This is a genomic window from Streptomyces sp. CA2R106 (genome assembly GCF_037034245.1).
In the GTDB taxonomy this organism is placed as follows: domain Bacteria; phylum Actinomycetota; class Actinomycetes; order Streptomycetales; family Streptomycetaceae; genus Actinacidiphila.
Map to the genome: position 1 here is coordinate 57,174 of NZ_JBAGKC010000015.1, position 56,523 is coordinate 113,696.

General features: G+C 71.8%; 49 protein-coding genes and 4 pseudogenes (1 of these 53 cut by a window edge). 25 read left to right on the plus strand and 28 right to left on the minus strand.

From position 1 onward, the window contains the following. The 5 genes from tgmC to WA788_RS21370 all read right to left on the minus strand — a co-directional run. On the minus strand, nucleotides 1–249 hold the 5' end (the start) of the coding sequence (gene tgmC, locus WA788_RS21350; RefSeq protein WP_335979702.1) for an ATP-grasp peptide maturase system methyltransferase. Its footprint begins 912 nt before the window's first position; the window shows 249 of its 1,161 coding nt (coding positions 1–249); it begins with the start codon at nucleotides 247–249; the stop codon falls past the left edge of the window. Then, nucleotides 246–1,208 carry an ATP-grasp ribosomal peptide maturase gene (gene tgmB / locus WA788_RS21355; RefSeq protein ID WP_335979703.1) on the minus strand — a complete coding sequence of 321 codons (963 nt, stop codon included), beginning with the start codon at nucleotides 1,206–1,208 and terminating at the stop codon, nucleotides 246–248. Before tgmB ends, tgmC begins: the two co-directional genes overlap by 4 nt. Then, nucleotides 1,208–1,480: a putative ATP-grasp-modified RiPP gene (gene tgmA, locus WA788_RS21360; protein WP_335979704.1), complete on the minus strand. Its 273-nt coding sequence runs from the start codon at nucleotides 1,478–1,480 to the stop codon at nucleotides 1,208–1,210. The genes tgmB and tgmA overlap by 1 nt, the downstream gene beginning before the upstream one ends. 375 nt (nucleotides 1,481–1,855) lie before the next feature. Continuing rightward, complete coding sequence (locus WA788_RS21365; RefSeq protein WP_335979705.1) at nucleotides 1,856–2,131, minus strand: helix-turn-helix domain-containing protein; 276 nt, start codon at nucleotides 2,129–2,131, stop codon at nucleotides 1,856–1,858. After that, complete coding sequence (locus WA788_RS21370) at nucleotides 2,128–2,973, minus strand: helix-turn-helix domain-containing protein (protein ID WP_335979707.1); 846 nt, start codon at nucleotides 2,971–2,973, stop codon at nucleotides 2,128–2,130. The genes WA788_RS21365 and WA788_RS21370 overlap by 4 nt, the downstream gene beginning before the upstream one ends. A 500-nt stretch (nucleotides 2,974–3,473) precedes the next feature. Between WA788_RS21370 and WA788_RS21375 the strand changes: the two genes are divergently transcribed. The 3 genes from WA788_RS21375 to WA788_RS21385 all read left to right on the plus strand — a co-directional run bounded on the left by WA788_RS21375 (nucleotide 3,474) and on the right by WA788_RS21385 (nucleotide 4,868). Then, on the plus strand, nucleotides 3,474–4,313 hold the full coding sequence (locus WA788_RS21375) for a helix-turn-helix domain-containing protein (RefSeq protein ID WP_335979708.1): 840 nt from the start codon (nucleotides 3,474–3,476) through the stop codon (nucleotides 4,311–4,313). Next, complete coding sequence (locus tag WA788_RS21380) at nucleotides 4,310–4,519, plus strand: DUF397 domain-containing protein (RefSeq protein ID WP_335979710.1); 210 nt, start codon at nucleotides 4,310–4,312, stop codon at nucleotides 4,517–4,519. Before WA788_RS21375 ends, WA788_RS21380 begins: the two co-directional genes overlap by 4 nt. Before the next feature lie 139 nt (nucleotides 4,520–4,658). Beyond that, nucleotides 4,659–4,868, plus strand: coding sequence for a DUF397 domain-containing protein (locus WA788_RS21385; protein WP_335979712.1), 210 nt, complete (start codon nucleotides 4,659–4,661; stop codon nucleotides 4,866–4,868). Here WA788_RS21385 and WA788_RS21390 read toward each other — a convergent pair. Continuing rightward, a pseudogene (locus tag WA788_RS21390) lies at nucleotides 4,861–5,620 on the minus strand (YqjF family protein). The gene WA788_RS21385 and the pseudogene WA788_RS21390 overlap by 8 nt on opposite strands. Nucleotides 5,621–5,683: 63 nt before the next feature. Here WA788_RS21390 and WA788_RS21395 point away from each other — a divergent pair. The 3 genes and pseudogenes from WA788_RS21395 to WA788_RS21405 form a co-directional block, all read left to right on the plus strand. After that, on the plus strand, nucleotides 5,684–6,097 hold the full coding sequence (locus WA788_RS21395; protein ID WP_335979714.1) for an NUDIX hydrolase: 414 nt from the start codon (nucleotides 5,684–5,686) through the stop codon (nucleotides 6,095–6,097). 252 nt (nucleotides 6,098–6,349) lie between these two features. Then, nucleotides 6,350–6,562, plus strand: a complete 213-nt coding sequence (locus WA788_RS21400) for a helix-turn-helix domain-containing protein (protein ID WP_335979716.1) — start codon at nucleotides 6,350–6,352, stop codon at nucleotides 6,560–6,562. A gap of 42 nt (nucleotides 6,563–6,604) precedes the next feature. Continuing rightward, a pseudogene (locus WA788_RS21405) lies at nucleotides 6,605–7,869 on the plus strand (tyrosine-type recombinase/integrase); the annotation flags it as partial. 18 nt (nucleotides 7,870–7,887) lie between these two features. Here WA788_RS21405 and WA788_RS21410 read toward each other — a convergent pair. After that, complete coding sequence (locus tag WA788_RS21410; RefSeq protein ID WP_335979718.1) at nucleotides 7,888–8,280, minus strand: hypothetical protein; 393 nt, start codon at nucleotides 8,278–8,280, stop codon at nucleotides 7,888–7,890. A 113-nt stretch (nucleotides 8,281–8,393) separates the two neighbouring features. Beyond that, a complete protein-coding gene (locus WA788_RS21415; RefSeq protein ID WP_335979720.1) occupies nucleotides 8,394–14,708 on the minus strand; it encodes a polymorphic toxin-type HINT domain-containing protein in 6,315 nt (2,104 codons plus the stop codon). Between WA788_RS21415 and WA788_RS21420 the strand changes: the two genes are divergently transcribed. After that, nucleotides 14,698–15,141 (plus strand): hypothetical protein, encoded by a 444-nt coding sequence (locus tag WA788_RS21420; protein WP_335979721.1) that lies wholly within the window; start codon nucleotides 14,698–14,700, stop codon nucleotides 15,139–15,141. The genes WA788_RS21415 and WA788_RS21420 overlap by 11 nt on opposite strands. Before the next feature lie 45 nt (nucleotides 15,142–15,186). On the opposite strand, the gene WA788_RS21425 is transcribed toward WA788_RS21420, so the two are convergent. The 3 genes from WA788_RS21425 to WA788_RS21435 all read right to left on the minus strand — a co-directional run bounded on the left by WA788_RS21425 (nucleotide 15,187) and on the right by WA788_RS21435 (nucleotide 20,642). Continuing rightward, nucleotides 15,187–18,756, minus strand: a complete 3,570-nt coding sequence (locus WA788_RS21425) for a LamG-like jellyroll fold domain-containing protein (protein ID WP_335979723.1) — start codon at nucleotides 18,754–18,756, stop codon at nucleotides 15,187–15,189. Nucleotides 18,757–19,299: 543 nt separating this feature from the next. Then, complete coding sequence (locus WA788_RS21430; RefSeq protein WP_335979725.1) at nucleotides 19,300–20,205, minus strand: SDR family oxidoreductase; 906 nt, start codon at nucleotides 20,203–20,205, stop codon at nucleotides 19,300–19,302. Beyond that, nucleotides 20,205–20,642 (minus strand): nuclear transport factor 2 family protein, encoded by a 438-nt coding sequence (locus WA788_RS21435; protein WP_335979727.1) that lies wholly within the window; start codon nucleotides 20,640–20,642, stop codon nucleotides 20,205–20,207. The genes WA788_RS21430 and WA788_RS21435 overlap by 1 nt, the downstream gene beginning before the upstream one ends. Nucleotides 20,643–20,668: 26 nt before the next feature. Here WA788_RS21435 and WA788_RS21440 point away from each other — a divergent pair, with 26 nt between their 5' ends. Beyond that, nucleotides 20,669–21,322: a TetR/AcrR family transcriptional regulator gene (locus tag WA788_RS21440; RefSeq protein ID WP_335979728.1), complete on the plus strand. Its 654-nt coding sequence runs from the start codon at nucleotides 20,669–20,671 to the stop codon at nucleotides 21,320–21,322. 99 nt (nucleotides 21,323–21,421) lie between these two features. On the opposite strand, the gene WA788_RS21445 is transcribed toward WA788_RS21440, so the two are convergent. Next, the gene (locus WA788_RS21445; RefSeq protein WP_335979732.1) at nucleotides 21,422–22,183 is read right to left on the minus strand and encodes an SDR family oxidoreductase; all 762 of its coding nucleotides are present in this window, start codon (nucleotides 22,181–22,183) and stop codon (nucleotides 21,422–21,424) included. Between the two features lie 101 nt (nucleotides 22,184–22,284). On the opposite strand from WA788_RS21445, the gene WA788_RS21450 reads away from it, so the two are divergent. Beyond that, complete coding sequence (locus tag WA788_RS21450) at nucleotides 22,285–23,148, plus strand: MmyB family transcriptional regulator (RefSeq protein ID WP_335979734.1); 864 nt, start codon at nucleotides 22,285–22,287, stop codon at nucleotides 23,146–23,148. A gap of 71 nt (nucleotides 23,149–23,219) precedes the next feature. Here the strand turns inward: WA788_RS21450 and WA788_RS21455 are convergent, their stop codons facing one another. After that, complete coding sequence (locus tag WA788_RS21455) at nucleotides 23,220–23,846, minus strand: TetR/AcrR family transcriptional regulator (RefSeq protein ID WP_335979736.1); 627 nt, start codon at nucleotides 23,844–23,846, stop codon at nucleotides 23,220–23,222. Between the two features lie 133 nt (nucleotides 23,847–23,979). Here WA788_RS21455 and WA788_RS21460 point away from each other — a divergent pair, with 133 nt between their 5' ends. Next, nucleotides 23,980–25,437, plus strand: coding sequence for an amidase (locus WA788_RS21460; RefSeq protein ID WP_335979738.1), 1,458 nt, complete (start codon nucleotides 23,980–23,982; stop codon nucleotides 25,435–25,437). A 9-nt stretch (nucleotides 25,438–25,446) separates the two neighbouring features. Here the strand turns inward: WA788_RS21460 and WA788_RS21465 are convergent, their stop codons facing one another. Continuing rightward, entirely contained in the window at nucleotides 25,447–25,962 is a 516-nt protein-coding gene (locus tag WA788_RS21465; RefSeq protein WP_335979741.1) for a hypothetical protein, read from the minus strand. A 479-nt stretch (nucleotides 25,963–26,441) separates the two neighbouring features. On the opposite strand from WA788_RS21465, the gene WA788_RS21470 reads away from it, so the two are divergent. Then, entirely contained in the window at nucleotides 26,442–26,861 is a 420-nt protein-coding gene (locus WA788_RS21470) for a pyridoxamine 5'-phosphate oxidase family protein (protein ID WP_335979857.1), read from the plus strand. Between the two features lie 54 nt (nucleotides 26,862–26,915). Here the strand turns inward: WA788_RS21470 and asnB are convergent, their stop codons facing one another. Together asnB and WA788_RS21480 are read right to left on the minus strand one after the other, a co-directional pair. Further along, nucleotides 26,916–28,757 (minus strand): asparagine synthase (glutamine-hydrolyzing), encoded by a 1,842-nt coding sequence (gene asnB / locus WA788_RS21475; protein WP_335979742.1) that lies wholly within the window; start codon nucleotides 28,755–28,757, stop codon nucleotides 26,916–26,918. Between the two features lie 457 nt (nucleotides 28,758–29,214). Next, the gene (locus tag WA788_RS21480; protein WP_443034075.1) at nucleotides 29,215–29,886 is read right to left on the minus strand and encodes a GntR family transcriptional regulator; all 672 of its coding nucleotides are present in this window, start codon (nucleotides 29,884–29,886) and stop codon (nucleotides 29,215–29,217) included. Nucleotides 29,887–30,099: 213 nt separating this feature from the next. On the opposite strand from WA788_RS21480, the gene WA788_RS21485 reads away from it, so the two are divergent. Together WA788_RS21485 and WA788_RS21490 are read left to right on the plus strand one after the other, a co-directional pair. Continuing rightward, entirely contained in the window at nucleotides 30,100–30,921 is an 822-nt protein-coding gene (locus tag WA788_RS21485; protein ID WP_335979743.1) for a (2Fe-2S)-binding protein, read from the plus strand. Between the two features lie 180 nt (nucleotides 30,922–31,101). After that, a complete protein-coding gene (locus WA788_RS21490; RefSeq protein WP_335979745.1) occupies nucleotides 31,102–32,232 on the plus strand; it encodes a DUF2637 domain-containing protein in 1,131 nt (376 codons plus the stop codon). Nucleotides 32,233–32,418: 186 nt separating this feature from the next. Here the strand turns inward: WA788_RS21490 and WA788_RS21495 are convergent, their stop codons facing one another. From WA788_RS21495 to WA788_RS21505, 3 genes are all read right to left on the minus strand, one after another. Further along, the gene (locus WA788_RS21495) at nucleotides 32,419–32,904 is read right to left on the minus strand and encodes an ATP-binding protein (protein ID WP_335979747.1); all 486 of its coding nucleotides are present in this window, start codon (nucleotides 32,902–32,904) and stop codon (nucleotides 32,419–32,421) included. Nucleotides 32,905–33,048: 144 nt separating this feature from the next. After that, entirely contained in the window at nucleotides 33,049–34,791 is a 1,743-nt protein-coding gene (locus WA788_RS21500) for a pyruvate dehydrogenase (RefSeq protein ID WP_335979749.1), read from the minus strand. Nucleotides 34,792–34,818: 27 nt separating this feature from the next. Continuing rightward, nucleotides 34,819–37,029, minus strand: a complete 2,211-nt coding sequence (locus WA788_RS21505) for a protein phosphatase 2C domain-containing protein (protein ID WP_335979751.1) — start codon at nucleotides 37,027–37,029, stop codon at nucleotides 34,819–34,821. Between the two features lie 272 nt (nucleotides 37,030–37,301). On the opposite strand from WA788_RS21505, the gene WA788_RS21510 reads away from it, so the two are divergent. Both WA788_RS21510 and WA788_RS21515 read left to right on the plus strand, forming a co-directional pair. Continuing rightward, nucleotides 37,302–38,288, plus strand: a complete 987-nt coding sequence (locus tag WA788_RS21510) for a helix-turn-helix domain-containing protein (protein WP_335979754.1) — start codon at nucleotides 37,302–37,304, stop codon at nucleotides 38,286–38,288. A gap of 237 nt (nucleotides 38,289–38,525) precedes the next feature. Continuing rightward, complete coding sequence (locus tag WA788_RS21515; protein ID WP_335979755.1) at nucleotides 38,526–39,008, plus strand: DUF456 domain-containing protein; 483 nt, start codon at nucleotides 38,526–38,528, stop codon at nucleotides 39,006–39,008. A gap of 86 nt (nucleotides 39,009–39,094) precedes the next feature. Here the strand turns inward: WA788_RS21515 and WA788_RS21520 are convergent, their stop codons facing one another. After that, nucleotides 39,095–39,493, minus strand: a complete 399-nt coding sequence (locus tag WA788_RS21520) for a PPOX class F420-dependent oxidoreductase (protein WP_335979757.1) — start codon at nucleotides 39,491–39,493, stop codon at nucleotides 39,095–39,097. 256 nt (nucleotides 39,494–39,749) lie between these two features. On the opposite strand from WA788_RS21520, the gene WA788_RS21525 reads away from it, so the two are divergent. Together WA788_RS21525 and WA788_RS21530 are read left to right on the plus strand one after the other, a co-directional pair. Then, nucleotides 39,750–40,829, plus strand: a complete 1,080-nt coding sequence (locus WA788_RS21525; RefSeq protein WP_335979758.1) for a LacI family DNA-binding transcriptional regulator — start codon at nucleotides 39,750–39,752, stop codon at nucleotides 40,827–40,829. A gap of 185 nt (nucleotides 40,830–41,014) precedes the next feature. Next, entirely contained in the window at nucleotides 41,015–41,146 is a 132-nt protein-coding gene (locus tag WA788_RS21530; protein ID WP_335979760.1) for a hypothetical protein, read from the plus strand. A 25-nt stretch (nucleotides 41,147–41,171) separates the two neighbouring features. Here the strand turns inward: WA788_RS21530 and rsgA are convergent, their stop codons facing one another. After that, complete coding sequence (gene rsgA / locus WA788_RS21535) at nucleotides 41,172–42,251, minus strand: ribosome small subunit-dependent GTPase A (protein WP_335979762.1); 1,080 nt, start codon at nucleotides 42,249–42,251, stop codon at nucleotides 41,172–41,174. A gap of 505 nt (nucleotides 42,252–42,756) precedes the next feature. Here rsgA and WA788_RS21540 point away from each other — a divergent pair. Then, the gene (locus WA788_RS21540; protein WP_335979862.1) at nucleotides 42,757–43,083 is read left to right on the plus strand and encodes a DAK2 domain-containing protein; all 327 of its coding nucleotides are present in this window, start codon (nucleotides 42,757–42,759) and stop codon (nucleotides 43,081–43,083) included. A 181-nt stretch (nucleotides 43,084–43,264) separates the two neighbouring features. Here WA788_RS21540 and WA788_RS21545 read toward each other — a convergent pair whose 3' ends face one another. The 4 genes and pseudogenes from WA788_RS21545 to WA788_RS21560 form a co-directional block, all read right to left on the minus strand. Beyond that, complete coding sequence (locus tag WA788_RS21545; protein WP_335979764.1) at nucleotides 43,265–43,420, minus strand: hypothetical protein; 156 nt, start codon at nucleotides 43,418–43,420, stop codon at nucleotides 43,265–43,267. A gap of 83 nt (nucleotides 43,421–43,503) precedes the next feature. Continuing rightward, a pseudogene (locus tag WA788_RS21550) lies at nucleotides 43,504–43,770 on the minus strand (mobilization protein); the annotation flags it as partial. Nucleotides 43,771–43,862: 92 nt separating this feature from the next. Further along, the gene (locus WA788_RS21555) at nucleotides 43,863–44,744 is read right to left on the minus strand and encodes a methylenetetrahydrofolate reductase (protein WP_335979864.1); all 882 of its coding nucleotides are present in this window, start codon (nucleotides 44,742–44,744) and stop codon (nucleotides 43,863–43,865) included. A gap of 5 nt (nucleotides 44,745–44,749) precedes the next feature. After that, nucleotides 44,750–46,099 (minus strand): PucR family transcriptional regulator, encoded by a 1,350-nt coding sequence (locus WA788_RS21560; RefSeq protein ID WP_335979766.1) that lies wholly within the window; start codon nucleotides 46,097–46,099, stop codon nucleotides 44,750–44,752. Nucleotides 46,100–46,576: 477 nt separating this feature from the next. Here WA788_RS21560 and WA788_RS21565 point away from each other — a divergent pair, with 477 nt between their 5' ends. The 6 genes and pseudogenes from WA788_RS21565 to WA788_RS21590 form a co-directional block, all read left to right on the plus strand. Next, entirely contained in the window at nucleotides 46,577–47,962 is a 1,386-nt protein-coding gene (locus WA788_RS21565) for an aminomethyl transferase family protein (RefSeq protein WP_335979769.1), read from the plus strand. A 62-nt stretch (nucleotides 47,963–48,024) separates the two neighbouring features. Next, nucleotides 48,025–48,897, plus strand: coding sequence for a methylenetetrahydrofolate reductase (locus WA788_RS21570; RefSeq protein WP_335979770.1), 873 nt, complete (start codon nucleotides 48,025–48,027; stop codon nucleotides 48,895–48,897). After that, complete coding sequence (purU, locus tag WA788_RS21575) at nucleotides 48,894–49,808, plus strand: formyltetrahydrofolate deformylase (RefSeq protein ID WP_335979772.1); 915 nt, start codon at nucleotides 48,894–48,896, stop codon at nucleotides 49,806–49,808. Before WA788_RS21570 ends, purU begins: the two co-directional genes overlap by 4 nt. Before the next feature lie 55 nt (nucleotides 49,809–49,863). Further along, entirely contained in the window at nucleotides 49,864–50,778 is a 915-nt protein-coding gene (locus WA788_RS21580) for a bifunctional 5,10-methylenetetrahydrofolate dehydrogenase/5,10-methenyltetrahydrofolate cyclohydrolase (protein ID WP_335979773.1), read from the plus strand. A gap of 226 nt (nucleotides 50,779–51,004) precedes the next feature. After that, entirely contained in the window at nucleotides 51,005–52,102 is a 1,098-nt protein-coding gene (locus WA788_RS21585) for an ABC transporter substrate-binding protein (protein WP_335979774.1), read from the plus strand. Between the two features lie 421 nt (nucleotides 52,103–52,523). Further along, a pseudogene (locus WA788_RS21590) lies at nucleotides 52,524–52,646 on the plus strand (CGNR zinc finger domain-containing protein); the annotation flags it as partial. A gap of 19 nt (nucleotides 52,647–52,665) precedes the next feature. Here the strand turns inward: WA788_RS21590 and WA788_RS21595 are convergent. Continuing rightward, nucleotides 52,666–53,196, minus strand: coding sequence for a MarR family winged helix-turn-helix transcriptional regulator (locus WA788_RS21595; protein ID WP_335979777.1), 531 nt, complete (start codon nucleotides 53,194–53,196; stop codon nucleotides 52,666–52,668). A 58-nt stretch (nucleotides 53,197–53,254) separates the two neighbouring features. On the opposite strand from WA788_RS21595, the gene WA788_RS21600 reads away from it, so the two are divergent. Further along, entirely contained in the window at nucleotides 53,255–54,199 is a 945-nt protein-coding gene (locus WA788_RS21600; protein ID WP_335979779.1) for an amidohydrolase family protein, read from the plus strand. 64 nt (nucleotides 54,200–54,263) lie between these two features. Here the strand turns inward: WA788_RS21600 and WA788_RS21605 are convergent, their stop codons facing one another. Together WA788_RS21605 and WA788_RS21610 are read right to left on the minus strand one after the other, a co-directional pair. Further along, nucleotides 54,264–54,902 (minus strand): chorismate mutase, encoded by a 639-nt coding sequence (locus WA788_RS21605; RefSeq protein ID WP_335979780.1) that lies wholly within the window; start codon nucleotides 54,900–54,902, stop codon nucleotides 54,264–54,266. Nucleotides 54,903–55,099: 197 nt separating this feature from the next. Next, nucleotides 55,100–56,476 carry an FAD-binding oxidoreductase gene (locus WA788_RS21610; protein WP_335979782.1) on the minus strand — a complete coding sequence of 459 codons (1,377 nt, stop codon included), beginning with the start codon at nucleotides 56,474–56,476 and terminating at the stop codon, nucleotides 55,100–55,102. Nucleotides 56,477–56,523 lie beyond the last annotated feature (47 nt).

The following is a 56,523-nucleotide window of genomic DNA, read 5'->3' on the forward strand; positions in this document are numbered from 1 at the left end:
CCGGACCCGGCCGTCCAGTTGGGTGACCAGCGTCCGATCGGAGTAGATCCCCTCCAGCCACCCGGGCTCGCCCTCCCGTACGGGCCGGTACGCCGTCGGCACGCTACCCGCCACCGCGCGGAAGTACGACCCGACGAACAACTCCCGGGGCACCGCGGCGGCGGCCCCACGCCACCCGGGTTCCAAGCAGCCGCCCCCCTCGGCAAGTTCCGCCACCAACGCCGCCCGCAACCGAGCCGATGTACTCACGTGTCGGACCGTCCCTCCAACTGGTCGGCAAGAGCGCAAGCAATCGCCATGGTGGTCTGCGCCGGCTGCCACGCCCACTGACCGTTCGGGTTGCACTCCAGGAAGTACCAGTCACCCGCCACGCTGACAGCGAAGTCGAACGCGCCGTAAACCAACCGGAGTTCGCCAAGGTAGGCAACGACCGACCGTGTGACCGCCTCGGGTACCTCGATCGGTGTGCATGTCATCACATCCTGACGTCGGCGCCAGTCCAGATCGGGGCTGTCGATCCGGACTCCGAACAGCCGGTCCCCTACTGCCGTCACCCGCGCATCGAAACCCTTGTCCACCTTGGCCTGGAACATGTGCGGGCAGACGGAAACCGCATCGGTGATCTCGGCCGCGCGCACCTCTCGAACCCAGACGCTGTATGGCTGGCCGTCGATCCTGTACGGCGTGTTCCATACCGGCTGGTAGACCACTCCACCATGCTGCTGAGCGGCGAAGGTCCGAGCCTCCTCCGGATCGTTGGTGATCACCGTGCTCGGCACCAGGAAGCCACAGCGCTGCGCGGTCGCGAGTTGCACCGGCTTGAACTCCGCGGCCCGGTTGTCCCACGGGTGGTTGACATAGTGCGCACCCGGCAGTGACGCAAGAACTCCACCCACGCCCCACATTGCCTGCTCCGCGGCAAAACGACGGTCCTGCTCGCTCAGCCCCTGCGGACCCTCGTAGGGCGAGGGCCTGCGCGTCCAAACGGCCCTGACCCGCATGGTGTCGAGTTCCCGACTCGCCGTGCGCAGCATGCCCCGCCTGTCGTCCATGAGGTACGCAGCAGTCAGCGAGGCGCCCGTGTGCAGGTCGGCACCGGGGTCGAGACGGACCACGGATATCCGCCGCTCGGCGAGGAGGCGCAGGACCACGTCCGCCGTCACGTCGTACGGATTGGTGAGCACCAGTACCGACCTGCTGTCACTCATCAGTCGGAACTCTGGTCCTGGTCGTACGACTCGGCGCTGTCCGCGTCGGTCGCGCCGCCCGGCCCCGCCCCGTCGCCGGGGGTCGTCGTGGTGGGCGTGACGCCGCTCGTGCTGGTGCCGTGGTCGCCCAGTTCGACGGTCCGTCCCCGCTCATCCACAATGACAGCGATCTGCGTTTCCGGGTCGATCACGGGGGCGCACCGCGGGATCGCGACGGTGGACGTGTAGGGGCCCATTCGTCGCGTTCCCCACGGTGCTGGTGTCTGTGCCATCTGGATGCCTCCGTTTCCTGAGAGTGCCGCGCATTCGACGTCTTGGCCGCAGCGATTCTTTTCCAAGGCTACGGGGTGTCAGCTGCGCACGTGGGGGATTTGCGCGAGATTCAGCGCGGCTTGACCCGTACACCTTGAAGCGATCCGACGCCTCCGGACTATTCGGATCTTCCGACCGCGATGGCGATCTTGCGTTGGAGGGGGAGCTTTCGGTCCCGTGCCGCTCGGGATACCCCTATTGCCGCTTGCATCGGACAAGTTGCGGTGGATCACCGTTGCCACGGATTCGGGCCCCTACCCCGACGGAAGGGGACCGGAGACGGTTCACGCCACGTTCACCCACTTCCATTCTGCGGGAAGGGGCGGGGTGGAAGTTCAGCGTTTGCGTTCCAGGGCCACGATGGGGCAGTTGAGGGCGTCGGCGATTTTCGCCAGGTTCGGGGGTGTGGCATTGCGCCAGCCCGATTCTATTTCGCCCATCAACTGCTCGGAGATACCGATCTCCGTGGCGAGTTCGCGTTTGGTGAGGCCGACCCGCTCCCGGGCCCACGTGACCGCCTCGGGTTCGTGGTTGAGGCGGGTGGGGCGGCGGCGGACCCGGCGCTTTCCGCCCGGCCGGGCCCCCGGGCCGGGTACGTCGCCGCGCCTCACGGACAACGGCCTTCCGCGGCACCGCCGTCGGCGGCGGAACACTCGTCCAGCAAAGCACGGAGAAACGCGAGGGATTCCGCCGGAACAAGCGCGGCGTCCCGCAGCGAGTCGAACGCGATCCGCAACGGCTCGACCTCTTCCGGGTCGTTGGTGAGATGGCCGTTCCAACTGCCCTGCGTGTACGCCATGCTGGCCCCGTCGCGCAGATAGACCAACTCCAGCGAGCTGCGCAGGTGATGCGGCCCTGCCCCGAACGGCACCACGTGCAGCGCGACCCCCGGCCGCTGCGCCACCTCGATCAGGTGCTCCAGCTGAGCGGCCCAGGTCTTCGGGTCCCGCGCCTTGCGGCACAGCACCGCCTCGTCGATCAGCGCCCGGTAGTGCACCGGCTCCGGCCCGGACAACCGCACCTGCCGGCCGAGCCGCGCCGCGACCAGCTCCTCCGCCTCCTCGTCACCGAGCTGCGCCAGGTGCAACTGCTCCCGCGCGTACGCCGGCGTCTGGAGCAGATCCGGCACCGTGCTCACCGCGTACTCCTGAATGCTGGCCGCGTTCGCCTCGAACGGCGCCAGCCCCAGCACCAGCCGGTCCTTCGTCTCGCGCTTCGCCAGCCACCACAGCCGCTCCAGCAGGTCCCCGGTCCCGTACACCAAGTCCAGCGCCCGCGCCGCCTGCACGGTGCCGAGCCGCCCGCCCGTCTCCAAACGGTGCAGATACGACTGCTCGTACCGGCACTTCTCCCCGAGCTGCACCAGGCTCATCCCCGACTGCTCGCGCCGAAAGGCCAGTTGGTTCGCGTACAACTCCCGCGCCGAGAACCACCCCCATCCGCTCAGGTCCATTCCCTTCCTACCCCCGTCGCCCCCGTCAGCCATCCGGTTCTCCTTTATCCGATTATCAGTTCACGTTGACCCGACACCCACACCCGCGAACGCGTAATTGTGCGTAGTACGCCAAGAAGCGGCCTTGTCCGAACACGAATCGCGGCTATAAGGTCACTCCGTACGACGAAACGGGAACCATGTGGTCATCCCGCGTGGTTCCCGCTGCACGCAAGGGGGTGTGACTAACCGACGCCGGCGCAACCGGCGTTACGACACCGCTCGCACGCGCACGGCGGCAATGCCGAACTCGTGCACACGGGCACATTTTCCGGAGCAACCTTGTAGCGCTTCCGCACGGTAATGCGTTTCCCGGACTTCGCATCGATCCGATACACGGCAAGCGTCATGCCCATGGTTCGCTCCTCTCCGTGTCGGCTTCACCGCCGAACGCGTTCAGAGTGGCCTACGGACGTGGGCCCTTCAAGTAATCCGAAACGAAGGAAGAGTCGGGGGTCGGCATGGTCAACATCAAGAAGCTGAACCCGGAGAGCAGCCCGCGCGCTGCCTTCGGCGCCCGTATGCGCAGGTTCCGGGAGCAACGCGGCTGGACCCAGGAAGAGTTGGCCGTCCGGGCGGAGTGTTCCAGCCAGCATGTCTCGGCCGTGGAAACTGGTCGCAAACCGCCAACTCTCGGGTTCGCGCGCAGCCTTGACGTTGCCTACGGCACGGCCAACGGCCCCGACTCGTTCGAGCGCGAGCAGATCGAGTTGCATCGCGGTTCGCTACTGGCGGGCTTCCCGGAGTACGTCAGCTACGAGGGCCGGGCCACGGAGATCCGACTGTTCCAGATCGGCGTCATTCCGGGCCTGCTCCAGACGCGTGAGTACGCGGAGGCAATGGCAGACGGCGATGTGCAACGCGGCACCATCACCGTGAAGCAGGCCGCCGAACGGGTCACCGTCCTCATGGACAGGCAAGCTGCCCTGGTAAGGGCCCGTCCGCCCATGGTGCTCGTGGTGTTGGACGAGAGCTGCCTCATGCAGGCTGTCGGCGGCGCCGAGGTCATGGAGCCTCAGCTCCAGAAGTTGGTCGAGGTAGCCTCCATGCCCAACTGGATCATTCAGGTGGCGCCGTTCGGCATCGGCGCACGTCGCTCCTTCCTGCTCCCGGTCAACCTGCTCACCCTCGCGGACCGGTCCGTTGCCGTGTACGCCGAATCGCAGGTGCAGGGGCACCTTGATCGCGAAACCACCTCCGTGCTGCCGCTGATGGGGGCCTACCATCAACTACAGGCCGAAGCGCTGTCACAGGCGGCGTCCGTGGCCATGATCAACCAGCTACGAAAGGGCACGTCGTGACGACCGAATCCCCCCGTTGGTTCAAGTCCTCGTACAGCGGCAACGGCGGCGACTGCGTCGAGGTCGCTGCCAACCTCATCGCCTCGCGCGGTGTGGTCCCCGTCCGTGACTCCAAGGACCCGAACGGCCCGGCCCTGGACTTCCCGGCCGCCTCGTTCGCTTCCTTCGTGGCGAGCGTCAAGTCCGGCGAGTTCCCCCTCACCTGACCGCCCGCCCCACCAGCAACACTTCCCCACGGCCCCGTCGCCTCCCCGGCAACGGGGCCGTGCCGCACCCCCACAAGGTGTCACCACCCGCGCCCCCGGGTACACATCGACGTGCCGTCACCGACAAAAGGGGCACCCCATGACGACCGCAACCCCGCAATGGTTCACGTCCTCGTACAGCGGCCAGGGCGGCAACTGCGTCGAGGTCGCCACCAACCTCGCCGCCTCCCACGGCACCGTCCCCGTCCGGGACTCCAAGGACCCGCACGGCCCCACCCTGAACTTCCGCGCAGCGGCGTTCGCTTCCTTCCTCACGAGCCTCAAGTCCGGCGAGCTACCGCTCAGTTGAGTCGGGTCATGCCGTAGTCCGGGCGGCCGAGGCGGACCGGGACGCCTGGGGAGTAGAGCACGCTGACGGGCTCTCCGGTTGGCGCCGTCACGCCTGCCGAGGTGAGGAGGCTCTCTTCGCAACGGAGTAGTTCGGCCTGGTGAAGTGGCCAGCGGGGGTGGACGTTCGGGAGGTACACCGGGCGTCCGAGGAATGCGTTGTGCACGCCCCAGCGGGCGGTCAGAAACTGTTCGAGCTCGGTGGGTTGCTCAAGGCGGGCTCCCACCCGTATCGCGATGCTGCTGTGCGCGCCTCGGGGGCCGGGCCACCGCCGGCGGCTCGTGTAGGTGACCGTGTCCCCTTCGCGCCGCAGGTCCATCTCCGACCAGGCGTAGGGGAGGCGGAACGCGCCCCGGCCGACGGCCGCGGGGATCAGGCGGGACGCCTCCAGGGTGCGGAAGACGACGCCGCGCCGCCCGGCCGCGTCCACCGAGTACAGGCGGATGTTGGTCTCCGGGAAGGAGCCGAGGTAGGGGATGCGGGGAGCCGGAACCATCCCACGCGGTGCATCCGGAGGGCGATGAGCCCGACGTATGTGGCGCCGTTCAGCGTGTCCGGTCGCGTACCGGAGGGCAGCAGCGGCGCCACGACCTCCCGGTCGGCGGCCCAGTGGAGGAAGGCCAGGTCGGCCAGGACTGGGTGAGCAGGGTAGCGCCTACCTCGCGAGGAGCGTCGGCCGTTATCGGCTCGGTTATCACGTCCGTCAGCGGCATCCGGCGAGTATGGCAGCCACGCCCGGCCCTCCCGCGGGCCGCCTGACACCTTACGGAGCAGCGTTGACGCAGCAGAGCAAGGACGAGCGGCCAAGCGTCGCCGCCGCCGTCATCGTTCACGAAGGCCGAGTCCTCATGGTCCGCCGCCGTGTGCGCGAGGGAGAGCTGTCCTGGCAGTTCCCGGCCGGAAAGGTCGTGCCCGGCGAAGAACGCGAGGACGCCGCCGTACGGGAGACCCAGGAGGAGACCGGGCTGACCGTGGCGCCGGTCAAGTCGCTCGGCGAGCGTGTCCACCCGAAGACGGGCCGCCTTATGTCGTACACCGCCTGCCGGATACTGAGCGGCACCGCCCATGTCGCGGCGCCCGAGGAAGTGGCCGCAGTGGCCTGGGTCGCCCACGGCGACATCCCGGAGTACGTGCCCTACGGCCTGTCCGAGCCGGTCCAGGCATACCTGGACACAGCCCTGCCCTCCTGAGCGCCGCGCCAACCGCCGGTCTCCTCCCGCCCGTCCCTCCCCCCTTTGTCGTGAGCGTCGCGCCCGGTGAGTTCCCGCTCGCCCGACCGTCGTCGATGGGCTCGACCGCCTGACTGCCGCCCCCGCCGCCGAGGCCGTCCGTTACGCCTCCGAGGTCGCGTCCAACGCTCTCCGCGACACGAACCTCCTCGCCGCCGCGGTATGGCACCGCAGGGAACTGGAACGGCAGTTCACGGCCGAAGGGGGCTGCTGATGGCCTCGCCTCCGCTCGCGGGCCTCCACCCGGAAGCGGTCCCGGTGCTGGATCTACTCACAGTGCCCCAGGTGATGGCCCGACTCCAGCTCGGCCGCTCCGCCGTCTACGACCTGCTCCGCACCGGCCAGCTCGCCTCGATCACCCTCGGCCGCGCCCGCCGGATCCCCACCCACGCCCTCACAGACTTCATCCACACCCGCCTCGAATAGGAAGCCGCCACCTGATGACCACCTCGCCCCGCCTCCTACCGCCGATCCCGTGCCCGTGCGAACGGCGACGGAACCGTCTACCAGCGCAAGGACGGACGATGGGAAGCCGCCGGATATGTCCTCGCCCCCCGGCAACACCCGCAAGCGCGTCCGCGTCTACGGCACCACCCGCAAAGACGCGATGACCAAGCTCACCGAGAAGATCGCCGCCAGCAACCGCGGCCTCCCCGTCGCAGCGGCCGACAGCACCGTGAGCGCCTACCTCACGTACTGGCTGGACGGCGTCGCCGTAGACCATCTGCGGGAGAACACCCACACCCGATACGCCGCCTCCATCCGCCTCCACCTCAACCCCGGCCTCGGCCTCGGCCTCGGCCTCGGCACCAAGAAGCTCGCCCGACTCACCACCCGCGACGTCCGCACCTTCCTCGACGGACTCCGCACCACCTGCCAGTGCTGCACCCAGGAACGAGACGTTGTTCGGCGGTCCTACTGCGCCATCGGCCAGTGCTGCGACAAGCGGCTGTCCCCGCTGACGGTGACGTACGTTCACGCGGTCCTCAAGTCCGCCCTGGAACACGCCGTCCGCGAGGACGAACTGCCGCGCAACGTCGCCCGCAACGTCAACCACCACGCCCCGCCCCAGACGCTTCCAGCCCCTCACCGCCACCGGAGCCCGGCAGTTCCTCCAGTCGGCCGCCGATGATCGTCTGCACGCGCTGTACGAACTCGCCCTGCGCACCGGACTCCGCAAGGGCGAACCCTCGGCCTCCACTGGGAAGACCTCGACCTGGACGGCGGAACCGCCACCATCCACCGTTCCCTCCAGCGCACCCGCAGCCAGGGTCTGACTGTCCTGAACACCAAGACCCTCGCCTCCGAACGCCGCATCGCCCTCCCCACCGAATGCATCAGCTCCCTCGAGCTCCACCAGGAACGGCAGCAGGAAGAGCGCCAGGTAGCCGGAACGGGCTGGACGGACAAACAGGCTCGTCTTCACCACCTCGAAGGGCAGGCCACTCGACCCCGGCAACCTCACCCGCCACTTCCGTCGCCTTCTCCACAGCGTCGGACTCCGGACGATCCGCTTCCACGATCTCCGCCACTCGACCGCCACCCTGCTCCTGGAACAGGGCGTCGACCTCGTCATCATCAAGGAACTCCTCGGCCACATCGGCGTCACCGCCGACGTCTACGCCCACGTCCGACTCCGTCTCCAGCGCCAGGCCATCGACACCCTGAGCAGTGCACTGGCCGAGGGCGGCGACTCCGAAGAGCCGCCGCCCTCAGCGGTGGTCGTCCGCTGACGTTGCCGTCAAACGGCGTTACGCAGGACTCTCGCCATCTGCTTCCACAGGAATATGGGCCACAGTCACTACGCCAGTGAACGAACTCTCCACCACAATGCGGTCGCCGGGAGAATATACCCAGAATTCCGGTACGGATTCCGCGATGTCCGGCAGGCGAGAGATAGAGAATTCGAGCCCCATCTCTACAGTCGGAACCGCCAGGCTCTCCCAGAAAAAGATTAGGCTGCCAGCTTTCGGGGCGAACCGTTGGATTACGGTGCTCAGCTCGGCGGAACCCGACTCCATCGAGCTGAGCACCAAACCATCAGCAACCGCGCCCCATGCAATTGCACCGTCAGAGCTACGCGGGTAATGACTGAGGCTTTCACGCTCGTACTGGAGATGCTGATCCAGGTTCAGCAACTGCACACCCGGCCGCCCAACCCAAGTCAGCCGTCGGTCACCCTGCTGATCTGCGCGAACCACTCGAACCATAGATCTAGGCAGGAGGTCGGGCCTGGTTCCGTATACACCGTCGAGCGTCACGAATTACCGCCAAGCATTCTCGCGAAATCGTCTTCTGTTCCATTCCATGGCACTGCCCACTTACGTGCGGAGTCACCCTTGCCGACTTCCACGTTAATATGGGGACCCTTCACCGGATCGTAATCCATCCTGAACCTCTTGAATTCGCCGTTCACCCGAGTAGTGAATCCCACTACCTTGCCATAGGTAGTCGGCGCAGATTCGAGACGTCCGATGTACGGCTGCCGAGTAGCTGGATCAACCTCACCCAGCAGATCGAGCGCCATGTTGCGAGCTTGTTCGAAGCTGTCAAATCTAGGCAGGGTTACTTCCTTGCACGCCCCTCCGGAATTGTGCACCAGCACCGGAGTGTCGCCCGCCAGCACATAGTACGTGTGGAGCTCGTCGACGGTGAGGTTGTACATGTCGGCGGTGCCGGGGCGGGTGTGGAGCGCCGTGACGTGTACGTGCCGGTTGGCGGCGGTGTTGAGGGCGTCGCCGAGGGCGAGTGCGCCGACGGGGGTCCACTGGTGGGTGGTGTCGTCCCAGAAGGGGTGGCTGGCGGTGGTGTGGAGGGTGGCGGTGTGGCCGTCGGAGGTTTGGACGGTGAGATCGACAAGGTCATTGTCGTGGTTGATCCAGGTTGCCGTGACCTTGCGGTCGCCCTTCTTCTTACCGTCGGACGGGTCGGCGGCTTCTACCTTGTCGCCTGGCTTGATCTTGCTGATGGGTTTGGTGGTGCCGTCTTCGAGGAGTACCCGGGTGGTGGGAGCGAAGCTGCATCCGCCGCCGCCCCCGTCTACCTTGCCGCTCAGGTCGATGTCGCCGACTCCCATCGCCAAGGCCTGGACGAATGCAGCCGATTCCTTCTCCACCAGCGTCTGGGCGCGGGCGTCGTGTGCGCATTCGGAGTAATTGACGACGCAGTAGGTCGCCGCTACCTCTTTGGCACCAGCGGGGTCATCCTGGTGGTGCAGGAGGTATGTATAGGCGCGGCTGCAGGCGGTTCGTCCGTAGCAGACGTTGAACAGTCCGTCGTTTCCGCCATGTTGGGGTTGCCAGTAGGGGGCATCGGAGCTCGAGTTCCCCTGACTGCCACCCATGAAGTCGGCAAGAAGGTCATGAGTGTTGTTGCTGGACGGGGACCAATCATTGATCCATGTCTGGACGCTCTGCTTGGTGCTGGTCGTCGACTTCTTTTTCCCCGAGCCGGTGCTTTTCTTCTGTGTCGGGGCCGGGCCGTCGCCGGCGCCGTCGCCGTAGATCATCAGACCGTCGGGGTCTGCGTTGAGAACGGGGTTGTCGGCGGCGTAGGCGTAGCCGTTGATCTGTTGGGGGTCGGTGAGCTCAAGAACCGGGTCGAGGGTGGTGAAGCGGCCGGTGGTGGGGTCGTAGTCTCGGGCACCGAGGTGGGTGAGGCCGGTGCTGTCGTCTGCGACGCCGCCGACAAAGCCCTGGTCACCGGCCCAGGAGGTGGGAGAGGTACCGCGGTCGTTGCCGAACGGGTCGGTGCGGCGGCGTTGTACGGCTTGGGTGGCGCTGTCGATCTGGGTGGTGGCGGTGTTGTGGGCGTCGTCCAGGAGCCATTGCAGGGTTCCCGCGCCGTCGCGGACGGCGATGGTCTGGCCGAGCCAGGTGTAGTAGCGGGTCGCGCTGGTGCTGGTGGTGCCCTTGTCGAGGTGGACTTCGGTGTCGCCGAGGTAGAGGGTCGTGCCGGTGTCGTCGCGGGTCAGCAGGCGGTTGCCATCGGCGTCGTAGAGGTAGGAGGACGAGGTGCCGTCGGCGTTCGTGACAGAGGCGAGGTTGTCCTCGTCGTCGTAGGCGAGTTTCTGGGTGGTGCCGTTGAGGTCGCGGGTGGTGGTGCTTCCGGCGGCGTCATAGCTGTAGGTGTCGGTGGTGGTGCTGGTACTGGCGCTTGTGGCGCCGGTGGTGGAAGACCCGGTGAGGGTGTGGGGCTGGGTCCCGTCGGTGTTTCCGTAGGTGTACGTGGTGGTCGTGTCCTGGGCGCCGGTGGTGGTGGCGTGCTGGACGAGCTTGGTGCGGTTCCCGAGGTCGTCGTAGGTGTAGGACTGCCAGTAGGGGGCAGGCCCGCTGCCGAGCGTGGCGGTGGTCGGGTCGCTGCTGCACGCCCCGGTGGTCTGCCAGGTGTCAGAGCTGGTGTACGCGGCGGTCAGCCGGTCATGACCGTCGTACTGGTAGCACTGGGTGTCGTCTGCGCCGTCCGCGCGCGTGTCGGCGAGCGTCGGGTTGCCGGAGGGGTCGTAGGCGTAGTGGGACTGCTGGACCAGTCCGCTGTCTGCGTCGTTGACCAGTTGCTCGCTCAGGCGGTCGGTGCCGTCCTGGTAGGTGTTGTTCTCCTGGACGTACGGGGCGGTTGCGTTGATGCCGAGGGTGATCTGGGCGATCTGGCCCGTGCCGGTGTAGGTGGTGCCCTGGACGTAGTTCTGCAGGGTGGTGGGCAGGTCGGCGGCGTTGTAGCCGTAGATGAAGGCTTCGGCTTTCATGCCGCCGGCGGCTGGGTCGCTCGTGGCGTACAGGGTGCCGTCGGCGTTGTAGCTGGAGGTGAACAGGTAGCTTCCGGCGAGTGCTTCTTCTCCGGTGACCGAGGGGACGGTCACGGTGGTGCGGGTGGCGCGGTACAAGCTGTCGTAGGTGGTGACCGCTGTGCTGTACGCCTTACCGGTGGTGCCGGAGCCGCCGACGTAGCGGATGGAGGCGGTCGGCTGGCCCTTGGCCAGGGTGTCGTAGGTCCAGCCGGCGATCTGGTTGGCCGGAGCCTGTTGGGCGACGGTCGCGTCGTATTCACCGGTTTTGCGGCCGAGTTGGTCGTAGGTGTAGCTGATGGTCTTGCCGCGGCTGTCGGTGGTGGAGGCGAGCTTGTCGAGGTCGGTGTAGGTGCTGATGCTGGTGCCCGCGTCCGGGTCCGACATCGAGGTCTGTCGACCCATCAGGTCGTACCCGTACGTCCAGATGTTGCCCGCGTCGTCGGTGACCTTGGTGAGCTGGTCGTCGTCGTTGTAGGCGTAGGTGATGGACGTGTACGCCCCGGAGGAGGTGCCGTCGTTGTACTGCCTCACCTCACTGGTACGGCCGAAGACGTCGGTGAGTGTGGTGGTGGCGATGCCGCCCTGCGGCGGTACGACTGTGGTGCGGTCACCCCCGTAGGTGGTGGTGGTGGACCACTTGTACGCGCCGTCGGCATAGAACGCGGCCACTGTGGGTCGTGAGTCGCCGTCGTAGGTGGTCAGCGTCTGCGACGGCTGTGCGGAGGTGATGTTCGCCAGCGTTCCGGACGGGTCGGTGGCGTCCACGTAGTTGGAGTCCGCTTCCACGGCCAGGCCCCGGGAGTCGTACTTCGTCTCGGTGATGACCCGGCCGCCGTTGGCTGCTGGGGCTTGTGTCTGCCGCTGGCGCAGCATCGCGTCGTAGAGCGTGTACGAGTAGAGGTAGCTGGTGCCGTTCTTCTGGATGCTTCCCGTGCGCACGTACGAGGAGGCGCTGTTGGACAGGACGTACTCGTAGGTGGTGTTGGGCTGGGCGGTGTCCTTTGCGCGGTCGGGCAGCCACACACTGGTCAGCCGGCCGAGAGCGTCGTAGGCGTAGTCGGTGCGGTGGTTGTTCGGGTCGACCACGGTCGTCTGGAGGTTGCGTGCCGGGTCGTAGGTCGTGGTGGTCTGGTAGCCCTTGGCGTCTGTGGCCACCGTGCCCGTGAGTGGGCCACCCGTGGTCGGGGTGTAGGCCGTGGAGGTGGTGTTGCCGTCGGCGTCCTTGACCGACAGCGTCCTGCCCATGGAGTCGTATGCGGTGGTGGCGACTGTCTGGTAGACCGGGGACGTGCCGCTGTAGGAGGACAGGCGCTGGGTGCTGGTGACATCGCCGCGGCTGGGCGCGGTGCCGTAGGCCGTGTTGTCGTAGAGCGTGCGGGTGTCGGAGACCACGTCTGCGGGGCGACTCACCGCGGCGTCGCAGCCGACGTCGACCGTCTCCACCCGGATGGGTTCGGCTCGCAGCCAGGCAGTGGTGTTGTCGCTGTAGGTGGTGCGGGTGCACTGCTCGTCGCCTGTGACGGCGGCGTCTCCGCCGTCGTCGACCTGGGTGGCGGCGCCGGTGTTGTCGTCATAGGTGGTCGTGACGGTGTGGATGCGCGGGCTGCCGCTGGCGCGATCGGTGCGGGTGTGTGTCGCGCCGGGGTGCACGTAGTACGAGGTGCGGGTGCCGTCGGTGCCAGTGGCGTGCGTCCACTCGTCGGTGATGGTGCTGGAGACCTCAGCGGTCCCGTTGAAGGTCCGCGACTCGCGTGCCTGCCCTGCGAGCGGGTCGGCATCGGTGACATGGTCGCCGTTGGAGTCCACGACGGTGACGGAGCGTTTGGTGCCGTCGGACTGCTTGTCGCCGTCCATGCCCTGGAAGTAGGTGGTGACGGTCTTCGTCCGGGTGGTCTGGGAGTTGCCGGTGGTGGTGGTCACCAGACCGAAGCCGCGCCACTGTGACCATGTCTTGTCCTTGGCAGCGCTGGCGACGTCGTCGGTGGCGTAGTGCCAGGCCGGGTCCGCGTAGGTGTAGTCGGTCTCCTCGTCCGGTGAGCCACCGGTCGGGTCGGACTGGACGACCTGGTCGACCACGTACTTGTTGAAGTAGTCGGTTTGCGGGTCCGCCATGGTCGGCGGGGTCCATATTACGGGATAGCACAGCAGAGTGTCGTTGTCGGGCGTGGACGGCATGGTGGTGCCCGCGACGCACTGACCGGTGGGATTGTTGTTGTTGTAGTTGACCGTGATCACCGAACCGGTCTCGGTGGTGATCGTCCGCACGCGCCACTTGATCAGCGCGGCGATGTCATCGTGCGAGGTGTCGACACGGTTGGCGAGTTGCTCACCGGTGAAGGTGACCGGTGGCAGGGACACCGGCGTGCCGTCCTGACCGGTTCGGGTGATGGACTTCAGCCACAGGCTCGCCGATGTCCCGTCCCCGGGGTCGACGAAGCTCTGGTCCAGTGCCCAGGAGTCGACCTTGCGGTAGGCCGGGGTGGACAGACTCGTGTCCCACACGTAGGTCGTGACCCCCGTCAGACGCTTGCGCGAGAAGAACGTGGGCGCCGCAGTACCCGTGCACACCTTCCCGGTGGCGCAGATCTGGTCGAAAGGCACGTCCGGCCAGTCCTTGGCCGTCGATGAGGTCAGGGACGAGCAGTTCTCCGTGCTGGTGACCGAACAGCGTTCCGCGGTGGTGAACTTGACCTCGTCCGGTGCCTTGCCGAAGAAGTCGTCTCCGGTGATGCCATAGTCGATGTGGTCGAGATAGGACGCCCGGTCGTAGGCGGTACCGGCCGCGGTGGTCGTGCCGTCCTGGGCATAGGCATTGGTTTCCTTGGTGTACCAGTACGACATCGCGTTGCCGTGGGTGTCGATGACGTAGTCGAGGTTCCACTGGTACGCCTGGGTCACCGCGCGGTCGGCGAAGGTGGAGCCGTTGCTGTAGCCGGGCTCACCGCTGTCGTTCCCGTACACCGGCACCGTCAGCGCCGCGTTCGTCTCCGGGTCACCCGTCGACCAGCCCGGCAGACGGTTCTTGCCGAACACGTACTGAGTGCCATCGACAGTGGTGACGGTCCAGTACTCGCCGTCGTTGTCGCCGTTGGACGCGCCCGTGGACCGCACGACACGCTCGTCGTCATCGTCCTTCGGGTGCCACACACCGGTCGTGCTGTCCTTGATCAGCGGGGTCGTCTTACCGTCCATGACGAGGGTGGCGTTGTCATTGGCCCAGCACTGGTCATACTTGCCCGACTGACCGTCGTCGTCGCACACGTCGTACGACCGCTCGATGTACGGCGTCTGCAGGTCGAACCCCTCACCGATCCAGGAGGGCTGGTTGTTCGTGGACGGCCCGCGTCCGTCCACGCTCTGCGAGTCGTAGTCGATCGACAACTGCGGTGCCACTCCCGCGGCGGGCGTCGGCACTGACAGCGGATACGACCAGGAGAAGTCCCCGCTCGACCCGCCGGCTGCCCACGTGCTGGACGGCGACAGGGTGGTGGCCGTGTACGTACCGGCCCCTGACGTGGCCGCGGCATCCGCGGCCAGGACCATCGTCGTGGTCTTCGAAGCAGCGGGTACGGACAGAGTGAGAGACTGCTGACTGACGTCATTGTCCGCAGTGACCGGCTTCTGGGTACGACACTCCGCCTTGGCGGGGGTGGTCAGGGCACATGCCGGCATCTCCACCAGCCGAAGGCGTGAGCCGTAGTCGCCCCCGTAGGCATTCGCGAAGCCGGAGTAGTCCAACGACACTTTCGAGGTGCCACGGGAAGCAGCGGGAACGGTGACCTTCATCAGCGCACCGTCCACGCCCGCCGCGGTCGCTACAGCGTGCGGAGCCACGTTCACCGACATCTTCACGCCCGCCGAGGTGGAGGCGGCGCTCCTAGTGGCCTGCTTGACGTGGACATCAGCGGATGTAGGCCACTTAACCGGCTTCTTCAATTCGTCCGCAGTGCGTTGCGCGGCGGTCGCGGCCGGATCCTTGACTTTCTTCGTCTTCGCTGTGAACGGCACGGCAGTGCCGTTCTTCTGCGCGGGGACGGCCATTTTCGGGTGGGCGAACCCCTGGGCGACAGCGACCGGGGCCATACCCAGCAGCGCCCCCGTCAATGCTCCCACCGTCAGACCGACCGCCCACGACCGGTATCGCCGCACCCGGCGACGCAAGGCCGTGCCCACCCCTATGCCATCCATCGCTGAACTCCGCATGCTCGAATCGGAATGACGCATCACGCTGAAAGTGCCGTGCCCTTAGGCAGGCCAGGACGACCTATGCCCCTCCGGGACCGAAGAGCGAGTCCAGGAGCAGGTCGTCCGAGGGGACCAATCCGGTCCAGACCTGCGCTCCTGCGACCATGCCGGTCAGCGAGTCCCCCCAGGCGCCGCTGCTGGTACGGCCTCGGCCGATGGACAGCGTGCCGCTCGCCTGCCAAGCACTGGTGAACGCCGTCCCCGAGCCCGATCCGTCCGCGTTCGGGTCGTCGCTGCCGCCGTCCTTCAACTGACCGTTCACATACAGCTCGATCAGTCCGCTGGCCGCGTCATAGATGCCGGTCAGCATCGTCCACTGCCCGGCGTCGGCGGCGTCATCGACAGCGATGTCCTTCGGGGCTGTTGTGGCCGTTGCGCCAACGGCATCGGCAGCCGTGCGACCGAACGCCCAGGAACCCTCCGACTGCCCGGCGGACTGCACGTACCACAGCCCCCATGTGTCGCTGCTCGTCCCGGACTGGCCGATGATGCGCATCGTGTGCGCCACGCTGGTGTCCGCCACCGCCGCCGGATCGATGTCCACCCAGACGGAAACCGTGAAGTCTCCGGTGGCGTCCACCACCGGGGCCGGCACGGACGCGTAGGCATTGGACGAGCCGTCAAGTTTGAGTACGGTGCCCGCGCCGCCTTCGATGTCATCTGTCCAGGCGGCCTCGCTTCCCAAGGTGGCGTTGCGGCCATAGCCGGAACCGTCGGCCGCCGTCGTTCCGGCGCCGTCGGCCATCTGCCACTTCCCCACCAGAGCGGGCTGGGACGCCTCGGCCGTCGACGGGTCTGTCATGGCCTCCAGACCGGCGATTTCGTCCGTCGCCAGGATGCGGTCCCACAACTGGACCCCATCGATCTGGCCGGGGAAGAAGTTCGCGGGGGCGTTGTCGTACTGCCCACCGCCGATCCTCAGCAGCCCGGTGGACTTCCAAGGCGTGGTGAATGCCACCGGATCACCCTGCGGGACTCCGTTGACGTACAGCTGAATTGTCTGGGCGGTCTTGTCGTACACCCCCAGCAAATGCGTCCACGCCCCCACGATCGGAACTGAGGTGGAGATCGACCGGACCACTGTCGGGGTCGCTGCGTCAGAGGCGTTCCGGTTGAAAACCCAACGCCCGTAACCCGGAGAGAAGTACAACGAGAACGAGGAACTGCTCGTGGCGTCCTGCGAGGCGACCACCGCGGTCTGGGTCAGGCTCGAAAGCCGCGCCCACGCCGAAATCGTGAAGGACTGCGACGTGTCCAGTTTCGCTACCGAAGCAGCAGCGCTGCTGTGCGTCGCTCCGCTCACGCTCAACGCGCCGCCCAGTCGTCCCAAGCTCGACCAAGCCGCCGCAGAGTCGAGCGTCGCGGTGTTCCCGCCTACCGAGTCCGCCGCTGTCGTGCCCGAACCCTCGTCGAAGGACCAGTTGTCTATCGGCGGGGCGCCCGCGGCGACGTCGAAGAAGTAGGTAACGGCGTCAGAAATATTCCCGGCGCCGTCCTTGGTCTGCACGGTGAGGGCATTCATACCGAGCTCGTTCGGGGCCAGGGTCAGGGCACTCGATATCGCCTTGGTCGCCGGCTTCTCGTCGTTGAGCGTATACGTGTACGACACCACATCGCTCGCGCCGGCGGTGATCGTGAAGGCGCCCGCCACTCCGACGCCCCCACTCACCGGGCAGGAATCCGGGTCGTCCGGCGACGCGCATTCCGGGTAAGTCGCGGACGACACCGTCGGCGAAGGCGGAGCAGACGTGTCGATGGTGAACCAGCATCCGGCGGTCCAGCCCGAATACATGCTCCCTGTTGTGCCGTTGTACGAGTACTCGTACTGGGTACGTGCTCGGAACCAGTACGTCTGACCGTCCTGCAACGCCCCCGAAGTCCATGTCCCGGCCTTCCCCGACGTCGTCCACGCCGACGAACTACCCGAACTCACCAAAGGGTCGGCGATGTCCGGGTCGTAGCGGTGCACCTCGAAGTTCGGCCGCAACGTCGCCTGCGAACCATCCGCAGACAACGGCACGGCTGACAACGTGGGCGCCGAGACACCGATCTTCACCGCTGCCGCCAAGTTCACCCCGCACGCCAGGCTCGGGTGCGCCAGCTTGAGCGACGACAGCGCGGGTGTCTTCGGCGCAGACACGAACGTCACCGACAGCACCGGCTTGGTATCGGCAGGAGAGGCGAACTGCTTCCACGCCCCCTCATCCGACTCGTCCGACGCCCTCAGTCCCAGCGTCGTGGTCGCCCCGTCGCGCACGGCGCTGTAAGCGACCGCGCTCGTCGCATCGAATTCCACGTTCCCGCCCGGGCACGAGGACGACCAACCCTTGGCCGTGGTCACCGTGTCGACCACGCCCATCCACGACGGCTGGTGATTCCACGTGGACGCCGACGAGATCCCCCCGGTGTGCCACAACTGCACGGGTTTGGCCGTGCAGTTGTACGACCAGACCTCCTGCGCGGTGAACGTCGCACCCAGGACCTTCTTGCCCTCCACACCATGCGTGTCGAACTGGTACAGGGAGCGCACCACTTTGGTGTCCGCAGGCAGGTCATAACCCACCCCGAGCGTGTGCGAGGTCTTCCAGAACGATGTCGAGGGCTGACCTGACCACAACGCCGTCCACGAAGCCAGCGACTGGCTGACCGTTTGCGGGTCCAACACCACCGGATACACCGTCGAAGGATCTGTGAAAAAATCCTGGTCCGGCGTCACCGTCATCGCCGAGGCGGTGACGTCCACGTCCATCACCGATGTCTTCGCCCCCGGCGCGGGCCCGTCCACTGCGTCCGTCGGAGCAGTTACCGTCTCCTGGACCGACTTCTTCGACGCCGTTTCCGAGGTGTCTGCCGTACCGCTGTCCCAGGCGAGCGCCGAGCCGGTGGAGAACACCGGCCGGCCTTGGGAATCGACCAGCGCGGCCCCGCCCGAGTCCTGGGCTCTGACCGACAGCCCATGCTCCGTCACCGGGAAACTCAGGCTCGCCAGGCCGGGGTTCTCGGCTGCGTCTCGTGTCTTGACAACGAGGTCTTCGGAGAATCCGTCAGCCAATGCCGTCACCACCAGGTCGACGCCCGGCAGCACCGAGGCGTAGGTCGCCTCCGACCCGGAGACCGTCGGCGCCGGAAGCGTCCACGGCGCCGAAACACTGTAGGACGCACCGTCATGTGACATCGTTGCCAGCTCCGACGAACCGCCACCGGAGAACACCAGATCCGCTGCTGCCACCTTCGGCTTCAGTGAACCGTCCGACTGCACCTGAAGCGTGGTGTCCAGCGGCACCCAGCCGTCGCCCTGCTTGGCCCGCACAGGCACCGCACTCGCATCCAGCCGGAAGGTGCCGTCCGGCAATGCCGTCACCGTGTCCGTGGCAGTGGTGTCCGCATCCACTTGAACCGGGTCACCGGAGTCCGTCGCCTGCTTCGAGGCCGAAGCCTCCGGCGACAACCCGGCGTCGGTCGAGCCCGGATCGGCCGCCGACTGAACGCTGCCGGATGTGCTGTCGGCTACGGCCGCATGGGCCCCGACCACAATCAGCGGCTGCACGACCAGCGCGAGCGCAGCAAGCCACGCACGGCGCACAGGCACACGCCTGCCCACCACTGTCCCCACCCCAACCCCCAGAGATGACACACGGTGCGCGTGCCAGCACGAAGTTAACCAACGGATCATCACATCGTGAACACAAAATTCAAGCAATGTGGACACCAAAAATTCGCAAGAGATGACCATTGGCCGGGCGTTCTAGCTCCGATCCCTGGGCCTCGCCCGGCGACGCAAAGAGGCCAGGCGAGGGACCACCATGCAGGCGATCGCAGTTCCATCCGCGAACCTGTATCTGAGCCGTCTCGCCTCTCGCGCGCTCGTCGGGTGCTGTACCGGAGGCGACTTGCCCGCTTCGGGGCGGCGCACCGGGCAACGACCGCTGGGTTGGGTGTGCAGTTGGCGCCGCGGGCCCCCCTTCCGAGCGGGCTGCTTTCGCGGGTGGCCACGCGCAGGATGTGGACGCGGACGCCGCGGTATCGCGGATGCACCGGGACCGGTCCGGTCGTGCCGTTCCCCCGGGGTGCGGGGCTCAGTCGGGGCGGAACTCGTTGCCGTCGGGGAGGGGGCGGGGGCCGCGCGGGGCGTTTACGTCGCGCCGTAGTTCGGGCGGGCGATGTCCGCGAGGAGGCCGGGGCCTTGGGGGTGCCAGCCGAGGCGTTCGCGGGTGAGGGCGCTGGAGGCGGGAGCGTCGGACTGTACGAAGTGGACGTGGGCGCCGAAGTGTTGGGCGGCGGCCTCGGGGGGGAGGCTGCGGACGGGGATGCCCAGGCGGCGGCCGATCACCTCGGCGATGGCCTTGACGGGTACGCCCTCCTCGGCGACGGCGTGGTAACGGGCGCCCGGCTCGCCCTGTTCGGCGGCCCGTTCGAAGGCGAGCCGGTAGACGCGGGCGGCGTCGACGTTGTGCACGGCCGCCCATCGGTTGAGGCCGTCGCCGACGTACGCGGAGACGCCGGTGCGTTCGGCGATGGCGGTGAACTGCGGGATGGTGAAGCGGTCGCCGTCGCCGTGGACGCACGGCAGGCGTACGACGCAGGTGCGTACGCCGGACGCGGCCAGCGCCGCCGCGGTGGCTTCGGCGGTGCGGCCGAGGGGGGACGCGCCGGGCGGGCGTACGTCGTTCTCGGTGGCCAGGGTGCCGGGGGCGAGGAAGGCGAACCCGGCCGTGACGGCCAGCGGTCGGCCGCTGCCGGCGAGCACGCCCCCGATCGCCTCCAACGCGGCTTGCTCCGTACGGCTGTTGTCGGCGAAACGGGCGAGGTCGGAGTTGTCGAAGGCGGTGTGGATGACGCCGTCGGTGCGGGCGGCCGCATCGCGCAGGGCGTCGAGGTCCTCCAGCGAGCCGCGGTGCGGGGTGGCGCCGGCGGCTGCCAGGCGTGCGGCGGAGGCGTCGGAGCGGGCGAGCCCGAGGACGTCGTGCCCGGCGGCGAGCAGGTCCCGTACGAGCGCGGCGCCGATGAAGCCGGTGCCGCCGGTGACGAAGACGCGCATCAGTCCTCCTCGGTGCGCGGGCGGCGCGGGCCCATGTAGTCGCGCAGCCGCGTGATCCGGCCGTCGGCGCCGCGGGTGACGACCCAGACGTAGCGGAGGTCGAACGGGGCGCCGGAGGCGGCGTCCTGGTGGTGGCCCTCGGCCTCGATGACGACGGTCCCGTCCGCCGCTTCGTGGACCCGTACGTCGGTGAGGGCGCCGAAGCGGATACGGCCGGAGAGCCCAGCGACGAAGGTCGCGATCTCCGCCCTGCCCTCGAGGCGCTGCGGCGCGCCCGGCGCCGCGAACGGGAACTCGTGGACGGCGTCCTCGGCGAACACGTCCGTCCAGGCGGCGGTGTCGCCGGAAGCCAGGCCCAGCAGGGCGGCGGCCAGCCACGGGGGCAGGTCGTCGTCCTGCTGGGAACTGTTCTCCGGGGTCTGCACAGGGGTCTCCACGGGAGCCTCCACTACAATTACGGACTGTGAGTCCCAAACACCGTAGCACCGTTTCGGACTGCCAGTCCGAAACGGAGACGACGAAGGCGTCGACGACGGCGGCCCGGCGGCCCGGGCGGCCCGCGTTCCCCCGTGAACTCGTCCTCGAGGCCGCCGCCGCGCTGTTCGCCGACACCGACGCGCCCAGGTCCGTCTCCATGGACGACATCGCCGCGGCGGCGGGCGTCGGCAAGGGCACCCTCTTCCGCGCGTTCGGCAGCCGCGACGGCCTGCTCGACGCGCTCTTCGCCGCGCACGCGGCACCCCTGCGGGCCGCGCTCGAACAGCCCGACCCGCCCCTCGGCTCCGCCGCGCCCCCGCTGACCCGCGTCCTCGCCCTGTTCGACGAACTGGTCACCTTCAAACTCACCCACCGCCACCTCACCGCCGCCCGCGAACTCAGCGGCGCCGGGCTCCTGCGCGCCCCCCACTACGTCTGGACGCACGACGTCCTGCGCGCGCTCATCGCCCGCACCGACTCCCCCGCCGCCGCCTCACCCGCCTACACCGCCCACGTCCTCCTCGGCGCCGTGCGCGCCGACCTCGTGGACGAACTCCTCGCCTCCGGCCGCACCCCCGACGACATCCGCCACGACGTCGCCGCCCTCGTCCGGACCGTCCTCGCCGCCCCGCCCCACTGAGCACGGCGGGGCGGGGCGGCCGGGTGCGCCGCAGGCGGGCGCACCCGTCAGGCGCGGTCCGTCGGATGCTCCCCGGCCCGTCGGATGGTCCGCGGACCGTCAGATGGTCTGGCCGACGGGGCGGATCGTGACCGTGTTGAGGTCGACGCCCGCCGGCTGGTCGAGCGCGAAGCCGATCGCCTCGGCCACCGCCTCCGGGCCCATCGCGACGGGCGGCGCCCCGCCCTCCCAGAACGCGGTGTCGATCAGGCCGGGGTTGACGAGCGTGACACCGATGCCGCGGGTCGTGACGTGCAGGCGGAGGTTCTCGGCGAGGCCGACCACGGCCCACTTCGTGGCGGAGTAGAGATTGCCCGGGCTGTTCTTGACGCCCACCACGCTGCCCAGGAGCACCACCCGGCCGTGGGACCGTTCGAGGTGGGGCAGGGCCGCCTTGGCCAGCAGTGCCGGGCCGAGCACATTGGCGAGCACCATCGGCGCCCACAGCTCCGGGTCGCCGTCGTCGAAGACGCTGTCGCTGTCCGCGCGGAAGTGGTCCGCGGACGCGTAGCCCGCGTTCGCGACCGCCGCGTCGAGTGCCCCGAAGCGGTCCACCGTGGCGGCGACCGCCGCGTTCGTGGCGTCCCAGTCGGCGGCCTCGGCCACCAGGCCCAGGACGCGGTCGGCGTGGCCGACCTCGTCGAGGAAGGACTCGAGCCGGCCGGGGTCGCGCCCGGTGACGGCGACCTGGTGGCCGCGCCCGAGCAGGAGGCGGGCGGTCGCGGCGCCGATCCCGCTGGTGCCGCCGGTGATCAGGACCGTCTTCCCGGTGGCCGGCGAGGCGCCGGAGCCGGTACGCGTGTCGTGGGGTGAGGTGTTCATGGCCTCCACTCTGCGGGGCGGCGCGGGCCCGCGACAGTTGCTCCGGAAGGTGGGGACGGCATCCCCTGGCACGGAGGGCGCCGCTCGGGGAGGCTGGGACCATGTCGACCACGAGGTACGCCGAGCTCGGGGACTTCCTGCGTTCGCGGCGCGAGCGCATCCGCCCCGAGGACGTCGGGCTCGTGCCCGGGCCGCGGCGCCGCGTTCCCGGTCTGCGGCGCGGCGAGGTGGCCGTGCTGGCGGGCGCCTCGGTGGAGTACTACACCGAGCTCGAACGCGGCGCCGGCTCGCAGCCCTCCGACCAGATGCTCGCCGCCCTCGCCCGCGCCCTGCGCCTGAGCCACGACGAACGCGACCACCTGTACCGGCTGGCGAACCGCCCGCTCCCGGACCAGGGCGGCACGGCGTCGCACGTCCACCCCGCGCTGCTCGACCTGCTGACGCGCATCGACCGGACCCCGGCGATGGTCTGCACCGACCTGCACGCCGTGCTGGTGCAGAACCCGCTGTGCGTGGCGATGCTCGGCGACCTGTCCACCCGCCCCGGCCGTGCGGGCAGCTTCATCCACCGGTGGTTCGCCGACCCGGCCGCGCGGCAGGTCTACCCGCCCGAGGACCTCGCCGCGCAGTCGCGCTCGTTCGTCGCGGACCTGCGCGCGGCGGTCGGACGGCGCAGCCCCGGGGACGCCGAGGCGGCCAGGCTGCTGGCCGAACTGCGGCAGCTGTCACCGGAGTTCGAGGCGATGTGGGCCGAGCAGGACGTGGAGGTGCGCAGGGACGAGCGGAAACGGATCGTCCACCCCACCGTCGGCATGCTCGACCTGCACTGCCTCAGCCTCTTCAGCGAGGACGGCCGGCAGCGGCTGCTCTGGTTCGCCCCGCGCGCCGGGACCGACACCGCGGAGAAGCTCGCGCTGCTGACGGTCGTGGGCACCCAGGCGATGTACACGGAACCGGGCCGGTGAACCGGCTGAGTGGATAAACCGGCTGGGCCGACAAGCCGGCGAACCGGCGGTGTCCTCGGCCGCGCCGACCGTCAGCCGGTGACCGGCCCGGACGCGCCGGCGGGGGCCCGGTGCCGGTCCACGATCCCCTCGACGATCCGCATCAGGCGGTCCCCCACCTGGTCGACGCTGCCGTTCTGCGTGCTGACCTGCGCGCCTTCGAGGACGAAGGTGATCTCGGCCGCGGCCTGCTCGGGGTCGGGCAGCCCCGCCTCGGCGCACATGCCGACCAGCCTGCGCATCTGGTCGGCCTTGTGCTTCTCGATCACCTGGCGTGCGGGATGGGAGCGGTCGGGCAGTTCGGCGAGGGAGTTGATGAACGGGCAGCCCCGGTGCGAGATGCCGGGCAGCCCCTCGGCGATGAAGCGGGCCAGCCCCAGGATCTGCTCCCCGGGCCGGCCGGGGTGTTCCGTCTCGACCCGGTCGAAGGCCGCCTGGTAGTCCGCGGCGACGATCCGCATCCACTCCGCGACCAGCGCGTCCTTGGTCTCGAAGTGCCGGTAGATCGCCATCTTGGTGGTCTCGGCCTTCTCGGCGATCGCCTGGACGCCCACCCGCCGGATTCCCTCGCGCTGGAACAGTTCCTCCGCCGCGTCGAGGATGCGCTCGCGAGGAGGCAGCTTCGCCACCCTGCCCGGTCTGCTGGTGGTCGATGCCATGACTGCTCCGTGACGTCCGGTCGGTGCCGCGGGGCCCCTGTCCCGCCGCTCCTACGGTACCAGCCCGTGCCATTTGATACCGTACGGTATCGTCAGAGACTCAGCAGTATCGTTCTTCCTGGTGGGAGTGGCAGTGAAAGTGACCGAGTACGTGGACTTCGACGCGGTCGGGCTGGCGGAGCTGGTGGCCGAAGGCGAGGTGACCCGCGCCGAACTGGAGGCCGCCGCACGCGAGGCCGCACAGGCGGTCAACCCGCGGATCAACGCCATCGTGGAGACCTGGCCGACCGACGACGAGCCCGAGCCCGAGCCCGGCGGCGCCCCGCTGGCGGGGGTCCCGTTCCTGATCAAGGACATCGGGGTCACCATGGCCGGGCGGCGCACGGAGCTCGGCAGCCGCCTCGCGGCCGGCAACGTCGCCCGCGCCGACTCCGCCGTGATGCGGCGCCTGCGGCGCGCCGGCCTCGTGACGTTCGGGCGTACCGCGACACCGGAGCTGGCCTACAGCATCACGACGGAGTCCGTGCTGTACGGCGCGACCCGCAACCCGTGGAGCCTGGAGCGGAGCGCGGGCGGGTCCAGCGGGGGCGCGGCGGCGGCCGTCGCCGCCGGGGTGGTCCCGATCGCGCACGGCACCGACGCCGCCGGCTCGCTGCGGGTGCCCGCCGCCCACAACGGCCTGTTCGGGTTGAAGCCCAGCCGTGGCCGCGTCTCCATGGGCCCCGACTTCGACGAGCTGTTCAGCGGACTGGCCGTGCACGGCAGCGTCAGCCGCACCGTACGCGACAGCGCGGCTCTGCTCGACGCGATCCGCGGCCCGGAACCGGGCGATCCCTACTTCGCGCCGCAGCCGTCCCGGCCGTACGCCGAGGAAGTCACCCGCCCTCCGGGCTCGTTGCGGATCGGCGTCCTCGCCCAGGCGTGGGGCAGGCGCCGCACCACCGCACCGGTGGCCGACGCCCTCTCCCGCACGGTACGGCTGCTGGAATCGCTCGGCCACCAGGTCGAGGAGGTCGAGGTCGGCCTCGGGGCCGCCTGGGAGGAGTACGTCCTGGCCAACGCCCGTCTGCACACGGCGAACCTCGCGGCCACGGTCGACGGTCTGGCCGCCGCCTTCGGCCGGCCCGTCGACTCCTCCACCCTCGAACCGGTGACCCTTGCCGGCTACCGCTACGGGCAGCAGGTCAGCGGCGCACAGTTCGTCACCGCGCTCACGATGCGAAACCAGGTCGCCCGGAGCCTGGCGCGGTACTTCGACGCCCACGACATCCTGCTCACCCCGACCCTGCCGGAGCTTCCCGCACCGCTCGGCGCCCTTGCCGAGAGCGCGGAGACGCTGGACGGCCTCGGCTGGATCGACCGCATCTTCGACCGCTCGCCGTTCACCACGCCGTTCAACGCGGCGGGCACGCCCGCCATGTCCGTGCCGGTGACGGCCGACACCGGCACGGGGCTGCCGATCGGCATGCAGTTCGCCGCCGGCTACGGCCAAGAGGGCCGCCTCTTCCGCCTCGCCGGCCAACTCGAACAGGCCGGCCCCTGGACGGGCCGGACTCCCCCGGTGTGGGCCGGGAATCCCCCGGCCCGCTGAGGAGCGCTCCTACCTACCCCGGCGGCGGGAGGCCAGGAAACTGCGGCGGGCGTCGATCACCGGCGCGATGTCCACGAGCCGTTCGAAGGCCAGGTCCCCCATCGGGCCACGCCCGAAGGCCAGCAGGTGAACCCGTCCGGGGTCCGCCCGCAGCAGCCAGGCGCCGCCCGCCGACCGCAGCAGTCTCGCCTCCGCCGGGTGGCCGTCGATGCCGACCGTGATCTCCTCCCCCGGTGTGTCGGGGAACTCGGCGGCAGCGTCGGGCTCGAAGTCCTGCCCGGGCAGGTCCCGCCACGTCGTGATGTGCAGGTGCGGCTGCCCGGTGTCCCAGGAGCCGTAGGCGAGGGTGAGCGATTGCAGCGAGCCGTCGACCGTATGGCCCTCGGCCAGCGTGCAGGGGGCGAGCCACGGGTCCCGTATCCGGTACACCGGCTCCGCACACGCCGCGAACGCCCGTTGCAGTTTCCGGTACCCGGCCTCCTGGAGGGCACGCCCCCGCTCGGGTGAATCCCCGGTCCGTTCCATGCCCCCACCCTTCCAGCCGCCCCAGCCCCGCAACAGCCCCCGTGCGGGCCCGCGTTCGCCCGCGGGGTGCGTCACGACCGGCACCGATAGCCTCGGCTTCACGTGAACCGAGGGGGAAAATGGGCTGGTACGGAGTTCGATCCGTCTACTTCCACGCAGATCTCGGCGCATTCGAGGAGCGCGTCACCATCTGGCGGGCGTCCACTTCGGAGGAGGCCATAGCGCTCGCCGAGGCCGACTCCTCGGAGTATTGCGACGGCCTGGACGGTGTCAGCTACGCGGGATTCTCCGAATCCTTCGCAATGTACGACGTGCCGGAGAACGGCGCCGAAGTGTTCTCCCTCATGCGGCAGAGCGCTCTGCCGGCAGAGGCGTACCTCACCCGCTTCTACGACACCGGCGATGAACGCCGGGCGGGCGGCTCGCCCGAAGGCGGCAGGGCGGACAAGGGAGTTGGCCGGCGGGGGGCGGCGGAGCGGGTGCGCGCGGTGGTGGGGCGGCTTCGGGGCGAGCGGGAGGTGTGGGTGGCGACGGCGCACCCTGAACACGGCCCGCACCAGGTGCCGTTGTGGTTCGTGTGGCACGAGGAGGCGGTGTGGATGTGTACGAGCGCCGCTTCCGCGACCGTACGCAACCTGCGGGCCGAGCCCCGGGTCCGCCTCTCCCTCCCGGACACCGCCGACGTGGTGCTGGTCTCGGGTACGGCCGCGTGCTTCCCGGCCGAGGAGGTGCCCCCGGGCGCGGCCGAGGCGTTCGCCGGGAAGTTCGGGTGGGACCCGCGCGCGGAGGAGGGTGCGTACGTGTACCTGCGGGTGGCGCCGGTGACCGTACGGGCCTGGCGCGGCGAGCCGGAACTGCGCGGGCGCACCGTCATGCGCGACGGCGCCTGGCTGGTGTGAGGCCCGCCGCACCAGGCGCGGGCGGCCGGTGCGGCGGGCCGACTCAGGCGGAGATCAGGTGAGTTTGAGGGTGGGCCGGTAGAGGTCGAGCCACAGCGCCAGGTCGAGGGTGCGTTCGAGGCCGCGGCGGGACGCCTGGGTGATCTGGGGGCTGTCGACGCGGACCGCCTCTTCGAGGACGCTGCGGCTGACGAGTTCGAAGACGGGGTGGCCGGGCTGCGCGAGGATCTCCTTGACGTGCTTCTGGAGGGCGACGGCGTAGGCCGGGTCCTGCGTGGAGGGGTAGGGGCTCTTGACGCGGTCGTAGACCGAGCGCGGCAGCACGTCGGCGGTCGCCTCGCGCAGCAGGCTCTTCTCCCGGCCGTCGAAGGACTTGAGCGCCCAGGGCGCGTTGTAGACGTACTCGACCAGGCGGTGGTCGCAGAAGGGCACGCGCACTTCGAGGCCGACCGCCATGCTGGCGCGGTCCTTGCGGTCGAGCAGAATCCGCACGAAGCGGGTCAGGTGGAGATAGGAGATCGTGCGCATCCGGAACTCGAAGTCGCTCTCACCGGCGAGCCGTTGCACCTCGCCGGAGGCGGTCGCGTAGGAGTCGGCGACGTAGGACGCGAGGTCGAGGCTGTGCTTGAGGTCGTCGCGGAGGATCGCCTCGTCGTCGCCGAAGTGCCGGCCGAAGTTCTCCAGCCAGGGGAACGTGCGGCCCTTGCGGGCCTCGGGGTCGAAGAACTGGAGGTAGCCGCCGAACACCTCGTCGGCCGACTCCCCCGACAGCGCCACCGTGGAGTGCCCGCGGATCGCCTTGAAGAGCAGGTAGAGCGAGGCGTCCAGGTCGCCGAAGCCCGCCGGCAGGTCCCTGGCCGCGATCACCTTCGAGCGCACCTCGGGGTCGGCGAGCTGGTCGGAGTCGAGCACGATGTCCTGGTGCTCGGTGCCGGAGGTGCGGGCGACGTCATGGACGAACGGCGTGTCGGGGGTGCCGCGCAGCTCGTCGGCGACGAAGTTCTCGGCCTGCCCGACGAAGTCGACCGCGAAGCTCCGTACGGTCTCGCCGGTGCGGCCGAGCTGCTGCGCGGCCAGCGCGGTCATCGCGGAGGAGTCCAGGCCGCCGGACAGCAGCGTGCAGCGCGGCACGTCGGCCACGAGCTGGCGCCGCACGATGTCGTCGAGCAGGGTGCGGACGTGGCGGATCGTGGCCTGCTGGTCGTCGGTGTGCGGGCGGGTCTCCAGCCGCCAGTACGCGTTTGTGCGGATGCCGGAGCGGTCGACGGTCACCACGGTGCCGGGTTCGACCTCGTGCATGCCGTCCCAGAAGCCGTGCCCGGGGGTCTTGACCATGACGAGCAGTTCGCGCAGCCCGTCGAGGGTGACGGTCCGCTCGGCGAGCGGGTTGGCCAGGATCGCCTTGGGCTCGGAGCCGAACAGCACGCCGTCGGCGGTCGGGTAGTAGTAGAAGGGCTTGATGCCCATCCGGTCGCGGATCATCACGAGCTTCTGCTCGCGGTCGTCCCAGATGGCGAACGCGTACATGCCGTTGAGCCGCTCGGCGACGGCCGCGCCCCACTCCAGGTAGCCGTGCAGCACCACCTCGGTGTCGGAGTCGGTGGTGAACCGGTGGCCACGGCCGGCCAGTTCGGCGCGCAGCTCGGTGAAGTTGTACGCCTCGCCGGAGTAGACCATGGCCACGGTGCCGCCGGGGGTCTCGACGCTCATCGGCTGGCGGCCGCCGGGCAGGTCGATGATGGCGAGCCTGCGGTGGCCCAGCGCCGCCGGGCCGCTGATCCAGGTGCCCCGGTCGTCCGGGCCCCGGCAGGACATCGTCTCGGTCATCGCGTCGACCGTCCGCCGTTCCCCGGCCAGGTCCCGCTGGTAGGCAATCCATCCGGTGATGCCGCACATGCGCTTCTCCGTCCACTCGGCACACGCAACGCGCCCGCAACACAGATTCATGTGTATTGAGCACCTAAACGGATGGTCGATCCGCCGTGGGCCGCCCGTCAACGGCCACCAGACGATAGGTGTATGCAGTAAGCAACTTTCGGTCATCATGCGACTGGCCTGCATGAACGGGCCCTAGGCGGCGCAGTGTTCACACTCCGCCGAGGCTATGGGCACGACTTTGCCGAGCGTTGGGGCAAGCGCCGCGGAACAGCGGAGGGACAGATTCCGCCGCGGGCTTCGTATCCGGACGTATACGACCCGCTCCTCCGCCGGCGGCCGGCGCGGTACTCGCGGGCAGCCCCGGCCGGGCCCCGGCTGAACGGCCGAATACCTCCCGCCCCGCTTCCGGCCACCTGGCCGGTTCCCCCGCACCACGGACCGGTCGGGCCCCGCGGCCACGCCTCCGCCGGAAGCCCTATGCCCCCGGCCCGAAGTGCCGCCGCACCGCGTCCTCCACCCGCTCCGCCCCGCCGGAGGCGACCGCGTCGAGCAGCGCACCGTGCTCCGCGGCGTCGGCGGCCAGCCGCTCCCGTACGGCGAGCGCGCTCCCCTCGCGCCAGACCGCGGCCGCGGGCCACTGCGTACGGCAGTGCAGCTCGTCCGCCACGGCGACCAGGTGCCGGTTGCCGGCCAGCCCCAGCACCGCGCGGTGGAAGGCGCGGTCCGCCTCCGCGTACGCCCCGACGTCGCCGCACGCCGCCCGCGCCGCCGCCTCGTCCGCCAGCGGCCGCAGCTGCTCCCAGCGGGCGGGCGGAACCGTGCGGGCCAGCCCGAGCACCACGGGGACGTCGAGCAGCGCCCGCACCTGCGCCAGCTCGGCGAGGTCGCGCGCGGTGTACTCCGCGACGCGGAACCCGCGGTTGGGCAGCACCTCGACGGCGCCCTCGCGGGACAGCGCCTGCATCGCCTCGCGGACGGGGGTCGCGGAGACGCCGTACCGCTCGGCGAGCGCCGGCGCGGAGTGCACGGAGCCCGGTGCGAGGTGCCCGGAGACGATCGCGGCGCGCAGCCCGTCGAGCACCTGGTCCCGTACGGACAGCCGCTCGGGACCGCGGGCGGGCGGCACCATCGGCGCGGCGTGCTCCACCGTGTCCCGCTCCTTCCTCCCCCGCGGGTCCCCACGGCGGCACCGCCCCGGAAAAACACCTGAACCCGGCCGGAGACGTCCGACCACTGCCCTGCGGAAACCCTCTGACCTGCACCGTTACGGTCCAGCTGCCGTGTGCGCCGGCGCACTCACCCGTCCGGCGTACGGCCGCTAGCGTAAACCCTTCCGGGGGTGGTTAAGGTAAGCCTTACCATGCTTGCGACGAGCGCTTCCTACGCCCGGCTGTCCGCGGTCTTCCCGCAACTGCGGATCACCGCCGCCCCGCCGCCCACCGGCGCGGGCTGGATCGGCGCGCGCGACCTCGCCGACGGCGGCGCCGCACTCGACGCTTTCGTGACGAGGACCACAGCGGAGTCGGCCCACCACCGGCCGCGCCCGCCGCGCCCCGACGTCGCGGCGACCCTCGCGCTGCACCGCTACCTGTGGCCGGCCTGCCTGCTCTTCACGGTGCCGTGGTTCCTGCACGGCCGGGTGCCGCGCCTGCCGGTCGACGACGTGGCCTTCCACCCCGCCTCGGGCCGGATCACCGTACGGACCCGGTCGTTCAGCTGCCTGCCGGACGACCCGGTCGCGGCGCTGCCCGGCGCGCGCCCCGCGCCGCACGCCGCCGCGCTGCGCGACGAGCTGCGGGCGGCGGTCGCCGAACACGTCGAGCCGGTGCTCGCGGGCTTCGGGCCGCTGCTGCGGCGCGGCCGACACGCCCTGTGGGGCATGGTCACCGACGAGATCACCGAAGGGCTGTGGTACGTCGGGCGGCTGTTCGACCAGGAGGAGCGCGCGGTGGCCGAACTGGCCGCGCTGCTGCCGGGCGACACCCGCCCGTTCGCCGGCGGCGCGAGCTTCCGTCCGGCCACGGAAACTGACGTCCCGTCAGTCGTCGGCGGATGTTCGACCGCCTCGCGCACCCGCCTCACCTGCTGCCTTTACTACACCATCAGCCCCGCGGACACCTGCACCACCTGTCCGCGGCGGCAGACCGGCGCCCGTCTCGACCGCCGCGCGTCCGCGGTCTGACCTTCCGCGCTACGATCACGCTCAACTAAGCCGTTCTGGCACGTGAGTTCGAGTACCCGGGGACCCGTACGCGTGCTCTTGTGCCGTAAGGTCTGCACCCATCCGGACTCTGCACGATGATGTCGGTCGTAAGCAGCCCCAACGGCCCGAGCGCGACGGAAGCGACACGAGGAATCGCATATGAGAATCACGGACATATCGCTGGACTGGATGATCTCGGCCGGTATCGGCCTGGTCGTCCTCGCGGCTTGCGTCTTCGTCTTCCGCAACCGCCGCACGTCCGGTGACAGCGCCGCCCAGGGCGACTCCTGGGAGCGCAGCGAGGAGCGCCGCCGCCGCAAGGAAGCGGTGTACGGCAGCGCCTCGTACGTGTTGCTGTTCTGCTGCGCCGCGGTGGCCGCCGCGCTGTCCTTCCACGGCCTGGTCGGCTTCGGGCGGCAGAACCTCGGCCTGACCAACGGCTGGGAGTACCTGGTGCCGTTCGGGCTCGACGGCGCGGCGATGTTCTGCTCGGTGCTGGCGGTCCGCGAGGCCAGCCACGGCGACGCGGCGCTCGGCTCGCGCCTGCTGGTGTGGATGTTCGCCGGCGCCGCGGCCTGGTTCAACTGGGTGCACGCCCCGCGCGGGGTGGAGCACGCCGGCGCACCGCAGTTCTTCGCCGGGATGTCGCTGTCGGCCGCGGTGCTCTTCGACCGCGCGCTGAAGCAGACCCGCCGGGCGGCGCTGCGCGAACAGGGCCTGGTGCCGCGGCCGTTGCCGCAGATCCGGATGGTGCGGTGGCTGCGCGCCCCGCGCGAGACCTACGGTGCCTGGTCGCTGATGCTGCTGGAGGGCGTGCGCTCGCTGGACGAGGCGGTCGAGGAGGTCCGCGAGGACAAGCGGCAGCGCGAGCAGACGGAGATACGGCGCCGCGAGCACGACCGGATGGAGCGCGCGAAGATCAAGGCGCTCACCCGACAGGGGCGGCCGTGGCCGCGCGGTGGCCGGGGCGGCCGCCAGGTCGAGTTGCCCGCGACAGGCGCGGCGGGTACCGGCCAGGCCGCTTCGGAGCCTGCCATAGGCCCCTCGATGGAGCTGCCGTCCGGCGAACTGCCGGTGCGGGCGCGCCCGGCACTCCAGCCGGTGCGCGAAAACACGGCGGCTCCCGCCAACTCGGCAGCGGAGCAGCCCGCTTCGTCCTCCGCCGAGCCGTCGGCGACGGGGTCGGGTCCGGCGCCGATCGACCTGATCGCCGAGGACGACACGCTGACCCTGCCGCGGTTGGACTCGTTGGAGCGCAAACTCCAGGACCTGGAGCGGCAGTTCGGCTGATCCCGGCAGCGGTCCGGGCCGGTCGAGTTGTACGGTCCGGCTGGTCCGGGTGCAACGTGCGACATGCGGCGGCGTGGCTGCCGGGCGGACAGCGGTCCGCCCGCGGCCACGCCGTTCGTGTACGCGCCCCCGGGCGTGCGGCGCGCCGTACGATCCGTGGCCGCCCTGCGCCGGTGGCGGCAGCAACTACGCTGCCTCTGACCGCAGTTCGAACCAGACCTCCTTCCCGCCCGCCGCGCACGGCCGCACTCCCCAGTCGTCGGCGAGCGCCTCGACCAGCAGCAGGCCGCGCCCCGAAGTGCCCTGGTCGTCGGGCCGTTCGGCGTCCCAGTGCCGCGGGCGCGGCAGGCGGGCGACGGTGTCGCGGACCTCGATCCGCAGCCGCTGCCCGGGAGCGCCGGCCGGGGTCTCCTGCGGCGTGAGCGTCGCGGTCAGCACGGCGCCCCCGCAGGTGTGCTGGAGTGCGTTGGTGAGGAGTTCGCTGGCCAGTAGTTCCGTCGTGTCCACCAGTGCGGCGGCGCCCCACTTCCGCAGGTTGTCCCGAAGGACCCTGCGGGTCTCGGCGACCGCGGGCAGATCAGCCCGCCGTACCGCGCGCCGCAACCGGTACCCCGTGATGTTCGTCCTGCTTCCCCCGTTCGGCCCGGTCTTCGTTCCCCTGTCGATAGGCATTCCCCCCAGGGATGCGTCCACTCATCCGATGCCTGCGCGCGGCCCGTCCACCCCCGTGCGACCGGACCTCCGGCGGACCGGACCACCCGATCAGCCGACACCCGGCGCAGGAGCGGCGCGCGGCGGCCAGGGGCGCGAAGTCGGTTACGGGCGCGGCACGTTGCGCAGGTTCGCCCGGGCGAGCTGGACCATCTTGCCGACGCCGCCGTCCAGCACGGTCCGGCCCATCGACAGCGCGAACCCGCCGATCTGCTCACCGGTGATCTTCGGCGGGATGGACAGCGCGTGCGGGTCGGTCACCACGTCGACCAGCGCCGGACCCTTGTGCCGGAAGGCGTCCTTCAGGGCGCCGCGCAGGTCCTTCGGCCGCTCCACCCGCACCCCGAAGGCGCCCGCGGCCTGGGCGATCGCGGCGAAGTCCGGGTTGCGGTTGGCGGTGCCGTACGCGGGCAGGCCCTCGACCATCATCTCCAGCTCCACCATGCCGAGCGAGGAGTTGTCGAAGAGCACCACCTTCACCGGCAGGTCGTGCTGCACCAGGGTGAGGAAGTCGCCCATCAGCATGCTGAACCCGCCGTCGCCCGACATCGAGACGACCTGCCGCCCGCGGTCCAGGAACTGCGCGCCGATCGCCTGCGGCAGCGCGTTGGCCATCGACCCGTGGGAGAACGAACCGATCACCCGCCGCCTGCCGTTGGGCGTCAGGTAGCGCGCCGCCCACACGTTGCACATCCCGGTGTCCACGGTGAACACCGCGTCGTCGGCGGCCACTTCGTCCAGCACCGAGGCGACGTACTCCGGGTGGATCGGCACGTGCCGGTCCACCTTGCGGGTGTACGCCTTGACGGCGCCCTCCAGCGCGTCGCTGTGCTTCTTCAACATCCGGTCCAGGAAGGCCCGGTCGGTCTTCTCCCGCACCTTCGGCAGCAGGCAGCGCAGCGTCTCCCCCGCGTCGCCCCACACCGCCAGGTCCAGCTTCGAGCGCCGCCCCAGGTGTTCGGGCCGCACATCGACCTGCACGAGGGTCACGTCGTCGGGCAGGAACGCGTTGTACGGGAAGTCGGTGCCCAGCAGGATCAGCAGGTCGCACTCGTGCATGGCGTCGTACGCGGCGCCGTAGCCGAGCAGTCCGCTCATACCGACGTCGAAGGGGTTGTCGTACTGAATCCACTCCTTGCCGCGCAGCGCGTGCCCCACCGGGGACTTGATCTTCTGCGCGAGCGCCATCACCTCGTCGTGGGCGCCCGCGGTGCCGCTGCCGCAGAAGAGGGTGACCCGCCGGGCGCCGTCCACCAGCCGGGCCAGCGCGTCGATCTCGGCGTCCCCCGGGCGGATCGCGGGGCGGCGGGTGACCAGCGCGTGCTCCTCGGTGCGCTGCGGCGCCTGGTGGGCCGCGATGTCGCCGGGCAGGCTGATCACCGACACCCCGCCCTGGCCCACCGCGTGCTGGATGGCGGTCTGGAGCACCCGCGGCATCTGGGCGGCGTTGGAGACCAGCTCGCTGTAGTGGCTGCACTCCTGGAAGATCCGGTCGGGGTGCGTCTCCTGGAAGTAGGTGGTGCCGATCTCGCTGCTCGGGATGTGCGAGGCGAGCGCCAGCACCGGCGCCATCGAGCGGTGCGCGTCGTACAGGCCGTTGATCAGGTGCAGGTTGCCCGGGCCGCAGGAGCCCGCGCAGGCCGCCAGCCGCCCGGTGAGCTGGGCCTCCGCGCCCGCCGCGAAGGCCGCGGTCTCCTCGTGCCGCACATGCACCCACTCCACGGCGCGGTTGCGGCGCACCGCGTCCACCACGGGGTTGAGGCTGTCGCCTACCACCCCGTACAGCCGCCGCACCCCCGCCCGCGCGAGGATGTCGACGAACTGCTCGGCCACCGTCTGCTTCGCCATGCCCCCATCACCCCACGGATGGGGCGATCACGCATCCCAGACGGTCACCACCGTACGGTCGTCGGCATAGCCCTTGACCCGGGTCTGGGCGTCGGCGAGATAGGCCGCCAGGCCCGGCGGGCGGCCCTGGCCCCAGCGTCCGGCGAGGTGGTCGGCGAGCCCGGGTTCGCCGCGCAGCGGCTCGGCCAGCCCGGCGCTGCACATCACCAGCGCGTCACCCGGCTGGGCGACAGCGGCCCGGAACCGGAACGGCGCCGACGCCTCGTCCGGCGCACGGTCCAGGTCCTGCCAGGCACCCTCGCGGATACGGAACAGGCCGCCCTCGCCCACCCCGAAGAACAGCCGGATACGGCACTCGGGGTCGACCGGCAGCAGCAGGCAGCGCACCGACGCGGTGTACGCGCCCTCGTCCAGGCCCAGGTCCTCGCCGCGGGCGCGCAGCCGGCCGTAGCAGCGGTCGGTCAGCCGGTGCAGGCCGGACTTCAGCGAGCCGCGGCGCGCGGCGCGGATGTCGTCGGCCAGCCGGGCCCGGCTGCGGCCGACCGCGCCCGCGATCCACCGCACCGCGTCCTGCGCGGCCCGGTGCGCGTCATCGGCGCCGCGCGCGCCGCTCGCCATCGCCACCAGCAGCAGCGCCCCGTCGCCCGTGCCGAACCGCGCGGTCAGCAGCGCGTCGCGGCGCGGCTCGCCCCGGTAGCGGGCGGAGTCGCCGCGCACCGCGGCGCTCCGCAGCGTCAGCACGCCGTACGCCGCGCCGTCCAGCACGGTGTCGGGCACCAGCGCGTCCAGCCCGTCCGGGTCCGCCTCGGGCCACGCGGTCGGCTCGGCACCGTACGTCGGCGGGCCGCCACCGACCACGCCCACCTCGGTGGCCGCGTCCACCACCTGCACGGGCGCGGCCGCGGGCACCCACCCCGGCGGCAGCTCCGGCGCCCACCGGACCTCGCCTTCCCCGAACGCGGTGTCGCCTGCGGCGCCGGCAACGGGCGCTTCCGGGGCGGGTGTCGGCGGCGCGACGGGGGCGGGTTCGGCGGCTGGTCCGGGCGTTTCGGGTACGGGCGGCGGCTCCTCCGCCGGCTGCGCCTGCCCCTCGGGCAGCTGCGGCTCCTGCAGCTGGGGGCGGTGCGCGGCCGGGTCCGGCACGAGGTCCGCGTACGGCGACGGCAAAGCGGGCGCCTCGGCCGGGCGGGCGTCAACCGGGGCAGGAGGCGCGTCAACCGGCGCGCCGGGTACGTGCGTTGACGCCTCCTCCGGCTGCGCCTGCCCCTCCGGCTGCCCCGGCTCCTGCGGCTCGGGGCGGTGCGCCGCCGGGTCCGGCACGAGATCCGCGTACGGCGACGGCGACGCGGGCGCCTCGGCCGGGCGGGCGTCAACGGACTCGTCCCGCAACGGAGTTGAGGTGCCTGCGGCCGGGTCGTCGACCAGGTCCACGTACGGCGGCGGCGCGGCGGGCGGCTCCGGTTCCGGGGTCGGTTCGGGGGTCGGTTCGGGCGCCGGGGGCTGCTGGGACGACCAGTCCTCGGCCGGGGGCGGCGCGGTGGGCGCGGACGGAGCGGGAGGCGGCGCCGCCGCGCGGCGCGGGGTGACCCAGGCGTCCCACGGCGTGGCGGGCGGCGGGGCGTACGCGTCGGAGGCCCGGGGGTCGGGTGCGTGCGGCGGTTCGGGGGCGGGCTCAGCCGCCGGTTCGGGTACGGGCCCGGGTGCGGGCCCCGGCGCGGGCTCGGCCTCGTAGGCGGGCTCGGGTGCGTACGCCGCAGCCGCGCGCGGGTCCGGCGCGAAACCCGGCCGCGGCGGCAACTCCGGTGCGGCCGACGCCCGTTCCTCCACCTCTTCCGGAGCCGACTCGGGGTCGGGTGTCGGCTCGGGCGCCGGCTGCGGCGCCTGCGGGGGCGCCTGCGGGGGCTCCGCGAAAGTCGGCGCGGCCGCCCACGGGTCCCACGGCGGGGCCGGCGGCACCGCGGGCGCCTCCTGGCGCGGCGCCGGCGGCATCGGCGGCGGGACCACCGGACGGTTCGGCCGCGGCCAGGACGACGGCGGGGGCGGCGGCGTCGGGCGCCGCAGCCGCAGCGTCTCGGTCGGGGGCGGCGGAGGTGGCGTCATCGCGTTCAGCGCCGAGTCGAAGTGCGCGTCGAGGGAGTCGTTCCCGGCGCCCGATGCCCCGGCGGCGGCCCCCTCGTCGTACAACTGCCGCCACCAGTCGTCCTCTTGGCTGCCGCGTGCGTCGCCCTGCTGGCTCATGCGCCTATTGTCCACCGCCGGGCGGACCGGGAAACGCGAAACGCCGGGTCGGCCCGGCCCCCTCCGTCAGGGCCGTCCCGGCGTACCACCGCTCGCACATGCCCCCCGGGTATGACATCCGCTGCGATGTGGATCACAGTGGCAGAAGGCGCCCGGTGGAGGCGAAAATAGGGGCGGCGGGAAACCGCCGCGGCTCGTTCCCGCCATGCCGTCGTCAACGCCGGTGTCGCGTACCGGTATCGCGAAGCCGCCCATCCCGAGGGGGGCCTTCGTTGCTCGGTGCCATCGGCCTCGACGAGGCACAGGAGTCGGCCTACCGCGCCCTGGTCGCGCTCGGCGCCGCCGAACTCGGCCAGCTGGCCGACCGGTTGTCCGTCACGGAGCAGGAGGCGGCGCGGCTGCTGCGCCGGCTGGAGGGGCACGGCCTGGTCGCCCGGTCCTCCGCCCGGCCCGGCCGCTGGGTGGTCGCGCCGCCCGCGGTCGCGCTGTCCGCGCTGCTGGCCAGCCGCCGGCACGCCCTGGAGCAGGCGGAGTCGGCGGCGGCCGTGCTCGCCGCCGAGTTCCGCGCCGAGGCGGCCGAACCGGCCGTGCACGACCTGGTCGAAGTGGTCACCGGCAAGGAGGCGGTGGCGCGGCGCTTCCGCCAACTCCAGCTCGGCGCCGAGTCGGAGGTGTGCGCGCTGGTCACCGGCCGGCCCGTCGCGGTCGACGGCGCCGACAACGACGCGGAGGCCGACGCCGCGCGCCGCGGGGTGGCGTACCGCGTCGTCCTGGAGCGGGACGCGGTCACCGGGCAGCACGGGCTCGCCGAGCTGGCCGCGGCCCTGGACCGCGACGAGCAGGTGCGGGTGGCGCCGCGGGTGCCGACCAAGCTCATGCTGGCCGACCGGACGCTGGCGATGGTGCCGCTGGGCCACCGCTCGGAGCCGGCCGCGCTGGTGGTGCACGCCAGCGGCCTGCTGGAGGCGCTCACCGAGCTGTTCGAGGGGGTCTGGCGGCAGGCCATGCCGCTGCGCCTGGAGCCCGGCGGCCAGGTCACCGAGGACGGCGGGGAGCAGCCCGACCGCACCGACCTGCGCATCCTGTCGCTGCTGCTGGCCGGCCTGACCGACGCCTCCACCGCCAAGCAGCTCGAACTCGGGCTGCGCACGGTCCAGCGGCGGGTGAAGCGGCTGATGGAGATCGCCGGGGTGCGCACCCGCCTCCAGCTCGGCTGGCACGCGTACGAGCGCGGCTGGATCGCCCGCGACCCCGCGTAGCCGCGCCCCCGCGGCCGTCGGCCGGGCGTAACGGTTCTCCGGCCGCCGGTCGGCTCCCGCGCCGTACGGGGCCGCGCCCGCGCCGTACGACGCCGCTCCCCTGTCCGTACGACGCCGAGAGCGCGCCACCCGCCCGGCCGGTGACGCATCCGCCCGGGGGACGCGATCCGGTAACACCACCGCCTCCGGCGCGTCGCCATGCGGCGGACGCGCCCGGATTCGGGCAGGCTGGCTCTCATGGGGACCGCACAGGTGTGCCTGATCGGCGCGGTGATGCTGCTCGGCGTCGTGGGCGTGTCGGCCCCCGGCGTACCCGGGACGCTGCTGTGCTGGGCCGCGGTGCTGTGGTGGGCCACCTCGGAGCACACCACGCTGACCTGGGGCGTTCTCGCCGGTGCGACCGGGCTGCTGGCGGTGGCGCAGGTGGTGCTGTGGCTGATGCCGTCCCGCCGTATCCGCGACTCGGGCGTCACCTGGCGCACGGTGATGATCGCGAGCGGGGTGGCCACCGCGGGGTTCTTCCTGGTCCCCGTGCTGGGCGCGCCGCTGGGCTTCACCGGGGCCGTCTACGTCCACGAGCGGGCCCGGATCGGCGGCCACCGCGCCGCGTGGAGCGCGACCCGCCGGGTGATGCGGACGGTCGGCGGGTCGGTGCTGGTCGAGCTGATGGCGTGCCTGATCGTGACGGGTGCGTGGGTGGGCGCGGTGGTCGCGGGGTAGCGCGCCCTCGGCTCCCCCGGGCTCCCGTCGCCGGCTCTCCGAGCCCTGACCCGCGGCCCCCGCCCCCGCGCCCCCTGCCGTACGGCTCAGACCGCGGGGCCCTCGACGCCCCAGCTGATGATCTTGCGCGGGTGGATGCGGATCAGCTCGGGGCTCATGTGCTCGCCGTACCCGTGCGGGCCCTCGACCTGCTCGGCGGTGCCGCGGATCTCGACCCCGCGGGCGGTGCGCGGGTCGCCCGGCCGGGACATGTCGTCCACGACGAGCGAGACGTTCGGGTTGACCGCGACATTGCGCCACTTGCGGGTGGTGCCCATCGCGAATCCGCCGATGTCCACGGCGCCGTCCGCCCGCAGGAAGAAGCCCACCGGGTTCGTCTGCGGGCGTCCCTGCGCGTCCACCGTGGCCAGCCGGGCGAGGAACTGCCCCCGCAGGTACTCCAGCTCGGCCTCGTTCAGTTCGGTCCGTGCGGTCCTGGTCGTCATACGGCCATCCTCCCGCCGTACGCGCGCCGGGGCATCCGCCGCGCGACCGTAAGGGGCTCCGTCGAACGGGCTCCGTCGAACGGGCTCCGTCGCAGGGCCCCCGCCCGGGGTCCGCCCGGGGTCCGGTGCCCCCGGCCCGGGGCCGACCTGGGTACGGACGAAGAGAGCGCTCTCATACGGCGCCGGCGACCCGATACGCTGTCGGTACCGAACCGGTCCCGAAGTTTTCGTTATCCGTGCGCGAAGGAGCCCTCCGTTGTCCGACCCGAGCTTCGCGCACCGCCCCACCCTGGAGGCCGTGGCCGCACGGGCCGGGGTGTCCAGGGCAACCGCTTCCCGCGTGGTCAACGGCAGCGAGGGGGTGCGCGCGCCGCTGGCCGAGCGGGTGCGCCGAGCCGTCGAGGAGCTGGGCTACGTCCCCAACCAGGCCGCCCGCGCGCTGGTCACCCGGCGCAACGACGCGATCGCGGTGGTCGTGGCCGAGCCGGAGACCCGTTTCTTCGCCGATCCGTTCTTCGCCCAGCAGGTGCGCGGCATCAGCAAGGAACTCACCGCGCACGACAACCAGTTGGTGCTGCTGCTCACCGAGGGCGCCGCCGACCACGAGCGGGTGGGCCGCTATCTGGGCGGCGGCCACGTCGACGGCGCGCTGATCTTCTCGCTGCACGACGACGACACGCTGCCCGCGCTGGCCCGCCGGGCCGGGGTGCCGACCGTGATCGGCGGCCGCCCGGACTGGTCCGACAGCGACACGCTCTACGTCGACTGCGACAACCGCGGCGGCGCGCGCGAGGCGGTACGCCATCTGCTGGACCTGGGCCGCCGGCGGATCGGCCACATCGCCGGGCCGCTGGACCAGACCTCCTCGGTGGACCGGCTGGACGGCTTCCGCGACGCGCTGCCCGGTGTGGACCCGCGGCTGATCGTGGAGGGCGACTTCACACCGGACGGCGGCGCCCGGGCGATGGCGCGGCTGCTGGACGACTTCCCGGACCTGGACGGGGTGTTCGCGGCGTCCGACGTGATGGCCTCGGGCGCGCTGCGGATGCTGCGGAACCGGGGGGTGCGGGTGCCGGAGGACGTGGCGGTGGTCGGCTTCGACGACATCGTGTCGGTCGCGGACTGGACCGACCCGCCGCTGACCACGATCCGGCAGGACATCGAGGAGATGGGCCGGATGATGGCGCGGTTGCTGCTGCGGCGGATCGAGGCGGGGGCGGGGCCGGGGGCGGGGCCGGTGTCGGGGGGTTCCGCCGGCGGGTCGGCGCAGGCGGGCGGCCTGGCGCTGTCGTCGATCGTGACGCGGACGCAGTTGGTGGTGCGGGCGTCGGCCTGACGGGCCTGCCGCCGTACGCCTTTTGTCCTACTGACGGACTGTCGTATTCCCACGAGCGAGCCAACGGGGCCGTTCGGACGGCTTGTTGGGAACGGGGTTGAGACCTCCTCACAACGGGAACATCACGATCGGGTAGCGAACGTGACGATGCGGTGAAGGCCGCGCGGATGTGAGGAGGCCGTGGCATGGCCTACAGCGTGATTTCGGGCATCGTGATCGTGGGGCTCGCCATCGCCCTGGTCATCGGGTCCTTCTGGAGCGAGGGCAGTCCGCTGGCTGTCCGGCGCCGCCACGGGAAGGGCGGCGGCGCCGGATGAGGTGACGGCGCGGGCGGTGCGGGGGTCAGTGGACCTCGCCGTGGCGGTGACCGCCGCCTCCGCCCCGCTTGCGCACGTACATCTCCCGGCCGGCGACCGACCGCTGCTTCCACTCGCGGCGCAGTTCGGCGCGCAGCCGCTGGTCGGTGCGGGAGGCGATCCAGGCGTTCTCCCGCAGCAGCTTGCGGTAGCTGTCGAGGCGGCGCTCCGGCAGCGTGCCGTCCTCGAGCGCGGCGAGCACCGCGCAGCCCGGCTCGGTGCGGTGCGAGCAGTCCGGGAAGCGGCACCCCTCGGCCAGCTGCTCGATCTCGGCGAAGACCTGGCCGAGCCCGGTCCCGGCGTCCCACAGGCCGACACCGCGCAGCCCCGGGGTGTCGATGAGCACCCCGCCGCCCGGCAGCGGCACCATGTCCCGGGTGGTCGTGGTGTGGCGGCCCTTGCCGTCGGCGTCCCTGGTGGCCTGCACCTCCTGGACGGACACCCCGGCCAGCGCGTTGGTCAGCGTCGACTTGCCGGCGCCGGACTGGCCGAGCAGCACCGTACTGGCCGCGAACAGCACCTCGCGCAGCTCGTCGAGCCCTTCGCCGCTCTCGGCGCTGGCCACCACCACCCGTACCCCCGGGGCCGCGGCCTCGGCGTCCGCGAGCAGGTGGGTGGTGTCGGGCACCAGGTCGGCCTTGGTGAGCACCACGAGCGGCTGCGCCCCGCTCTCCCAGGCCAGGGAGACGAACCGCTCCAGCCGGCCCAGGTCCAACTCCAGGGCGAGTGAGACGCACACCGCCACGTGGTCCACGTTCGCGGCCAGCACCTGGCCCTCGGACCGCTTGGACGACGTCGACCGTACGAAACGGGAGCGCCGCGGCAGCAACTCCCGTACGAAGCGCGGGTCGTGGCCCGCGGGGTCCACGGCCCCCCAGTCCCCCGTGCACACCACGCGCATCGGGTCCCTGGGCACCACGAACTCGGTGTCGGCCCGCACCACCCCGTCGGGCGTGAAGACGTCACACAGCCCGCGGTCCACCCGCACCACCCGCCCGGGCACCAACCCGCGCTCGGCATACGGCACGAACTCCGCCTCCCACACGTCGTCCCACCCATAGGGCACGAGGGCATGCGAGGAAGCGTCACGAAAAGAAAAAGACAACGGAAACCCTTCGAACAGGGCCCCGGCCTACGCGCCCCCAACAGGCGCGCCGCACAAGCAGGAAGAAGTCAGCCGGAGACCACAGAGGCGAACTGCACGATCAGCCGAATACGGGCAACACCCGCCACAGAAACAGCCATCGGGTCACACCTCCCTGATCACACACACGACCGACGCGGCCACCCCGACAGGCGCCGCTCTCTACCAACCCCCGCACCGTAGCCCCTCCCCCACCGCCCCCGCCACCGAATTACCCGCCCACTCACGCAGCAAGAGCCACCCGCGCCGGTCCCACGCCACCTCCCACAACGAGCACGTCCATACGGGGCCGCCGGCAACCCGCGCCCACACCCGTCGATGAGGGTGCGGTCGCCAGGAGCGGCCATGCCGACGCTGCGGATCGCGGCGGCGTCTCGTACCCGCCGCACGCTGCCTGGCTGCCGCCCAGGACGACGACGAAACCACCATCACCGGGGCCCGCTCCACCGCCGAGATGACCGGCGGCCGCGGCCGCTCCGGCTACCTCGGCCACCGGGTCCTGGGCACCCCCGATCCCGGCGCGATCGGCGCCGCCCTCCTCCTCACCGCGCTGGCCGACGTACACGAACCCCACGTCGCCATCCACCCCCGCCTCCGTCTTGACCGAGGCGGAGGTGGCCACATGCACCAGCCAGCCGTGGCGCCGAGCTGTACACCGCACGTCAAGACGCGCAGGCACGAAGGGGCGGGCAACACGAGTCCTGTAGCCCGCCCCTTCCTACGGCTACGCGGTACCGAAGTCGGCAGCGCCTGAGCGGACCCGATCGATGAACGACGACCAGGCGCTCGGCGCTTTCGCTGTAGCGCTTCCAGGAACTGCGGCGTCCCGTGGGGTGCGAGCGCCGATGCCCGCAGTGCTTCGAACCTTCGGGAGAACCGCCCACGTCGGGCTTCCGAGCAGGCGACCGACGGCCGGCGACGGCGGCGTTCACGGCCTACCGCCGTTCGTACCAGGCCCGGATGGACGCCTTGTAGCCCGCCGGCATGTCGAGCCCCGCGACGTCGTCCGCGGTGAACAGGCCGACCTGCTTGTGCTCGTGGCTGGCGACGGGTGCCACCGAAGTGCCCCGAGCTACCGCACCGTACGTCACGCCAGCACCTCCCGTGCGACGGCCTCTTCGGGCGTCCGATCAGCCGCCTCACCGGTCTCCTGAGCGACGATCTCCAGCCGACCGCCGGGGGCAGCTTGGCGGACGGCTTCGCGGAGCGTCTCGCGCGGGGTCTCGGTCCGGCCGGTGCGTTCGGCCTTGAAGCGCTCCTGGCTTGTGGGTTCCTTGGCCGCGGTGCCGTCGCCCCGGTTGAGCTGGCGCAGGACGGAGTCCTTTTCTATCTGCCGGGCTTCGGCCTGGGCCTTGCGCTTGTCGAACTTCAGGTCGGCCGCGTGCCGGACGGCAACCCACCGGCACGCGGCGGCGTCGCCTTCCGGGGCGATGCCCACGGCTCCCCGACCGGCACCCGTCATCCACGCCGGCCGCCGCACCGCCACCGGCGAAACGCGGCCCCCTGAGCGGTCCCGGCGCGGCACGCCCGGCGCTACCCGGCGACCGGGCGGGGCAGCACGGCCCGCACCCCGGCGACGAACTCGGGCCGGTCGGCGCGGGACAGGATGATCCCGTCGGCCACCTCCGCGCAGCGCGCGGCGAGTTCCACGGCGATGCGGCCGCCCTCCTCGGCGGCCGCATCGCCCGCCCGCGCCATCCGCTCGACCAGTTCGGCGGGCACGCAGCCGTCCGGCAGTTCGCGCCGCAGCTGCTCCGCCTCCGCCAGCGACCGCAGCGGGTGCACGGTGGCGAACACCGGCACCGCCCCGCCGACCTGGTCCAGCAGCGTGTCCAGCGCGGCCCGGGAGTAGACCGGGCTGGTCACCACGAAGTGCGCGCCCGCGGAGATCCGGGCGCCGATCCGGGCGCGGTCCGCGGCGGTCAGCGCGGGCACCGCGCGCAGCCGCACCCCGATGTCGAAGTGCGTGGGCGCGGCCAGCCGCAGGCCGTAGCGGTCGACGCCTTCGTTGAGGCCGCGCAGCAGCTCGATCAGGCCGACGGCGTCGACCGCCCAGCGCCCGTCGGCCTGCGCCCGGTCGCCGCTGGCCGGCGGGCTGCCGTTGCCGCACACCAGGCGGGTGACACCGCGGGCGTGCCCGCCCAGCAGGTGCGCCTGGAGCGCCGTCACCGTCCGGCTCCAAGTGGTCACCGTGGCCAGCGCCGGTCCGCCGGTGTGCTTCTGGCAGGCCGCCGCCAGGTCGATCGACTGGTTGGTGCTGGTGTACCGGGAGCGCTCGGGCCCCGAGGTCGCGGTCACGATGAGGTCGGCGCCCGCGGCGCGTACGGCCGCGGCGGCGTCCGCGGCGGACTCCCGGTCGCCCGCCTCCGGTACGACGTACGCGCCCAGCAGGGGGCCGCCGCGCGCGGCCGGCATGTCCCTCACACGTCACCTCCCAGTGCGTTGACGATCTCCAGGGCCACCTGGGCCGCCAGCCGGTCCGGGTACGAGCCGAGGTCGAGCCGGCTGATCTTCTCGGCCCGGTGGATGCGGTAGACCACGGTGTTCGGGTGGGTGTGCAGCAGGTCGGCCGCGCGGCGCAGGCTGCCGTTCTGCCGGAAGTAGGCGGTGAGCGTGGCGCAGTAGTCGGTGCCGTTGTCCCGGTCGTGGTCGATGAGGTCCCCCAGCACGTCACGGGCGAAGCCGCCCAGCTCGCCGGGGTCGCGCACCTGCGCCAGCAGGCGGTGCACGCCGAGTTCGGCGAACACCGTCACGCCGGACAGCCCCGGCATCACGCTGCCGATGTCCACCGCGCGGCGCGCCTCAGTGTACGACGTGCTGATCCGGCCCGCGCCGGTGTGCGGGTCACCCAGGCCCGCGACCAGCCGCACCCCGGGGAAGCGCGCCGCGACCGCGTCGCGGCACAGCGCGGCCAGCGCGGTCAGGCGCCGGGCCAGGCCCGCGTCGTCGTCGCCGGGGACGAGCGCGACCACCTCGGTGTCACGGTTGACGACGGTGGCACCCGGGCAGCGGGTGGCGAGCATGTGCTCGACCAGGTCGATCGCGGCCGTGGCGGCGGTGGGCGCTGCCGCGGCGGGCAGCGGGGCCGCGGGAGCGCCGGCGGGCGGGCGCACCGCGGCGACCAGCACCCGGTGCCGCTGGCCCGGTTCGATGCCCAGGTGGCGCGCCCACCCCTCGGCGTCGGCGCTGCCGGTGCGGTCGCCGACGAGTACCAGCCCGTCGAACAGTTCGCGGCGGGCCCGCCCGGCGGCGATCGCCACGACGCGGCGGCGGCCGAGGACGACCGCGCAGACCATGGCGGCGTGCTCGGTGACCATGATCCGGGCGTCCTCGCCGGTCTCGTCGGCGTCGTGGCCGGCCGTCACCAGATGGGCCACGGCGTCGTCGCCGACGAGGATGGGGGCGACCACGAGCGACACCGCCGAGGCGCCGGCGGCCGGCAGCGACAGGGCTCGGCGCATCCGGGAGGCGGCGGCGACGAGTTGCGCCACCGCGTCGGGGTCGTTGTCCAGCACGCCCGCCGGGCCCGCGCCGCCGGCACCGGCCGGGCCCGGGCCGCTGTCCCCGCCGCCGGCACCGGCCGGGCCCGCGCCGCCGGCCGCCAGTACCGACAGCGTGTCGTCGACGACCGCGGCCCACACGCCGACGCGCCCGGCCACCAGGGTCACGACCTGTTCCAGGTCGCAGTCGGTGGCCGCCAGCCCGGACAGCTCGCCGCACAGCGCCATCACGTGGCGCAGGTCGGCGAACTCGTCGCGCGCGGCGGTCATCGGGGGCGCGCGGCCCGGTGCGCGTGACGTTCCCGGGGTGCGGAGCGTTCCCGGGGTGCGGGCGGCGGGACCGTTTCCAACGCGAAGCCTCCTCGATCCGCGGGCCGCCCCGACCGGCCGGGGACCGCCGAACCCGCCGAACCCGCCGTCCCCGTAAGCCCGTTGCCGGGCCGGTGCACCCTGGCCCGGGGCCGGCGGCCGGGTGGGCGCGGCGCCCGATCGGGCGCTGCCGTGCTGGTCGGCGCGTTTCTGGCCAGCGACCGTACCACGCGGCCCGCCGGCCGCGACCCGCCCGCGGTGCGCGGAAGCGGGCCCGGCACCGGCACTGTGCCAGGCCACAACGAGCGGGGGTCCGGCTTTGGGCTGCGCGCCCGTGATCCGCCGTACGCCGCGGTGCGAACGTGGTCCCGGCGCCGCGACCGGTCACCCCACCGGGCCGGTGCGGCGCCGTCCCCCTCCCCTGACGGAAGGCACACCGTGGACCACAGCGCACCCGAGAGTCTCCAGGCGGCGATCGACCGCGTCGGCAGCGCCGTCGACCTGATCCGCGACCAGCCGATCCGGGCGTTCTCGCACGGCCTGGGCTTCGTACCGCGGGAGTTCACCAACTGGCGGGAGGAGGCGCTCGCGTGGCACACCTCCTGCGCGCTGATGGACCAGTCGCACCACATGACCGACCTGTTCATCCAGGGCCCGGACACCGTCCGGCTGCTGGAGCGCCTGGGCGTGAACAGCTTCGCCGGGTTCGGCCGGGACCGGGCCAAGCAGTTCGTCGCGGTGAACGGCGACGGCCACTACATCGGCGACGCGGTGCTGTTCGGGCTCGACGACACCTCGGTCGACCTGGTCGGGCGGCGGACCGTCATCGACTGGGTCGAGTTCAACGCGCGCACCGGCGACTGGGACGTGACCCTGGAGCGCGACCCGCAGTCCGTGCAGCGCGGCGGCCGCCCGCCGAAGCTGTACCGGTACGAGGTGCAGGGCCCCTCGGCCGGCCCGCTGGTGGAGAAGCTCACCGGGCAACCGCTGCCCGACGTGCGGTTCTTCGGCATGACCACGCTGACGATCGCCGGGCACCGGGCCCGCGCGGTCCGGCACGGCATGGCCGGGCAGGTCGGCTTCGAGCTGTTCGGGCCGTGGGAGGAGGGCGCGGCCGTCTACGAGGCGATCCTGCGGGCCGGCGAGGAGTTCGGCATCAAGCGGGTCGGCTCGGCGGCGTACTCCACCGCGAACCTGGAGTCCGGCTGGATACCCGGCCCGCTGCCGGCGATCTTCACCGGCGACGACCTCGCCGCCTACCGGGCGTGGCTGCCCGCCACCAGCGCGGGTTCGCTGGGCGGCAGCATGGCCTCGCCGGACATCACCGACTACTACGTCACGCCCTACGACCTCGGCTACGGCCGGCTGGTGAAGTTCGACCACGACTTCGTCGGCCGCGACGCGCTGCGGGCCCGCGCCGAGCGCCCGCACCGGCACAAGGTGACGCTGGTCTGGCACCCCGACGACGCGGCCCGGCTGTTCTCTTCGCTGTGGACGCCCGGGCCCACCTACAAGTACTTCGACATGCCCAAGGCGCGGTACGGCCAGTTCCAGATGGACACGGTGCTGGCCGGCGGGCGCCAGGCGGGCATCTCGATGGACTGCGGCTACGTCGTGCGCGACCAGGCCGTGGTGTCGCTGGCCGTCGTCGACGAGGAGGTCGCGCGGCCGGGCACCGAGGTGCGGGTGGTGTGGGGGGAGAGCCCCTGCTCGGCGAAGCCGGCCGTGGAGCCGCACGACCAGGTGGAGGTCCGCGCCACCGTGGAGTCCGCGCCGCTGGACCGCTTCGCGCGCACCAAGTACCGCGCCGCCGCGCAGGCGTGAGCCGCGCGAGCGCCGTCCGCCGGCGGGCCGCGGCCGCCCGCCCCTCCCCACCAAGGAGCACCATGCGTCCTGACACATCGGCAGCCCCGGCGCTGCGCACCCCGCTGCTGGCGGACTTCTCCCTGGAGATGACCGGGAAGGACGTCGCCGGCCTGGCGGACGCGGCGCCGGGCATCCCGCCGGGCACGCGCATCCACGTCACCTTCCTCGGCAGCGAGGACCTTCCGACGCGGGTGGCGGCCGCGCGGGCGGTGCGCCGGCTGGGGTTCGTGCCGGTGCCGCACCTGTCGGCCCGGCGGCTGCCGTCGCGGCCGGCCTTCGAGGAGTTCCTCGGCGCGCTGCGGGCGGAGGGCGCCTGCGCGGACGTCCTCGTGGTGGGCGGCGACCCCGCCGTGCCCGAGGGCCCCTACCCGGACGCCCGCTCGCTCATCGACTCCGGGCTGCTCGCGCGGTACGGGGTCCGGCGCGCCGCCGTCGCCGGCTACCCCGAGGGCCATCCCGCCATCCCCGACCACGTGCTGTGGTCGGCGCTCGCCGGGAAGGCCGCCGCACTGGCGGGGCAGGGGCTCGCCGGCAGCGTCGTCACCCAGTTCGGCTTCGACGCCGAGGCCGTGCTCGGCTGGATCGAGCAGGCCCGCGGCCGCGGGGTGGCGCTGCCGGTGCGGGTCGGGGTGCCGGGACCGGCGGGGGTGCGGCGCCTGATGGCGTACGCGGCCCGGTTCGGGGTCGGCACCAGCGCGTCGATCGCCCGCAAGTACGGGCTGTCGCTCACCCACCTGATGGGCACCGCGGGGCCGGACCGCTTCCTGCGGGCCCTCGCCGAGGGGTACGAGCCGGCGCGGCACGGCGACGTCACGGTCCACTTCTACACGTTCGGCGGGCTGGGGGCGACCGCCCGCTGGGTCGCCGACTTCGCGAAGGAGGCCGGCGTATGACCGCCGCCGCACCGACGAAGAAAGCCGAGCAGGCAGCGCCGGGCGACCCGGCCCCCGCGGGCCACCCGGCCGTCCTGATCGTCAAGGGCGCCGACGCCCCGGGCATCGTGGCCGCCGTCACCTCGCTGCTCAGCGAGCGCGGCGCGAACATCGTGGCCCTCGACCAGTACTCCGACGGGTCCGGGCAGGGCACCTTCTTCCAGCGCGCGGTGTTCACGGCGGCCGGCCTGCGGGCCGCGCTGCCGGGCCTGCGCACCGCCCTGGACGCCCTGGCCCGCCGCTACGGACTCGGCTACACCCTGCGCGACCTGTCCGTGCCCCAGCGGATGGCGGTCTTCGCGTCCAAGTCCGACCACTGCCTGCTGGACCTGCTGTGGCGGCACCGGCAGGGCCAACTGCCGGTCAGCATCCCCATGGTGGTCTCCAACCACCCCGACCTCGCCGAGGAGGTGCGGAACTTCGGCATCCCCTTCTTCCACGTGCCCTCCGCCGGGCCCGACAAGTCCGCCGCCGAGGCCGAGCATGTGCGGCTGCTGAAGGGCAACGTCGACTTCGTGGTCCTCGCCCGCTACATGCAGATCCTTTCCGCGGACGTCATCGAGCGGCTGGGGGTGCCGATCATCAACATCCACCACTCCTTCCTGCCCGCGTTCATCGGCGCCGGGCCGTACGCCCGGGCCAAGGAGCGCGGGGTGAAGCTCGTCGGCGCCACCGCCCACTACGTGACGCCCGAACTGGACGAGGGGCCGATCATCGAGCAGGACGTGGTGCGCGTCACCCACGCCGACACCGCCGCCGACCTCGCCCGCCGCGGCGCCGACGTGGAGCGGGCCGTGCTCTCCCGCGCGGTGCTCTGGCACGCCGAGGACCGGGTGGTCCGCGACGGCAACCACACCATCGTCTTCACCTGACCGCCCTGCGCCGGGGGTGCCGCGCAACGGCCGTCGGCAGAAAGCGGGTTCGCCCATGACCCTCACCATCGACGGCACCAGGACCGCCCGCGCCGTCCGGGCCCGGGTCGCCGCGGACGCGGCCCGGCTGGCCGCGGCCGGGACCATCCCCGGCCTGGCCACGATCCTCGTCGGCGACGACCCGGCCAGCGCGGTGTACGTCGCCGCGAAGCGCCGCGCCGTACGGGCGGCGGGCATCCGCGACCTGCACCGCCACCTGCCGGCCACCGCCACCCGGGAAGAGGTCGCCGCGGTGGTCGACGGTTTCGCCGCGGACCCGGCGGCCTCCGGCATCCTCCTCCAACTCCCGCTGCCGCCCCACCTGTCGGCGGCCGACCTGATCGACCGCATCCCGGTCGCCAAGGACGTCGACGGCCTCACCACCGGCAGCGCCGGCCGGCTCGCCCGCGGGGTGCCCGGGCTGCGCCCCTGCACCCCGAGCGGGATCGTCGCGCTGCTCGACGCCGAGGGGATCGAACTGGCCGGCGCGTGCGTCGCCGTCGTCGGCTGGGGCGAACTGGTCGGCCGCCCGCTGGCGCAGCTGCTGCTGCACCGCGGGGCCACGGTCACCGTGGCGCACGCCGCCACCGCGGACCTGCCGGCCGCGACCCGCGCCGCGGACATCGTGGTGGTGGCCGCCGGGGTGCAGGGCCTGATCGGCCCCGAGCACATCACCCCGGGCGCCACCGTCATCGATGTCGGCATCCACCGCACCCCCGAGGGCCTGCGCGGTGACGCCCGTACCGCCGAACTCGGCGGCGTCGCCGGCCGCATCACCCCCGTCCCCGGCGGCGTCGGCCCGATGACGATCGCCATGCTGCTGGCCAACACCGTCCACGCAGCGGAACAGGCCGCGGAACAGGCGGCCGAGGGCGACCCGTACGAGCCGTGCGACGCGGCAGCCCGCCACCCCGCCGAAGCGATCCCCTGACCCCCGCCGCACCGCCGGCCCACCACGTCAGCCCACCGCCCGGCGCGGCCGATCCGACACCCCGCCCGGACACCTCCCGAAGCTGCTCGCCGACCGCCTTCCCGCGCGACGCGTGCGGCGACATGGCGCGGACCGCCCCGATCCCGCCGAACCGACCCCACCGCTCCCGCGCTCCTCCCCCGGAGGCGCGTCCTTTCCACCCGCAGGCACGGTGACAGGAGTTCCGATGTTGCGACACCTCATCCCGTACACACCGCACGACGCGCACGCCCCGGACGGCCGGCGCCGGCGCGCGCCGGGCAGGTGGCGGCGGCCCGGGCGGATGCGCGCGGGGGCCGTGTGCACCGCCGCCGTGCTGGCCGCGGGGCTGCTGAGCGCCTGCGGCGGCGGGGACGCCGGCTCGGGCAGCACCGTCACGGTGGGCGTCGGCAGCAACATCTTCGAGCTGCCGATTCGGCTGGCCGAGGCGAACGGCTACTTCGCCCGGCAGGGCCTGAAGGTCAAGTTCGTGACGCTGACGGCCGCGACGGGCATATCCGCGCTGGAGTCGGGCTCGGTGCAGTTCCTCAACGACAGCCCCACCGACTTCGCCTCGGCCGTCGCCCAGCACGTCCCGGTGAAGGCGATCGCCGCCGACGGCGTCGGCAATCCGCTGGGGCTGATCGTGGGAACCTCGTTCGCCAAGGCGCACGGCCTGACCGCCGCCACCCCGGCCGCGCAGGTCGCGAAGGCGCTGGCCGGGTCGACCGGTGGCGCCAGTTCCAGCAACACCAAGGCCGAGGCCGGGCTGTTCCTCAAGGCGTACGGAGTCGCCCCGGACGGGGTGAAGTGGGTCTCGCTGCCGACCCCGGCCGCGGACAAGGCCGCGCTGAAGAGCCACCAGATCGACTGGTTCACCACCTCCGAGCCGGCGCCGCTCCAGATCCAGGCGGAGGGCGACGGTGTGGTCGTCGCGGACGCGACGAAGGTGCCGGTCTGGTCCAACGCGCGCACCGGCTACAGCGAGGTGGTGGTGGCACGCAGCAGCTATCTCGGCCAGCACGCCGCCACCGCACGGAAGTTCGCCACCGCGGTGCAGCAGGCGACGGCGTCCATGAACGCCCATCTCGACTCGCCCGCGGTGCAGGCCGTGGCGCGGAAGGCGCTGCCGGGGGTCCCGGCGGGGGTGCTCTCGTCGAGTCTGCGGCTGGTGGACTGGCCGGCCCGGGCCACGATGACGCCGGCGGGCTGGCGTACCGCGCTGACGTTCATCAACTCCCTCGGCGCGCTACCGCAAACGGCGGAGGTCGGCGCCGGCGACTGGACGAACACCTATCTGCCCTGACCGCCGAACCTGCCCCCGTGCGGCCAGCGCCCGGCAGCCGTGTCCTTCACACGGCGGCCGGGCGCTGGTACGGCCAGGTCGAAGCCGAAGCCGAAGCCGAAGCCGCACAGCATTCCGACACACGGTCCCGGGGCTCGATAGCGGCATCGCCGCCCACCCCGGAGGCGTCCTTGCCCGTAGCTGCCGGTCCGCCTACGCGGCCCACTCGACCTGCATCCGGTCGAGGATCGGCGTGTGGTCCCCGCGGGAGCGGGCGGGACGTATGGTGAGCGACTTCAGGGCGCGTTGCTACGGCCCTGACCTGCCGGTGGGCGCGGTGGACCGGGGCGCCCACGCGGTGTGCGCAGTCGTTCGACGGCGGCGCCGACGTACGAACAGGACGCGCTCGGCACCCCGGCCGGAGGCAGACGCTGGGCGCGGGAGCAACGACGCGTGCCAGTTGTTCCGGCTCGACCGCAGCCGTGCCAACCGCGCCCGCTGGTGCTCGATGGCCGTCTGCGGCAACCGCGCAAAAGCACACCGCCACTGCGAACGCACCCGCTGACCCACCCGCGGGAAGAGGCTCAGCGCCGCGCGGACTCCCCTTCGGCCGGCCGGGGGACGGTGTCGCCGATGACGCCGGCGAGGCGGTCGAGCTGCGCGGCGAGTTCGCGGCGTTCCCGCGGTGTGAAGTGCGCCAGCGCCTTGGACTGGCGCGCCCGCAGTTCCGCCCGCATCGCCGCGAGCCGGTCGGCGCCGTCCTCGGTGAGGCGGATGAGGACCTGACGCTCGTCGTGCGGGGAGCGCTGCCGCGTGACCACGCCCACCGCTTCGAGCTGCTTGAGCATGCGGGTGGCGGTGGGGACGCTGACCTCGGCGGTGACGGCGAGCCTGCCGACCGGCAGGCCCTCGCTCCCAGCGTCCGGGGCGAGGGGTTCCAGCAGGGCGAGCTGCGCCATGGAGAGCCTTGCCCCGGAGCGGCCCATGGTGGCCGCCCGAGAGCGGCGCATGGCATAGAACAGCCGGTCGGCGGCCTGTGCCAGCTCCGGCACGCCCGCCTCGTCCCCGGCCGAGTCCTGGAGGTCCGCCTCTTCGTGCTTGCTCGACTCCCGCATGACTGTTAGCTTACTCAATGAATTAATTAGCAAGCTAACTTTTAGGAGGCTCGCAGTCATGGACTTCCCCGCACGCATCGATGTCCACCAGCACATCGTCCCGCCGGTCTGGGCCGACACCCTGGCCGCGCGCGGCCTGGACTCCGGCGGCTGGGCCATTCCCGCCTGGAGCCCGCGGAGCGCGATCGCGATGATGGACCAGCAGGGCATCGCCACCGGCGTCATGTCCGTCACCTCGCCCGGCGTCCACCTCGGCGACGACGCGGCCGCCCGCGATCTGGCCCGCGCCGTCAACGAGTACGGCGCCGAGGTCGTCAAGGACGACCCGGACCGGTTCGGCCACTTCGCCAGCATCCCGCTGCCCGACGTCGACGCTGCCGTCGACGAGGCCGTCCACGCCCTCGACGTCCTCGGCGCAGACGGCGTGGTCCTGATGTCCAACGCCCACGGCAAGTACCTCGGCGACCCGGACTTCGAGCCCCTGTGGGCCGAACTGGACCGCCGCGCCGCGAACGTCTTCGTCCACCCGGCGCAGCCGCCGATGACACTGCTGCCCGGCACTCCCGCCCCGCTCGCGGACTACGTCTTCGACACCACCCGCACCGCCCTGAACATGGTGCTGAACGGCGTCATGGACCGGTACCGCGACGTGCGGGTCATCCTCTCCCACGGCGGCGGCTTCCTGCCGTACGCCGCCTACCGCTTCTCCGGCCTCACCTCCACCGTCGTGGACCGGGACCGCAAGGCGGACGACATCCTGCGCGACCTGAAGCGGTTCTACTTCGACACCGCCCTGTCCGCGAGCCCATCCGCCCTGCCGGCCCTGCTCGCCTTCGCCGAACCCGGCCACGTCCTCTACGGCAGCGACTGGCCCTTCGCCCCGCAGGAGGCCGGCACCTACTACAACCACTTCCTCGAGACCTATCCCGACCGCACCCCGGGCCAGGCCGAAGCCATCGACCGCATCAACGCCGAGGCACTCCTCCCCCGCCTCGCCCGCTGATCGCCCCGTTCGCGCGCACGCTTCGCCTCGGCGCCGCGCACGGGCCGGATGCCGCGGTGTCCGGTCACTGGCCGTGGCGGCACACGGAGCCTGTCGCGACGGCCAGGGCCTGGCGATGGAGCGTGTCCAGGCCCTCGAGCGCGGTCCCCGACCCGGTGGCCACGGCCAACTGCACCGTGCAGGCCACGAGTTCGTCGCGCAAGTGCTCTGTGTCCTTGAGCTCCTGGAGCAGGGCCGTGGTCAGCTGGTCGAGGCGCTCGCGCGTCGGTCCGAGGTCGGGAGGCGTCGTGGGCGCTTCCCGCGGGTGTGCGGTCCAGCGGGCGAACAGGCCCTGCTGTACGACCTTGCTCGCGGTGATCTGGTCCTGGAAGAACGCCACCGCCGTCTCCGGGTCCACCCCCGAAGCCTCAGCCCGGGTGCGGACCTGCTCCAACACCTGCGCCTCGCGTACCGGGTCCTCGACGGGTGAGCCGGTGCCGAACTTCGACGCCGCCACGTCATCGCTCACGAGAATGCGCTGGATGACGAGATGCGTCAGCGGACCCAGCGCGCCGAGCGGCTTGGCCGTGCCCACCGTGCCGCTGACGGATTCGGCGTTCGCGGGGACGCCCGCCGCCATGGCCTGAGGAACGGTCAGCACAGTCGCGGCTCCCAGAAAGCAGGTGATCGGCGCGTAGCGGATCATGTGGTCGCGCAGGTTCAACGGTCTGTCTCCGTCGTCGGTGGCAGCGGGAAACGAGGCGCGCGGAAGCGGAGTTGCCCGCCGCGCGGTATTGCCCGCCGCGCGGGGTTGCCCGCCGCGCGGGGTTGCCCGCCGCGCGGGGTTGCCCGCCTGGGCTGGGTTGTCCGCAGCGCGTGTGCGCGGGAAGGCGGGACGCGGGCCGTCTGCCGCGAGGGCCGTCACCGGGTCCGGGACGGGTCGGGTAGAGGGGTGGCCTTGAAGACGGCGTAGGGGTCGTACCGGTGCTTGGCGGTGAGCAGCCGCTCGTTGTGGGGGCCGTAGGCGTGTGCGATCTGTCCGACCGCGTCCGGACCGAGGAGGTTGGGGTAGCCGCCCGGCAGCGCCTCGGGCTCCAGCGCATCCGCCAGGCCGTCGGCCCAGTCACGGTGGGCCGCCGCACCGGGGTCGCCGGGCTCCCACTGGGCGATGATCTCGATCATGAGGTGCGCGTCGCGGTTGCCGAACGCCGTGTCCCCGACGGGTACCCGGGTCGCGGCACCGTGCAGGCTGTGCACGGACACGGCCGAATACGGCGAGGTCAGGGTGGAGCCCGCTCGGCTCAGCATGTCCCGTACTCCCGAGGTCAGGGAGCGAACGGAACGTGTGCGGATCTCGACGTGCCGGCCGGAGGGGAACTGCGCGTCGATGGCCGCGAGCATCGCGGGCATGGTGGCGGGGGCGATCTGGGAGAGGGCGGGTGTGCCCAGTCGGGACAACCGTGCCAGCTCGTGCTCTCCCGCCTTGACGTCGTCGCCGCTCCAGGTCGGCGAGAGGAACACCACGGGCTTGCCGTCGGGGCCGGACAGGACGCCGGACTGCACGGTCAGCTCGTCCGGGCTCCCGTCCAGCACGTCCGCCAGGCCGGCCAGGACGGACCCGGCCTGCTCCCAGGGGTACAGCACCATGCCGGACAGCAGCGTCGGCACGGCGTGCAGACGTACCCGCATGGAGGTGACGGCGCCGAAGTTCCCGCCACCGCCGCGCAGGGCCCAGAACAGCTCCGGCTCCCGTTCGGCGTCGGCCGTGACGACCGAGCCGTCGGAGAGCACCACTTCCGCGGACAGCAGGTTGTCCAGGGCGAGTCCGAAACGGCCGCTGAGCGGCCCGTAACCGCCACCGAGGGTCAGGCCCGCCATGCCGACCGAACCGGCGGTGCCGGTCGCCGCCGTCAGGCCGAAGGGGTGAGCGGCGGCGACGAGGTCGGCGGCAGTAGCCCCTCCCGCCACCTCGGCGACCCTCGTCCCCGGATCGACCGTCACCCGGCGCAGACCGGAGAGGTCGATGGTCAGGCCGCCGTCGCTCACTGCCCTCCCGGCCCAGTCGTGGCCGCCGCCCCGCACCGTGAGAGGCACTCCGAACGCGCGCGCGGCCCGTACGGCGGTCGCTACCTCGGCCGTGTCGGCGCTCCGGACGATCACGCCGGGACGAGCGGACACCGCGCCGTTCCAGACGTGCCGGCCGGTCTCGTACTGCGGCCCGGTGGTCACCACCCGACCTGCGGGGATGGTCCGCCGCAGGGCGTCCGTCAGACGGTCGAGCTGAGGGCGTTTCGTCATGGCAGGGCACCTCTGTGCTGGAGAACTCGGCGAAGGTGGGAGCGGCA

What these genes read in the sequence shown, in the direction of transcription:
- WA788_RS21385 (WP_335979712.1), top strand. Translation starts at nt 4,659, where the DNA reads ATGACGACCGCAACCCCGCAATGGTTCACGTCCTCGTACAGCGGCCAG.
- WA788_RS21465 (WP_335979741.1), bottom strand. Translation starts at nt 25,962, where the DNA reads ATGGAACGGACCGGGGATTCACCCGAGCGGGGGCGTGCCCTCCAGGAG.
- tgmA (WP_335979704.1), bottom strand. Translation starts at nt 1,480, where the DNA reads ATGGCACAGACACCAGCACCGTGGGGAACGCGACGAATGGGCCCCTAC.
- purU (WP_335979772.1), top strand. Translation starts at nt 48,894, where the DNA reads ATGACCGCCGCCGCACCGACGAAGAAAGCCGAGCAGGCAGCGCCGGGC.
- WA788_RS21555 (WP_335979864.1), bottom strand. Translation starts at nt 44,744, where the DNA reads ATGCCGGCCGCGCGCGGCGGCCCCCTGCTGGGCGCGTACGTCGTACCG.
- WA788_RS21500 (WP_335979749.1), bottom strand. Translation starts at nt 34,791, where the DNA reads ATGGCGAAGCAGACGGTGGCCGAGCAGTTCGTCGACATCCTCGCGCGG.
- asnB (WP_335979742.1), bottom strand. Translation starts at nt 28,757, where the DNA reads ATGTGCGGCATCACCGGATGGATTGCCTACCAGCGGGACCTGGCCGGG.
- WA788_RS21455 (WP_335979736.1), bottom strand. Translation starts at nt 23,846, where the DNA reads ATGGCATCGACCACCAGCAGACCGGGCAGGGTGGCGAAGCTGCCTCCT.
- WA788_RS21595 (WP_335979777.1), bottom strand. Translation starts at nt 53,196, where the DNA reads ATGCGGGAGTCGAGCAAGCACGAAGAGGCGGACCTCCAGGACTCGGCC.
- WA788_RS21445 (WP_335979732.1), bottom strand. Translation starts at nt 22,183, where the DNA reads ATGAACACCTCACCCCACGACACGCGTACCGGCTCCGGCGCCTCGCCG.
- WA788_RS21495 (WP_335979747.1), bottom strand. Translation starts at nt 32,904, where the DNA reads ATGCCTATCGACAGGGGAACGAAGACCGGGCCGAACGGGGGAAGCAGG.
- WA788_RS21485 (WP_335979743.1), top strand. Translation starts at nt 30,100, where the DNA reads ATGCTTGCGACGAGCGCTTCCTACGCCCGGCTGTCCGCGGTCTTCCCG.
- WA788_RS21530 (WP_335979760.1), top strand. Translation starts at nt 41,015, where the DNA reads ATGGCCTACAGCGTGATTTCGGGCATCGTGATCGTGGGGCTCGCCATC.
- tgmB (WP_335979703.1), bottom strand. Translation starts at nt 1,208, where the DNA reads ATGAGTGACAGCAGGTCGGTACTGGTGCTCACCAATCCGTACGACGTG.
- WA788_RS21415 (WP_335979720.1), bottom strand. Translation starts at nt 14,708, where the DNA reads ATGAAGGTCACCGTTCCCGCTGCTTCCCGTGGCACCTCGAAAGTGTCG.
- WA788_RS21505 (WP_335979751.1), bottom strand. Translation starts at nt 37,029, where the DNA reads ATGAGCCAGCAGGGCGACGCACGCGGCAGCCAAGAGGACGACTGGTGG.
- WA788_RS21515 (WP_335979755.1), top strand. Translation starts at nt 38,526, where the DNA reads ATGGGGACCGCACAGGTGTGCCTGATCGGCGCGGTGATGCTGCTCGGC.
- WA788_RS21430 (WP_335979725.1), bottom strand. Translation starts at nt 20,205, where the DNA reads ATGCGCGTCTTCGTCACCGGCGGCACCGGCTTCATCGGCGCCGCGCTC.
- WA788_RS21570 (WP_335979770.1), top strand. Translation starts at nt 48,025, where the DNA reads ATGCGTCCTGACACATCGGCAGCCCCGGCGCTGCGCACCCCGCTGCTG.
- WA788_RS21580 (WP_335979773.1), top strand. Translation starts at nt 49,864, where the DNA reads ATGACCCTCACCATCGACGGCACCAGGACCGCCCGCGCCGTCCGGGCC.
- WA788_RS21585 (WP_335979774.1), top strand. Translation starts at nt 51,005, where the DNA reads ATGTTGCGACACCTCATCCCGTACACACCGCACGACGCGCACGCCCCG.
- WA788_RS21400 (WP_335979716.1), top strand. Translation starts at nt 6,350, where the DNA reads ATGGCCTCGCCTCCGCTCGCGGGCCTCCACCCGGAAGCGGTCCCGGTG.
- WA788_RS21520 (WP_335979757.1), bottom strand. Translation starts at nt 39,493, where the DNA reads ATGACGACCAGGACCGCACGGACCGAACTGAACGAGGCCGAGCTGGAG.
- WA788_RS21600 (WP_335979779.1), top strand. Translation starts at nt 53,255, where the DNA reads ATGGACTTCCCCGCACGCATCGATGTCCACCAGCACATCGTCCCGCCG.
- WA788_RS21490 (WP_335979745.1), top strand. Translation starts at nt 31,102, where the DNA reads ATGAGAATCACGGACATATCGCTGGACTGGATGATCTCGGCCGGTATC.
- WA788_RS21560 (WP_335979766.1), bottom strand. Translation starts at nt 46,099, where the DNA reads ATGACCGCCGCGCGCGACGAGTTCGCCGACCTGCGCCACGTGATGGCG.
- WA788_RS21610 (WP_335979782.1), bottom strand. Translation starts at nt 56,476, where the DNA reads ATGACGAAACGCCCTCAGCTCGACCGTCTGACGGACGCCCTGCGGCGG.
- WA788_RS21375 (WP_335979708.1), top strand. Translation starts at nt 3,474, where the DNA reads ATGGTCAACATCAAGAAGCTGAACCCGGAGAGCAGCCCGCGCGCTGCC.
- WA788_RS21450 (WP_335979734.1), top strand. Translation starts at nt 22,285, where the DNA reads ATGTCGACCACGAGGTACGCCGAGCTCGGGGACTTCCTGCGTTCGCGG.
- WA788_RS21370 (WP_335979707.1), bottom strand. Translation starts at nt 2,973, where the DNA reads ATGGACCTGAGCGGATGGGGGTGGTTCTCGGCGCGGGAGTTGTACGCG.